This window comes from Paenibacillus sp. FSL H7-0326 (assembly GCF_001955535.1).
GTDB classification, from domain to species: Bacteria; Bacillota; Bacilli; order Paenibacillales; family Paenibacillaceae; genus Paenibacillus; species Paenibacillus shunpengii.
The window spans coordinates 574,881-632,551 of sequence record NZ_MPVN01000002.1; the positions used below are offsets into that span (position 1 = coordinate 574,881).

Here is a 57,671-nt window from a genome sequence, read left to right on the forward strand (position 1 = left end):
TCCACCATCATGTGCTCTACTTTTTCATAATCGGTGCCATTATACTCCAAAAATTTCTCATACACGCTGGTGAAGGTTGATCCAGATGAGGAAGCCAATGACTTTCCTTCTAAGTCCTTCGGTGAGCGAACTGGGTTATCCGGATAGGACAGCAGAATGATGGGTGAGCGAGTCATATAAGATGCAATCATTTTCACTGGCATCCCTTTCTCTATCCCCTGAACGGGCTCTACAGCTGAAGTTACCCCAATTTCTTCTTTATTTTGGGCAATCACCTGCAATACCGACACTGATCCAGATCCCTCCAACACATTCACGTTAAGTCCATACTTTTCAAATATGCCTTTTTCCTTGGCTACAAAAAATGGAGCAAATTCACCTTTAAATTTCCAATTTAGACGTAGTGTGAGTTCACTTTGTTCAGCTGGAGGCAAGTCAGTTCCAAGACCTGTACTTGAGCTGGCGTTCGCAGCTGTACTGGCTGTTTCGCGGACACCTTGATTTTGATTAGCACATCCCAAAGCTGTCAGCATAACCGTTACAAGCATGACGATCCAAATCTTTTTCATTTTTTCCACTCCCTCTCTTTTGTGTCAGGTTTATTGACATTGTTCTTTTACTTGATAAACACATGATAGCGAGATATACGATGCAAGCCTATGTCCTCAGTGCACAAGATCATGACTATGAACTTCAGCAGCACTTACAAAAATGGGGCATATATCTAGATGCACTCTATTTGATAGGGCATAATGGTTAAAAACTCTATTGTTCAGGTCCGTTTTTACCTAGATTGAATTCATGACGTCATAAAATCTTACATTGGAGGAATGAAAATGGCACTTACACTGAAAAAAATTTTAAAGCTGCCGTTCTTCTACGGCGCTTCCGTTGTTGCCGGGGAGAACGGTTTGGATTCAACCATTGAGTCCGTTAATGTCATGGTCAAACTTCCACATCAAGAGTCTGCATCTCCTGACATTGCGACATGGCTGTGTAGAGGGCAGCTTCTATTCACCACAGAACATGTAATTTTAAGCAATCACCGTGTACTTACCGCATTCATTCATCAAATGTCCGAAGCTGGATGTGCAGGTATGATTATTAAAGCCAGTCACCACATCAGCCCTCTTCCAAAAGCGATGCTCTCCGCTTCCTCAACCTTGCGAATGCCAATCGCTGTACTTCCTAATGAAAAGGGTCTCGGGGATATGATGAGTCAAGTCATGAGCATTTTACTGAATGAAAAGCAAGTTGAGCTTGAACGGACTTTTGAGATTCATCGTAAATTTTCCAAACTCTTCCTGAATGGTGCTACCATGTCAGACATCGCCCAGACACTGACAAGCGTAGTTCATCATCCAATTCTGATTACGAACAGCAAGCGGACCATGGTCGGATGGTCGGCTTCTGCTCGCTCCTGGGCAGTATCTGAGGAGTTTCGCGAAGAACTACTTCAATTCATTGTGAATCAGAGCCCTACTGAAAACAGCCTATCGTACTATAAAACAACAAGCGGAGAACGGCTCGGAGTGTATCCCATTCATTCTTCTGGAAATTTAAAGGGCTACATTATTGTCATGCATACGGATGAAACGTTAAAAACATTGCTGATGCCTCTGGAACAAGCTGCTCAGGTCATTGCTCTTGAGAGCGTCAAGCAAGCTGCTCTAATGGAGGGGTCAAACCGGCTTAGAGAAGAATTCTTCAGTGAGTTATTAGATAACGGTTATACATCAGTACAGGAGATTATGAAACGCGGCGAGAAATATGGATTACAATCAAAAGGCACCTATTGGGTCGCTGTTTGCCAAGTTGACTCTTCATTGGACGGACGGATTTCCTTTCCTTTTAATAGCAGGGGTTATGAGTACCTGCAAGAGCAGATTCAGGCCTACCTTGATGCTAAACACATGAATGCCATAACAACCGTCAAAGGAGATCATATTGTCATCATTCTGACTTCTAATGATCTGTCGGTTTCACAGCAAGAGGGACGATTGATTCAATTGCTGCAGAGTGCACTCTCCCATCTTCGAAAAAGCAATGACCATCACCTCTTCTCCATTGGACTCAGCAATCATGCCGATCAGCTTGACCGATTGGCCAGGGCTTATCAGGAAGCTGTCCTGGCATTAAAACATGCAAATGACAGTCATAGCTCCACTTCAGTACATGCTTACCGAGTTCAGCAGGTTCCTGATCTGATTCGGATGCTGCCTTATCATAAATTAAGGGAGTTTTGCGGCAGTATTCTCAAATCGATTGCTTTTCCGAAATCAGATGAAAATATAGAACTATTGCAGACACTCGATGTGTACTTACAGCAAAACTGCAATGTCAAAGAGACGGCAAGGGTGCTCTTCCTGCACCGCAATACCGTCTTCTATCGATTAAATAAATGTGAATCCCTTCTTCAGCTTTCATTTAAAGATCCTGTGGACCTCCTCAAGCTGCAAATGGCCGTCATGATTCATCACATTCTTAAATCTCATGAAATTCAAGCTGAACATACTTTGTCCTGAACAATTTGAGGGAGAGGCACGTGGGATAATAACTCGCGTGCCTCATGTGTTTCAAATACGACGGATACATTAAGCTCATCATAAGAAGAAGCCGATAGCGGATCAGCCGGGCCTCTTCGAATCATATCTAATAGAGCAAGCTGTTCCTCAGGCTCATAAAACCGCTGCACGTAAGCCAGAAGCTGCGCATAGCCGAGCATGTTGCCTCCTCCAAGTGGATTGAATAGATCTCCCATATTGTCACTTCCAAGTCCTACTGGAATTCCTGCTTTCAAGAGCTCTTTCGTTCTTGTAACGGGTCTTGTTGCTATTGCTGTAGGACACACTGTAACATGAAGCTTGGCATTTGCCATAAGCTCTATCGTTTTTGCCGCTTTAAGATCGGGTACAGTCGCCAGAGAATTGCAATGAATGGCATAGATCTTATCTCCACATTCCTGCTCTAAGGCTTGCTCTGCAAGAAAGGGCAGAAGAAAGTCCTCCGGCTTCCCACTCTCATCTGTATGGAATTCTAACCAGGGAACATCAAATTGCTCAGCCATCGCCATCATTTTTCTAATGTGTAATTTACCATCTACATCAACTAGCGTATGTCCTCCAAGCCCCATCCTCCCCATAGTGAGTGCTTCCTGCAGCAGTTTCTCTGTCTCTGGGTAGCGATCAAAGCCTTCCTGATTAAAAGCTGTAATGTCAATAACGATGTGCTTGGCAAATGCTTGTTGCAGCTCAAGCATAGCCTCTATTCCTTTCAAGCCGACAACCGGATCTACATCTACATGTGTTCTTACATAAGTCGTTCCATAACGAATCATCTGAAGAAGCGCCTTCTCAGCGCGGTCATATATATCCATTTTAGTAAACTCAGCTTTTTTCTCCCTCGTCCATCCGCCACGAATGCTCGCGGGAGCATCCACATAGACTACCTCGGGAACGAGCATCCCCTTATCCAGATGTGTATGCGCATTAGCAAATCCTTTACATTTCCAGATCTCACTCATCATTCCTCATCCCCTCTGGCTTCAGCGATAACTGCGATTAGATTAGCTCCACGCGGGCCCTGATGCTCTGAACCGGCTGAGCACAATATGGCTGCATCATTAACAACGCTTGCCACAACCGCATGAGCCACTGATTTGGCAACGACTCCTGCATGCATGCTTAGTGCATCGGTGTGAATGGTGTGACGCTGTCCTCTAATATGAGGCAAAGCATCCGCACCGGCATTTACAAATATTTGCCGAATCCTCCCCTGCTCCTTGGGTGATAGCAAAGGATCAACGGCCATATCCAGAGATGCGAAAACACGATAAAGCCCTCTGAGATCAAATCCGTCCTCCATCATGCCAGATGCGATTACAAGTGAACTGTCTGCCCCGTCTCTGTTACCCATCACAATTACACGAATGGCTGTCTGTTCTCCGCCTGCGGAGACAGAAGTTTTGACTGTATATAAACGATGGTCCCCATTGATCGCTTCATCCGTAATCTTTTCCCGATCGACCTCCCCTAAAGCTACCGCAGAGCCGAGTGCAGAAGAAGCTTTGGATCGAACCCCTCCTTCCCCCCAGGGACACTTGATTTCAACACAGTGCACGTCACCAAGATCTGTGATTCCTGCGTCTCTGATTGCATCACGTACCGCTTCTGCTGCCAGATCCACTTGAACGCAAGTGCCGATTTCTTCCGGAAGAAGCGTTCGACTTGAAGCTACGCCGAATACCCATCGTTTGCTTCCCGCTCTTGAATCAGACAGATGATGATCGTTTCTCAAAAATACGGTATAATGCGGACTCATATAACCGCCAGTCTTACCAATCATCATCATCGGAATTTCTTCAAAAATAGCATCATGGGTTTTGCTTAAATATTTGGACAATAACACTTGGAAAGCAAGTGTACTATATCCTCTTGCATAATTATCTCCTTCTGTTTGAGCTATGATGGCTTTGATATGAGCGGCCTTGATTTGGCCGGACTCAAGTTGTTCCTCTAGTTCACTTACATCTCCTGGGTGCTTCATTGTAAATTTCATTAGTTCATAACTCATTTCTATCTTCCTTCCCTGCAAATTTTTTAAGCATCTGTCCGTTTGATTGTTCTTGAAACGAAATTTACGAGAGGCATAAAACCATCTATTCGACATTCGACATGATCACCCTCACGAATAATACAGGCTCCGGGAGTTCCCGTCATGATGATATCTCCGGGAAGAAGCGTCATGTGCTCGGAATGAAAAGATACTACATGTGCAGGTGTGTACCTCATTAGGCCAGCCTTTTTTCGTGCTTCAACCTGTCCATTTCTTATCGTCGCAATCTGGATCTCCGCAAACGGATCGACCTCATCCGGTGTTAGCAGCTCAGAACCCAGACTGAAGAAAGTATCGAAGCTTTTGGAGCGAGTTAAGAATCGGGGGTTTTTTTGATGTATATCATCTGCACCAATATCAAGCACGGCAACATAGCCTGCAATACAGCCAGCCGCGATCTCTTCGGACACATGACTGCAAGCTTTGCCAATAACGATCGCAAGCTCTGCCTCTGCGATGACTCGCTCAGATTGCTCTGGAAGCCGAATATCGTCCCCGGGACCAATTAAGCTGGTGCTTGGTTTGAAAAATCCTACAGGTTCCTCACGTTCTTTTTGATTCCTGAACGCAGTAAGTTCTTCATAACTGGAGGTATAGTTAAAGCCTATTCCATATATTTTTCCAGGATTACGATACAAGGGAGCAAAGTAAATCTCATCCGGGGAAGCCATTTCGAGACCTGGTAATTCATTAATAAAAGATCTGCTCATGATCCAGCTATTCAGCTCATCAAGCCTTTCTTCTCGCAGCAAGGACATCATATCTGTCGGCCAGTCCGTCTTGTAGATTCGATTCATCATCTCTATTGAAATGACACCTTGCTGAGCTTGAATGCCAGCCTGCTCTATTCCATCCTGAATAAAGCTCACATATTTCATCGAATATGCTCCTTTCGGAGAACCAGCTTCAGCTCAGATTCGATATTAGCGATAAGCCGCAAGAGATCCATATCCCGGCCCGGTCCAGCAATAAATGATAAGCCGAAAGGATATCCCTGAACCTCCATCCATGGAACGTTAACTTGGGGTAACCCGCCTATTCCAGCTACACAGCAGAGCTGCATTGTGCTAATTCTTATCCGTTCTGCTTCCTTGCCCGTGAGTCCAATTTGAGGGGCTATGCTCGGAGTTGTCGGCACAATCAGCACCGTATTCTTTTGCAGCTTCTCATGAAGAAATGCTCGGACTTGCTTGACATCTTCCCGTGCCAACCCGGCATCTTGAGCTTGTATTCCTTCGGCCCATTTAAAACGCTCGCGAACAGCAGCTCCAAATCGTGGGTTTACTTCCTCGATCCAAGGTCCGTGTGTTCTCCATATCTCATATCCCTGTAATGTACGAAAGGCTCGAACCCAATCCATTAGCTCGAATTGCATCCCTTCGGTTATCGCTTCTTCATCACAATTCAGTGCCGAGCGTAGTTGTCCAAATCTCACACCCAATTCTTCTTGTACTTGCTCGTCTACCAGATCCCACATATCCGTTGCCCATACAAACCTAAGCTCGTCTCGATCATTTTCTCGAGCATCACCTTTAAATAACGTCTTTCCCACTTTCAGCATGGTCTCTATTTCGTTTGCCATCCAGCCCGGCGTATCAAAACTAGGGGCTAGAGGGACGACTCCAGTCAATGACAGGCATCCCCATGTAGGCCGAATACCGTATACTCCGCAATAGCTGGAAGGAACTCGGACAGATCCCGCTGTATCTGTTCCTAACGCAAAATGAACCATCTCAGCAGCAACCGACACAGCAGACCCGCTTGACGACCCTCCTGGAATACGGCCTTGTGCCTTAGGATTAACCGGAGTACCCCAATGTTCATTCTCGCCGTTCAGTCCGAACATGAGCTCGTCCGTATGTGTTGCACCTACGAGTTGAGCTCCCTCTTCCAATATTCGTAACAGGATAGGTGCATAATTCTTGGCTGGATGATGTGTACGTTGGAAGTCAGGATTTCCAGCACTGCTCACATGATTTTGAATATCATAGACGTCCTTCACTGCAAATCGAAGACCTTTCAGACTTCCCCCTATTTCATGAACCGAAATGTCTCCCATACTTTTCACGAATGCTCCCCAACGATCCATCCATTTGTACTCCTCTCTCCTTAGATTTACTTTATTTTAGAAGAGCTGCGCTGTATTCACATTGGCACCTGTGACTAAATTTGATATCCGATTTTTAGAAGCAGCGACTATTGTGAAGACAACGCAAAAAAGGACCTGCAAGCATGCAGATCCTTCTTGTTCTTATCATCAATGTTCAACTGTATGATCAATACCAATCATCTTCTATCCTCCGGCAGCACTTGACTGCTTAACTCGGGTGGTGGATACGTGATGCTTGGTATCCTTCGTTCTAATCGGTGAATATGAAACAGACGCAGCTGAAGCTGCAGGCTTCGGTAATGGTAATAGTATAACATCGGTCTTGACCGGCTTCGGCTGTAAGGTCTCCCTCTCATATTCGGGCCGCTGCTTCTTAGCTGCTGCTTGAGTAATCAGAGTTATGAACTTACTTGCAATCCATACCGCAAGCACCGTATACAGCGTTTCTTTGAGCGGCATAAAGAGTAGTGATAATAGAAGTACCATCCCGTCAAAAATAAAGAACACCGATCCGATCTTCATTCGGCTCCACTTGCTGACGAGCACGGCCAGAATGTCATCTCCGCCTGTCGCGCTTCCACTCGCAATAACGATCCCTGCTCCGACTCCGGTTAGAATACCAGATATAAGGGCCGCTGCCAGCAGACTTCCCTGGAGATCAATGACGAGAGGTGAATACCGTTCGCACCATTCATAAAATAAGGAGAAAGATAAAGCTCCCAGCATGGCTTTGAGCATATACTTCCGGCCCATGAAATACCACGCAATCAGAATGACTGGAATATCCAGCAGCAAGCTGGTAAGTGCAGGAGACCAACCGGCCACATAACTGCCAAGCAGGGCTAATCCTACAAATCCGCCTTCCGACAAATGGTTCACATAGTTGATGTGATAAAAAGCAAACGCCATCAGCATCGTCCCAAAAAGCATCATTCCGATACTTTTCAGCTCATTTAAGTTAAAAATCGATCTTACGGCCTCAGTTACTGCCGTCTTTTTTCTGTTTTCGAATGAAACAGGTTGTTCTTGAGTTGTTACAGCCGTCTTATTCCAAAACAGAAGTTTTTGCTTTGTCCTCATACAGATTCCCTCGCATTGTTTGTAGTTTGGTCAGAAACAGACCGAAACTAATGCGTAAGGAAAGCTGAGAGGAGTTCATCCTTCGAATATTCATTTGGCTTACCTCTCCCTACGCATAGTTGGTCATTTAACTAGTGACTTTTACTAATCGCGTAAGGGAAGCTACGTATACGAGGAATCGTTTCGTTTCCAAATTGTCCTTTGGGGCTTCATCCTTCGGGGACTCATGGTATCCAGATCCTTTCTGTTAGTAATCATATATTCGTGCATAGAGTCAGTTCTTTAATATATGATTAAACTCATTATAACATACCAGAAACGGTGCCTGCTTGGTAATTTATACTCACTTTATTACATGCATCATGTCCACTTCATGTAACGGCGAATAGACTATTAATAATCATAGTATCGTCTTTAGTCGCATAACTCTAGTTCTTACGTCTCTTTCTTCAGAATGTGATGCTTTTCGGTTCGTCAAATTCGGGTAAATGGTATAATATAGAAAAAGATCTTAAAAAACCATATCCCGTAAGCGAGGCGGAGCGGACTATGAAGACGATAAAGCCTAGAGCGTTCATCGGATGTTCCCTTGAAGCGAAGCCTATTGCCGCAGCTGTACATGAGAATTTAAGGTATGCTGCTGAAGTCACTCCATGGTATGCCGGCGTATTTAACCCTAGCAGCTATACGATGGAGGATTTGGAGAAGCAGGTTCGAAGCAGTGATTTCGCCATTTTTATTTTTCACCCGGATGACATCACCAGTATTCGAGGAAAAATGTACGCCACGGTACGGGACAATACCCTGTTTGAAATGGGTCTTTTTATGAGCCGATTGGGAAGAGGACGCATATTCTTTATATTACCTGAGCATGTTAACGAGCTGGATAGCAGTAAAGATATCGAAGGCATGCGAATGCCCAGCGATCTTCTTGGTCTAGGTTCCCTGACTTATGAGATTCGTTCAGATAGCAACTGGGCACCCGCTGTATCGGTAGCCTGTCACAAAATTGCAGACATGATGGAAAGATTAGGCCCTTGGTCGGATATGTATTTAACAGAGAAAGTGAATAAAGTAAAGCAGGAGGAAGAGAATAAACGCATTCAGCTGCTGAAGCTGCTTCGTTTCTTTCGTGAACTGCTGCGTTCCCGCAAAATTGATGATCAAATGCTGCATCGTATGAGTGATACACTGCGAACGGCTTTTGTATCTCGGCCTCACTTTCTCGTACGCGGTACCACGGTGCACCGGGTATCTCTATCCGGATATATTGAGCAGGTAGCCGGAAATGTCGGTGAGATCGGGAGGCGTTACCCTATGAATATCAATGATGGCAAAACGCCGGATGATCCCAGTCGAATTCTTGTCGTTGATGCGTACAAGGAGAACAAAATTAAGGTGAATCTGTACGATGATTATCTTGAGAAAGAGTATATGCTGTGCTATCCTGTAGCAAGTGGTTATGTATTTACCGTGCATCTTGTTGGACACCTTGAGGCAGGTGATGATCTATTCCAGCAAATTGACCGCGATAATCGCCAACTATTTAGTGCTATTCACGACCTGTTAGGAGGAGAGTTGGGATGAAACCAATCAGACAGAGGCTCACCAAAAAAAGAGGAGCCCCCAAGGTACGTCTGAGTGCCGCCCGCGAAACAACCGGATCTGTACCGGAAGGTGACAGCGGCAACAGTTTCAAGAAGCCCGAGGTGCCCATTGTCACGCTTGGCCCTTCCTTGAAAGGCAAGGAACGCCCGTACAAGGTCATATTAGAGAAGGACGCACTCTACGATAAACCGCAATATATGGCATAAATCCTATTAATCCAGGCAGCATCGATCATCATTGATCGATGCTGCCTTTCTCTTATCCATTGTGCATTAGCTGCATGTATTCTCCGATGGTGCTGTAAGCTCTACCTTAATTCGGTCAGGATCTTCAAAATATACAGCGTAATGCCTCTCTCCTCCCGCATAAGGGTGAAGATGCTCGTACAAGATCGGGACTCCTCTATCCCTCATCTGACGGGTAAGCGAATCGACCTGCGCTCTTGATTCGGCGTGAAAAGCAAGATGATTAAGCCCCACTCTGCATCTGTGATACGGGACATCAAGAAATCGGTCCTCAGCCTGCACAAATACAAGATAAGCCGCTCCAAATCTCCAGCTTATTCCCTTCTCCCATTTCTGATACTGCTCATATCCCAGCTCCGTTAGAAGCCATCCCCAGAATGCAGTGCTTCTCTCCAAATCAGAGACATAGATCTCTAGATGATGAATCATCGCTTCATCAAACCCCTCTCCTCATCCGTATGTATGCAATTTCCACTTGTCAGACCGCATAAACAGATCTTATATTGAATATAATAATACAGGAACGTATGTTCTGTAAATATAATTCAAAGCATAGTATGAAACGGATTCAACTACATATCAGTAAGGAAGTGAACGGGATGTCTACATCATCCACCGCCCCGGTCCCCAGTGAAGCAGATCATTTGCTGGTCAAAAAATATATGATGCACATTCTCATGCTGGATGTGCTTGAACAGGACATTCATACCATACAGCATGTTTTTTTGCATATGCCTCAGCTGTATGTCCATCATTTAACCCGCATCCAGATGGATGTAACCCGAAATTTGACGGATATCCGGATACAGATGCGTAGAGGCGGGATCCGCATTTACGAGGAGAACAAGCTGAGGGAAGGATTTGAAATGCGCTACCTGTGCCGGGGATATCACCGGCGCCTATATTTACTGTGGACCTTCTGCAAGACCGAAGTCATGAAGGAAATGAGCGAACGGCTGGGCATTGACCTGACGGAGCTGTCTTGACGGAGCAGTCTTTCTGTTCGTATGATATTAGAAGATATATATTCCTACTGAAATAATAGGATATTAACTAAAGGGGACTTTCACATGCATGATCAAAATCATTCTGCCGTGCCGAAATCAGGCAATCGCCTCGTTGTAAACAATGTAACCGAATTGATCGGGAACACTCCGGTCGTCAGGCTGAATCGTCTACCGAAAGCCGGTCATGCTGATGTATACGTCAAGCTCGAATACTTCAATCCCAGCGGCAGTGTGAAGGATCGTGCCGCAGCCAATCTGATCAGACAGGCGGAACTTCGCGGCCTTCTTCAGCCTGGCGCAACCATTATAGAGCCTACCAGCGGAAACACAGGCATCGGTCTGGCTATGAACGCCGCAGCCAAAGGGTACAAAGCAATTCTAGTCATGCCTGATAACATGAGCAAAGAACGAATTAACATACTCAAGGCGTACGGCGCAGAGGTTGTACTTACTCCTGCTGCCGAGCGTATGCCTGGAGCGATTCTAAAAGCGCTGGAGCTTAAAGAAGCCCTACCGGGGAGCTTCATCCCGCAGCAATTTGAGAATCAAGCCAATCCGGATGCTCACCGAACGACAACAGCACTCGAAATCATGACCCACATGGACGGGAAATTAGATGCTTTTGTAGCGACTTCGGGAACCGGCGGAACCATTACAGGAACCGGCGAAGTGCTCCGCCGTCAGATTCCAGACATTCGGATCTATGCAGTTGAACCTGCAGGATCCCCCGTATTGTCCGGCGGTGAGCCCGGCCCCCATAAACTGGTCGGGACAAGTCCCGGGTTCATACCTTCCATCGTCAACACTGATGTGTGGGATGAGATTATTCAAGTAACGGACGAGGATGCTCTAGATACCATGCGGCAGCTGGCCGCGAAGGAAGGACTTCTGCTTGGTCCCTCTTCCGGTGCATCGGTATGGGCCGGATTGCAGATCGCCAAGCAGCTGGGAGCTGATCACAAAGTGCTCTGTATCGCACCGGATACAGGCGAACGCTACCTCAGCACAGGTTTTTTTGATAAGTAGGAAGCCTATACATCCTGTACAAAAAAGGTCAGTAAACTGCCCCTTCGTGAAGTCTGCAAGAGACTTACAAGGATCAGATCACTGACCTTTATTTATTTCAGTATCGATTCCATATTGAACTCATCATGGTTTGTAGTTCAACAGCTATATCTTCTCCACCCTGAGTACTGCTCCTTGAGGAAGCACAGCCTCCACCCGTTCTCTGACCTTCGAATCGGCGACAAGCTCAGGATCAAGCACAGCGGCAATTCCCTGATCCGACGACGAACGAATCAATCGCCCGAGCCCCTGCCGCAGTCTAAGAAGCATATAAGGCATGTCCACTTCCTCATAGCTGGACTCTGCTGCCTCCCGCTTGGCCATAAATACCGGATCTTCCGGGGGATACGGAAGTGACCAGATCATGACGTTGGATAAGGAGGGTCCCGGTACGTCCAGTCCTTCCCACAAGCTCGTTGCACAGAGTACCGTTTCCTCATTGTTCTGGAAGTCTGCAATCAGGCTGCTGATCTCTCTGTCCCCTTCGAACAGCATCTTATAGGAAGCGAAATAAGGGTGCTGGGCTGCAGCCTGCTTGAATCTGCGCAGCTCTTCCATTGTAGTGAACAGAAGAAGGGCTCGTCCTTCGGAGTGTGCGAGCAGCTTGGCGGCACTCGCCAGCTTTTTGGCAAAGAGAACCTCACTTCGAAGCTCTCCCGCCTCGCAGAGCTCTTCAGGTACAATCAGTCTCATCTGATCGGCATAATTATATGGTGAATTCACGGAGAACGATAAATAATCGGTAATACCAAGACTATCAGCGACATAATCAAAAGACTGTCCTACGGATAGTGTTGCAGAGGAGAATACGATCGGCATATTCAGCCCGAATACTCGCTGCTCCAGCACTTCTTTGACCTTTTGCGGCATAACAGCCAGCGTGACGTCGCCGTCCTCGCTCTCTTCCGCCCAGCAAATATAACTGCCAGGCTGTCTGAACAGCTGGAGAGCCGTTTGAATCATCTCGAGGTGCTCCTCCACAATTCGAAGCTTATATTCATTGAGTGTGTGCAGGCCGCTTTCGAACACCAGCTCCTCGTCAATCGCCTCAAGCGTATCATTCCAGCGATTTAACTGTATGAGCAAAGCCTCATTAACGCCCACTCTTTTCCGATCTGATCCCGGAATGGTAGTACTGAGCTTTTGAACCAAGCTGAATACCACTTTACTTTGGTCAATGGCATCCTCTACCCGCTCAGCGAGCGTTTCACGTATTTCTCCATCCAGAAGCCTTGTAATCATCTCTTCAAAAGCGGTGTGCTTCAGCTTATAGCTGAGCGCATGCTGTGCAGCAGATTCCAGCAGATGGCCTTCGTCAAACACGACAGAGCTGTGCTCGGGAAGCAGTGGAAGCTGACCTTCCCTCTTTCTCCCTTCATATGTCCAAACATGCTCCATATAATAATCGTGAGAACAAATGATGAGATCGGTCGACTTACGGTAATGATCTCTCGAGAGGGTCATCCCGCAGCGATGCCTTTTGTCGCACACAAAACAATCCTGGAAAGAATCCCAGCTGATCTTGTCCCACTGCTCGTCGTTTAGATGGGGATATTCCTTCCTGTCCCCGTAAGGGGAGAAGGTCTGCAGCGTTCCAGGCGAATGGACGAAGTCCGGCAGACTGTCATATACCTCTTCAATTACACCGGCATCCTCATCCTTAAGGCGGGCGCCGTCCATCTTTTTAAGACAAATATATTGATCCGGGGATTTCCCCAGTCTTGCGTCAATGTTCAATCCCAAGTAGCGTGCAAGCTTGGCAATATCGCCTTCCGGCTTGACGAGCTGCTCAATTAACGATTCGTCCGCACAAGCAATTACAGCTGGTTTACGGGTATAACGGGCATAGTTCACCGCATACAGCAAATACACGAGCGTCTTCCCCGTACCGACACCTGCTTCTGCAAATATCGTCTTCTTGTCGGCATAGGCTCTTTCCAGCTGATACGCCATATAAATCTGTTCATCCCGCACTTCAAAACCATGCTCGGGCAACATATCATAAAATACATCCGCCACCCAATCGCCCACTTGCTTCACGAAAGGCTCGGTCGGATTATAGGAGAAAGGATATCGCTCCACGGTTACTCCCCCACATTTACATTTTTCTTATAAGGTAAATCCACGCCATGATATCTAAATACCAATTCAGGCAAACATCAATTATCTCATAAATCCAAGATGATAGCAATTTTTTTATTGTTGATTCGATGCATTAAAATGAAGCAGCTTGCTTAAGCTATGCTCAAAAAGTAACCAGGTACGCATAGTATATAGAAATGGGGCGCTATGAACGAATGAATTGGAACATCCGCCAAGAGTATCCATCCGACTATTATGCCATTACAGAACTGCATGCTCTCACCTTCTCTTACAGCTACGGAATGGGTGAGGCCGTTCTTGTCAATATACTGCGAGCACGGAGCACTTTTGATCCGGAGCTGTCTCTCGTTTGCGAGCTGGATGGGCAGATTATCGGCCACATTTTATTCACTCCCCAGCCTATACGTATCCAGGGCAGCACCTACCAAGGTCTAATTCTGTCTCCACTAGCAGTTCATCCTAATTATCAAAAACAAGGTATCGGATCTGCATTAATCGAAGCGGGCCATCATCGTGCCTTACATAAAGACTTTGCCTTATCCGTTGTACTGGGTCATCCCCATTACTACGTTCGCTTCGGATATCAAGGAAAGGCATGGATGGACGAACAGGTCCACATTCCTTTGGAGAGCATCTATACCGATCATATTGCCGTAGTAAGGGAACGCCGTATTGAGCTGGGAGATATTCCGTCTTTCTCACTGATGTGGGAGCATCTGCATGCCTCCTCTCCGCTGGCACTTATTCCAGGTTCATCTATTCAGGATTGGATCAGCCCCGGTGCAGGTACGATCAGCACTGCCTTATTAATTGATGAGAAACTTCGCGGATATATTAGATACTCCAGCACAGACCCGGAAAAAATCAGCTTCATTATGGCACAGGACAGTCATTCCCTGCTCCTCATTGCAAATTACTTCAAACAAAAGTTAAACCCGCTTACGGCTTCTCACTTATCTTTGCCGTTACCAGCAACCTCCTATTTACTCGAAAGGTTTGCTACAACCTTTGATGTTAACATCAGCACTTACGCCGAATATATGGTCAAAATATTAGAAGACCCCCTTCACTCCAAGCTGCATCATCATTTCACTGCCTTTGAGGAGGGTACCGTCCCGCGCGGCTCCATTATCTGGCCTGTTGAGTTTGACGTGTGTTAGCAGCACAAGACATAACATCTGATGCAATGATTATGATGATGTGAGCTCTGTAACGACGGAGACGCTCGTCTCCGATATAACCTCCATTCCTCATGAGCAGTGAAGATGATTATTCCTGTACCCCTCTATATCACGTATGATTCAGATTGCAACCGTTACCAAACCACGGGTGCCAATCTAAATCAAATTATAGGAGGAATCGTAGTGACGAAATTGAATCTGCTTGACTACAAAACAAAACGGAAGTCTGTCGCCTTCCGAACGCTTGTATCCGGAATCAGCCTGTCTCTTGCCCTTCCCTTACTTCCCCTAACGAGTTTATCTGCTGAGAGTACTTCTGCTGTAATGATTGCTGAGGCTGGACCTCAAAATACACAGGCTCTCACAGCTGCCGGGAATTTATACGTAGCTCCTAACGGTTCTGCAAGCAATCCCGGGACACTCCAAAGTCCGACAACCCTTGAACATGCACTCACGCAAATTGAAGCAGGCTACACAATTTATATGCGCGGCGGTACTTACAGCTATCCCTCTACCATTACAATTGATCGAAATAACAGCGGCAATTCTGCCACGGCAAGAAAAACACTGGCTGCCTACGGAAATGAGAAGCCTGTCCTTGATTTTTCTGCCCAATCCTTTGCCTCGACCAATCGCGGTTTGCAGCTGTTTGGCAGTTACTGGCTTGTGAAAGGTTTGGAAATTAAAGGCGCGGGAGATAACGGACTGTATATAGCCGGTAACTATAACCGTATTGAAAATATAGAATCGCATCATAACCGGGATACTGGAATTCAGCTTGGCCGCTATGCGTCCACTGCCGGATACAGCGAATGGCCCGCTTATAATGAAGTTATTAATTCCTATTCACATGACAATTACGACCCTGATAATGGCGAAGATGCAGACGGTTTTGCTGCTAAACTTACGGTCGGCCCCGGCAACGTATTTGATGGATGTATAGCGGCATATAATGTCGATGATGGCTGGGATCTCTATACGAAGGACGATACAGGCCCGATTGGACCGGTAACGATCCGCAACAGCATTGCCTACAAGAACGGTCAAACCTCGGACGGAACGTCTACTACGAGCAGTGACGGCAACGGATTTAAGCTGGGTGGAGAGGATATCGCGGTGAATCATACGGTGGTTAACAGCATTGCTTTCCAAAACAAGAAGCACGGCTTTACTTTTAACAGCAATCCCGGCTCCATTAACTTCAAGAACAATACATCCTGGAGCAACGGACAGAGTAATTTTGCATTTGATGAGGGTACGCATATCTTCACAAACAATTTATCCTTTGCCGGAGGAGCAAGCGATAAGACGAGCGGAACAGACGTAGCATCCAGCAACGTGTGGTGGAAAAACAAAAAAAGCGTCAATGCGAAGGGGCTGCTCGCCAGCAGTGAAGATTTTCAGTCTCTTGTTCCCGCAGTTGCTCGTGACGCAAACGGAAATCCGGTATTGGGCAATTTCTTGAAACTGGCTTCAGGCAGTGATTTGATCGGAGCCGGGACACCAAGCGGTACAAATATTGGAGCACGTTAATTGTTACTACAAATATGTAAGAAGGAGCCGACAAGCGTTCGGCTCCTTCTTACATATATTCACTGATTTCAAGCCTCAAACAGCACTTCCCCTGTCCGGGATAGATCATATCCCGATATTGAACCCAGCTCCCGGATAAAGGACTCGGAACGCAATATATCCAGAACAGTTCGAATAAGCACTTCATTCTCGGGCTTATTTATTAGCACAAGGTCATATCTCTCTACCGTCAGCGGAATGAATTCCACCCCTTGCACAATCGTTGCCGCTTTCTCGATGCCTACTCCGACATCTGCCTGTTTGGAAGCGACCCTTCCGGCCACAGCCAAATGATTGGATTCCTCGTCATAATAGCCCATTAGCTCTCGGGCAGCGATCCCATGCATACGAAGCTGTTCCTCAAGCAGCACCCGTGCTCCTGCACCCCGCTCCCGGTTCACCATACGAATTCCCGGCTTGGCCAGATCCTTCCACTCATGCAGTTCATGAGGATTGCCAGGCTGAACGTATAGTCCTGCTCGTCTGCTCATCAAATTCACAACTTTATAAGAGCAGCCGATCAGCAATTTGCGAATATAAGGAATGTTGTATTCTCCGGTATCTCCATCCAGTAGATGGGTGCTGACAATATCGGAATGTCCCTGATACATGGAAATTAAGCTGTCCAGGCTGCCTACGTAGGATCTAAGCGGCCTGATGCCAGGCGAGCGCTTCTCTATATGCCGCACCAAAATATCGAGGCTCATATCTTGTCCTGTAATCACCACTTGCCTTACTCCCTGAGTCGTCACCTGAACAGCTGGTGGATTCGCAGGAGCATCGATCACCGGAGTTAAAGATCTTGTCTCCTCACTAGAATATTGACCAACCCCTTTGGAGCGCTGCTTGTACGCCTCAAGATCAGAGTGGTCGACCCGCATCTGCTTACCTACACGATAGGCTGTAAGCTGCCCCTTCTTAATCAGATCGTACACCGTTAATTTTGATATTTTTAGTAGCTGGGCGATTTCCTCGGTTGTATAGGAAATATCAGTCACATCTGCCACCCCTCTTGTCAGGTATGCAATAACAAATGATTAATGCTATTGATTGTACCATACTCTTTTCTTACCCTCGTATTGTAATTGTTCAAAGAACCAATATAATATATTTAATTATATCTAATTATAATCAAATATATCGATTGGATGGAGATTATGTTAAAACAAACGAAGCTTAGTATGATTTCTTTCTTCCTTCTAGCTCTGGTATTCATATCTGCCTGTGCATCACCCAATGCTTCTTCACCATACCCTTCAGCAGACCATAACAATTCGGACAGCAGCGCATCCTCGACTCCTTCATCTGAACGCACAGAGCTGACGATCTCAGCGGCTGCAAGCTTAACTGATGTACTGGAGGAACTACAGCCCCGCTTTGAGACAGCTCATCCTGGTATAAAGCTCAGCTTCAACTTTGGCGGCTCCGGCTCTCTTCAGCAGCAGATTGAGCAAGGGGCACCGGCTGATCTGTTTCTGTCAGCAGCTGAGAAAAATATGCAGACCCTTATAGATAAGGGGCTCATGGATACAGAAAATACGACTACGCTGTTAACCAACGAGCTCGTACTGATTACTTCCAGCAGCAACGAGCTGCCTATATCCTCTGAGCAGGATCTCACTGCTAAAGATATCAAGATTGTTGCCCTTGGCATACCTGAAAGTGTACCTGCAGGAAGCTATGCACAAGAGGCGCTTACTTCGCTTGGCTTATATGAACAACTCCAACCCAAAATAGTTCAGGCCAAGGATGTGCGGCAAGTATTACAGTATGTCGAAACCGGGAATGCCGATGCCGGTTTTGTATACAAAACAGATGCACTTACTTCCAGCAAAGTGAAGATCGTGCACACTGTCGATCCCTCAAGCTACACAGCAATTACATACCCTGTAGGTGTGGTATTGGACAGTGCGCATCCCGAAGCGGCAAAAGCGGTTTATGACTTTTTACAGTCTTCCGAAGCCCAAGCTGTATTTACTAAATACGGGTTCTCGGTGCCTGAATGATGTCAGCTTCATTTGACTGGCATGACTTCTGGGCTCCTGTGCGCTTATCCTTACTGGTTGCCCTATTGTCCAGTGTTATCACGATTGTGATGGGCGGGCTTACTGCAAGATGGATGTCCAAGAGCAAGTTCAAAGGAAAGCTGCTGCTAGAAACAGCGTTTATGCTGCCAATGGTCCTTCCACCCACGGTTGTAGGCTTTCTGCTGCTCGTCCTGCTGGGGAGAAATAGCTGGATCGGAGCATGGATTGAGGCCATCTTTGCCGCACCTGTCGTATTCTCGTGGACAGCCTGTGTCATCGCCGCTGTTGTCGTCTCGTTTCCACTGGTGTATCAGACGATGAAGGTCGGATTTACGTCCATTGATTCCGAGCTTGAAGCTTCCGGACGCTCGATCGGTGCGAATGAATGGCAGGTATTCCGGTATATTACACTTCCACTCATCTGGCCTTCTGTTATTTCTGCTTATATTCTCGGATTTGCACGAGCGCTTGGTGAGTTCGGCGCAACGCTGATGCTTGCAGGCAATATTCCAGGAAAAACTCAAACCGTCCCTACGGCCATATACATTGCTGTGGACAGCGGGAATACGGTCATGGCCTGGGCCTGGACGATTGCGATCGTACTTATGTCGTTCCTGCTGCTGCTTCTGACAGGACGCAGAAAAAAGGATTAGCAATGTTTATATATATAAACAGAACCACTCCAATGCAGCGGCAGGAAATCAGTGAAATCAGTGTATGCAGCATAAATAATAGTTCAAACCAAACCCTTATGTGATTTTAACGAAGGGTTTTTGGGTGCTCAATTTATTAATATATTTTTGTTTTTGGAATTATTACAATATATGGATATAAAATGGGTCCCGAAAACAATTTATTTAGTTACAATATTGTTACTTTAATGGATATCTGTTTCAAATCAATGACAATTTATTGCCCGACTTAGCGGAAATTATTCGAAAAAATCCGGTTCTTTCTATGTTTTATTCCAGTAATTGGTGTACAAAAAGTAAAACAAAGGTAACATTTTTGATACTTTTTAACCTTAATTTATTATATATTAATTACAGTTAATTCATATTAAAAAAGTGTGCCGAATCTATCAGAATAGTACGGGGGACGATTTACAACATTTGGGGTGAATGCAGCAGTTAAGAAATGCTAGAGTACCTTCTACTCGAACCCGACAACTAACCTCGGAGGCAATTGGAGGAAATTTTCAGAATGAAGAAGTTTGGTAAATATATGTTGTTCTCATCCCTGCTCGCAGCTGGGTTAATCATGGGTAATGGACAAGCAGATGCATCCTCATCCAGTACCAATACGGTAAATATTCAAGTGAACAGTAATCTGATCGATTTCCCAGATGCGGAGCCATTCCTGGATCAGAATTACAGTACACAAGTGCCGGTCCGCATGCTTGCTGACGAAATGAACTATACGATTAAAGTATTTAAGAGCGGAAAAGAAACAGTGGTCAAGCTGTCCAAGGGCGGTACAACCATTCGTATTCAAACCAACCAGACGACTGCGATGGTCAATAGCAGCAAAGTAAGTCTTGGCACGCAAGTGTTCATCCGAAATGACCGTACATATGTACCCATTCGTTTTGTATCAGAAGCCATGGGCTATGACGTAACTTGGAAAAAGGATCTTATGCTGGCCATGATCAGCACAACCGGTAAAACATACAGCCCTGCACTTGTTCCAAACGACCATGTCAAAGGCACCAGCATTGTAAATGAAGCGATGAATCACATCGGCGTTCCTTATGTTTACGGCGGTTCGACCACAAGCGGGTTCGACTGCTCTGGTCTGGTTAAATATGTATTCGATAAATACGGAGTATCCCTGCCGCGTACAGCAGCTACCCAATATAACCAAGGCTCATCTGTATCCAAAGGAAACCTGCAGCAAGGCGATCTGGTCTTCTTCAAGACAACAGGAAGCTCGATCTCTCATGTCGGTATCTATGTAGGAAACAATAATTTTATTTCAGCTACCAGTTCCTCCGGCGTAAAAATCGACAGCCTGGACAATACCTATTGGGGTCCTAAATACATCGGTGCAAAAAGAGTTCTATAAAATGAAATGTATATAATTAAAACCCCTTTGCTGCTTGCCTGCAAAGGGGTTCATTATGTATGCTCTGTATTGATACCTATAGCAAAGAAGCTGCCACAGTAATTTTGTGGCAGCTTCTTTTTATATATGATATTGGATTAGTTCGTAAACAGATGATTACCGATCTGCTTGATCGCTGGACGTTCCTTGCTCCATTCGGAGGTTGCGATCTCAGGGTTATAGTAGTACAGAGCTCCACCTGACGGATCCCAGCCATTGAGCGCACTCTTTGCCGCCTTGATCGCAGTCTCATCAGGAGCCAAATTGTATTGGCCGTCATCTACGGCGGTAAACTGTCTTGGCTGCAGAATGACCTCTGTGATGGAGTCCGGGAATGCATCCGATTGAACCCGGTTTAAGATCACTGCTCCGACCGCTACTTGACCTTCAAAGGATTCTCCCCGGGCCTCGCCATGGATGGCCTTGGCTAGTTGATTCAGTGAGGTTTGGTTAATCGGTGCTTTTTTCTTAAGCACGCTGATCGTCTCTGGCCCTGCGATTCCGTCAATCTTGAGTCCAAATTGCTTTTGGAAGGAGCGAACGGCCTGCTCCGTTGCCTTACCGTAATATCCTGTTGACCCTGCATTCATAAATCCGATACTGCTTAGTCTTTCCTGCAAGTCCAGCACATCAGCACTCTGAATTCCCTGCTGCATTACCGCAGCACTTGCACCTGCCGGTGCAGCAACCGTTCCATACGCTCCCAGAAGCGCAGCACAGATCATTAGACGTTTTGTCAGTTTTCTCATTGATGTCATTCCTCCAGTTGTGTTTGAATGTGTCGCCGAAGCAACACCTGTCATAGTTCTGCATTCAATTGAATGTATCTATAAATATAGATAAGTGTATATTTAGATATATTTGGATACAAATCGCCTCATATAGCGATGATGTCACTGCCTATATGTCAGTGCAGATATATTATGATTAATCCGCTGAAAGCTACCAAAATCGAGTACTAATGATATCCTTCAGCGGATCATTCTTTTTCCAATTACAGTACAATCTCCATCTTTACAGTAAACTGTTGCATTTTATACAGAAGCGAATTGGATCCATCCGCTATTTCGTAAATACATGATTCCCAAGTGTTTGCGTCACAGGCCGGGATTTAATCCACGACGAGGATGCTGTCTTAGGGTTATAGAAATACAGAGCACCCTTGGAGGGATCATAGCCCGTCAGCGCCCTGCGGGCAGCCTCATAGGATGCAGCCGTTGGACTGCTGAGCTTACCGTCCATTGCCGGCGTAAATTGATTCTTCTGGAATATGACGTTGGTTATGGAGTCCGGAAAAGCATTGCTCTGTACCCGGTTCAGAATAACGGCACCTACCGCAATCTTACCTGTCAAGGATTCACCGCCAGCCTCATCCTGTATAATTCCTGCCAAATGCCGAAGCACCTTGTTATTGATTGGAGCAACAGCCTCAAGCTTGGACTTCGTATTAGGACCGACAACACCATCCACACTTAATCCGTAAGCTCGCTGGAATGACTTGACGGCAGCTTTCGTATGGTTACCATAGTAACCGCTGATTCCAGCCGTAAAATAATTTTTGCTATGCAGTCTTTCTTGTACTTCCACGACCTCTGCACTTTGACTGCCAAGGCGCAGTGTCGCCGCATCTGCTGATGCCGCTGAACCCAGCACGGAAAGTGCACAGGCACATGTTATTAATAGAGTTGTTATTTTCTTCTTCATTAAGATCAGATATCCTCCAGTTTCATTCATGTTAGTCTGTATCATCAAGGACGACTGACTTCATTACTTGAAAAGGCGGAACACAAACGTTCACCTACGAACTACACTATATCACAGGTTACAAATTTGTCATATCTGACAATGGTCCTAATCTTCGAGCTCAAGCCCTTTAGTCTCTCGGCCAAGGATAAGAACCGCCGCTGCTCCTATTAGCACGGTAACGAAAAACAATACGAAGATGGATTCCACAGCGACCCCTTTTTGCACCAATAGTCCTACGAGCAGCGGTGCAAGGATCCCCCCGACCCGACCGATTGAGGCTGAAAGACCGACACCTGTAGAACGCGCCTTAAGGGGATACAGCTCCGGTGTATAGGCGTACATTCCTCCCCAGGCTCCAAGGTTAAAGAATGATAATGACATCCCTGCCAGAATCAGGCTGACTTCTGTTTCCGCATTACCGAACCACAGCGCACTTATCGCAGTCATTACCAAATATACAACGAGAACAAACTTGCGGCCGAACCTCTCGATGAAGTACGCTGCTGTGAAATATCCCGGAAGCTGGGCCAATGTCATAATCAGCACATACTGAAAGCTCTTGACCAGCTCAAAGCCCTTGATCTGCATAATGCTTGGCAGCCACAGGAACATCCCATAGTAAGAGAACACCACTGTAAACCATAGAATCCATAGCATCAGCGTCGTCTTGCGATGCTCAGTGGACCACACCGATGCAAATTTCTCGCGAAACGGAACTTTACGCAGCTCCTGCTTGTTCTCAAGCCGAGGTGAATCCTCGATGGCTCTTCGCAAGTAGAGTGCATATAGGGCAGGCAGCGCCCCGATCAGAAAAGCCACTTGCCATCCGTATTCGGGAATAACGAAAAAGGAGATCAGCGCAGATAGAATCCATCCCGCTGCCCAGAAGCTCTCCAGCAGCACAACGGCTCGTCCCCGCTCTTTGGCCGGTACAGACTCCGATACGAGCGTAGAGGCTACAGGAAGCTCTCCACCAAGTCCGACCCCGGCAATGAACCGGATAATGCATAGAAACACGTAACCTGTAGCCAGTGCCGAAATTCCGCTTGCTACAGAGAAAATAAGCAGTGTCCACATGAGGACCGCCTTACGTCCATACTTATCTGCCATCGTTCCTGCCAGCAATGCACCTACCGCCATGCCGATGGAGGTGGAGCTCGATACGAGTCCAACTTCACCCGGCGTAAGCAGCCATTCTTTGGCCAGTGCCGCAACGATAAAGGACATCATGCCGACTTCCATTGCATCGAACATCCAGCTGAGCCCTGCGCTGAACAGCAGCTTGCGCTGCTTCGGATTACGCAATACTTCTAAATTACTCATTGTAAGGTTCTGCTCCCTATCTATGTATTTGAATGAATCAACATCCACTTGAACTAAAGATCTTGCTTCGCCGGTCTTAGGATAGATTCTTCCCATCCTTCTCCAGTTTATATCTTCAGTTCATGCTAAATAACCCATCAAACTATTTATAATGGATTCTGCCAAACTGTCAACCTTTATTTAATATAAAAAGGAGAACAGTCAGCCTCATAGCTACTGTTCTCCTTGACTACTCGTTTTTTTGTGCAAAGGTTAAATCCCCTGTTACCTTTTGGTACCATGCCTCATAATGATGGATCGCAAGTCCTGCGAAGGAACGATGGGTCGTGCCCAGCTTGCCTGCAATTTCAATCTCCGATTCCATGTTCGTTACCGGCTTACGGAAAAAGGTTAAATGCTCGCCTTCGTCGGTATGGCCGAGCTCTGCGCCAATCCACACCTTCTTATCTAGATCATCCGCCTCCGCAAGCTCCTCCTTGGACAGCTCATACATCTGCTCTCCGCTGTCCCTGTAAGCCATAATGGCGATGGCATCGAACCGGTCAATCACCCAGCGGCTGAACGTGCCGCTGCCATCAGGAGCTTCCCTGGAGTCAAGCCAGAACGGTACAGCAGCACTCATGTATAACCCGGCTTCTGCACCTTCCCGGCTCCATTCCTCCATGTTCTCGCTCCATTCGGCAATGACGGCTGCTTCCTCCCGTTCCCATCTTCTCAGCTGGTAGGGCTCAACATCGAATTGAACACCGTCGAACTTCTCTTCAGGGGCTGCATTCCCATTGTAGGTCTTCACCCATTCAATCCATGCCGTTCCTTCACTTCGCTTCTCCGCATAAGCCCAGTCTGCATGTCCGTTCAGCGCATGAACCGTAATATCAGCAGCATGCGCTGAACGGTTGAATGACCGATAAGCCTCATCACTTACTTCTTGCTGCGTCTGGAGGAAGACCGTGTCCACCTCCTGTTCTTTCAGGAATTGCACGATCTCCTCCGTATGCTGCTCAATAAGTGAGGCATCCCAGAGCCAGGTTGCTTTTTTCTCATCCATGACCGGTGACTTCAGCATGAAATACAGAATGAGTAAAACTACAACGATGACAATCATGAGGCTCCATTTTACCCATGCAGGATATGCATTCCATGCTTTTCCTCCTCTAATCATGGATGGTTTTATGCGAGTACCGCTTCTTCCTGCTGTGTCACCGGATGTTGTACGGAATGGCCAATTTTATAAATGTGAGGCAGCGGATAATCCTTGAACGCATTACGAGTATCCAGTACCGGCACGCCAAGGGATGCAATAACGTCATATTCCAGATTCTTATGGTTCGTAATCAGCACGATGCAGTCGTATGATTTGAACTTCTCTGGATCGTATTTCACGCTGTATACGGTAGAACCATGCTTGTCACGGAATGTGTCTGCATACGGATCGTAGTACTCAACATTCGCTCCTGCTTCCTTGAACAGCTCGTACACTTCAAGTCCAGGTGATTCGCGTAGATCGGCAATATTCGGCTTATAAGCCATACCGAGCAGCAAGATATTTGATTTGCGGACCGACTTGGCATACTCGTTCAAGATCGTCGCTGTCTTGTTCGTTACATAGTAAGGCATATTATCATTTGTATTTTGAGCAAGCTCAATGAATTGACTATAGAATCGGAAGCCCTTCGCTTTCCAGGACAGGTACATCGGATCAAGCGGAATGCAGTGGCCACCGATTCCAGGACCCGGGTAGAATGGCATAAACCCAAACGGCTTCGTTGCAGCCGCATCAATGACTTCCCAAATGTCGATGCCCATGCGGTCACACATCATCGCCATCTCGTTTACAAAAGCAATGTTTACACTGCGGAATGTATTTTCCAGCAGCTTGGACATTTCAGCTACCTTCGGATTGGAGACAGGAACTACGGTCTGTACATATTTGCTGTACAAGGCAACACCCAGCTTCAGACATTCCTCCGTTGTGCCGCCGATCACCTTAGGTGTGTTGAATGTCGTAAACCTTCCGTTGGACGGGTCGACGCGTTCCGGCGAGAAGCACAGGAAGTAGTCCTCACCTACTTTATGACCAATTGCCTCAAGCTCCTGCTCAATCAGCTCTTCGGTTGTACCTGGATAAGTTGTGCTCTCTAGTGTAATCAGCATGCCCTTCTTCATATGCTGCTTAATATTATCTACAACAGTCTCGATATAAGATGTATCCGGATCCTGATTCTCGCTAAGCGGCGTTGGGACACAAATGCTCAGTGCATCGATAACGCGAAGCATGCTGTAGTCTGTTGTTGGTTGAAAGCGTCCGCTTTGCATTACGGTCTTCAGATCCTCGGAAGTAATGTCATGGATGTAGGAATCCCCTTGATAAATTCGTTCCACTTTGGATGGGTCCAAATCAATACCGATAACGGTAAAACCCTGTTTTACCATTTCTACGGCCAGCGGCAGCCCAACATAACCTAATCCTACTACACCAAGCACCGCTTTCTTGTTCTCAATCGCATTCATTAAAGTATGGAATTGCTCTGTCACAGTACTTCACCCTCCAGATGGAATTTATAATCTATATGTTGAATCTGAGTTGCCTAATTAAGAAACTGCATTACTTTGGAAGCAGCGGCGAATGCGCGCATCCAGCTCAACCGGAGAGTACGGCTTGGTAACATAGTCGTCTACTCCTTTTTCGAAGCACTTGCTGATCGTGTCTTCAACCCGCTGATCTGTCAGCACGATGACCTTAGGCTGTATCTGCAGCTCGAGGCTCTGAATCTGATGGATAAACGACAGTCCGCTTACGCCGTACAAATTAAGCTCGGTCAAGATCAAATCCGGGTTAATCTTCTTAGCTAGTTCTATAGCAGAGAGACCGTCGACCGCTTCAAAGGTTTCATAGCCTTGCATAGACAGTCGTATTCTCAAAAACTCGCGTGTCGTCTCGTCATAATCAACGATCAGAATTTTCCCCGGTGCTGTCATCGTCTCATTCTTGGTATACAGCTGAATGTCAGTGCTTTGACTAAGCTTCGCTGACTCTGCCATATTTTTGAGCATATGCCTGCTTGGGCTGCCCATCTCAGGGAAGCCGGCAATCGTCAGTCGCGGATCCGCCTCACCGAGACGCTCCAAGAGCTCCTGCTTGATGAGCAGTGCCTGGTAATGCGTAGCGTTCAGTGTCAAGCCAGGAAGAAACACAGCGATTGTGCTCGTCTTGCTGTCCTTCCATAGCTGAAATTCTGTTTCGCAAGTACGCTCTAGAGCTTCATTCACTTCAGCCTCCGGCTGCTGCTCCATATTCTTGCAATGTACAAACACGACACCACTGGGCCTGCTCCCCATTCCTTTTAGCTGCTCCTCTAGAATGTCGTACACATTCACCGTCATTTGACGCTCAAGCGTGACCGTATTTGCCAAAGTTATTCCTCCCTTTCATCTGTTAATACTGAGATATTCACGCGGCCTCTTCCACTTTCGGCTCTTCCCAGCTCTGTCTTGTCATCGCGCCCCAGGAGTTGTTGTTCTGCATATATTGGATATGCCCTTGTACTCTCCACAGCACGCCAAGCTGGTGATATCCTACGAATTTCAAGGCCGAGAAGGTTAACATTTTTACAAGATCAGCTGGCTTCGGATAACGGCGGAAAGCAATCTCCTCTAGGATCAGCGCAGCTACACTGAGAAGATATCCGCTAAGGAAGTTCAGCAGCCCGAAGATAACAAGTACAGGCCAAGCTGTCATATCCAAGGCTACATAACCCGCTAGAGCAAGCAGCCCTGTAATACGGAAATAAGGATTCAACGCTTCAAAAAATATGTTATATGGCATCGTCAGCAGACCCATGGTCTTATACTTTGGTCTAAACATCATATTGCCGTTCTCGATCATATTTTTTAAATTACCGCGGCCCCAGCGCTTGCGCTGGTTGGAAATGATCTTGTACGTGTCAGGTGCTTGAGTCCAGCATACCGCTTCAGGGCAAAAAGCAACCCGATATTTAATCTTGTTCTCCAGCATATAGCGATGAAGCTTGATAATAATGTTCATGTCTTCCCCAGGATAACCCCCGCGGTACCCGCCGACAGCGATAACCGCCTCTTTGCTGAATAAACCGAAGGCTCCCGATACGATAATGAGTCCGTTTAACTGACTCCAGCCAATCCGTCCTCCAAGAAAAGCTTTTAAATACTCAATCGATTGAAACATCGGCCACATCTTCCTAGGCAGTGACACTTCCTTGACTGCACCGTTCTCGATCTTGCAGCCGTTTGCGATTCTTACATCACCGCCAATGGCCACAGTTTCTTCGGGATTCTCCAGGTACATGCGAGCCATACGAATCAGTGCATCCTTCTCCAGCAGGGAGTCTGCATCAATGGAAGAGATCAGCGGATAATGCGAGAAGTTAATACCGGCATTAAGCGAATCCGCTTTGCCTCCGTTCTCTTTATCAATCAGATACAGGAACGGATATTCCGGATTGTGATATACCCCGCGGACAGGCTCGACATTAATGGTGCCGCGGAAGCTTGGATTTTTAATTTCTGTAAGACCAAATTCTTTGACAAGCACCTGAACGGTTCTGTCGCTCGATCCATCGTTGATGACGATAACTTCATAAGTCGGATAATTTAAGGTCATCAAGCATTTTACATTCTCGATAATGGTCAGCTCTTCATTGTAAGCCGGCACCAGCAGCGATACCGGAGGCACCACGTCTGATCCTGCAAGGCTCTTAAAGCTTGAAAACTCGGACCTGCGCCGGATAGACCATATATCCTTGTATGAGAAACAAAGAATACCAAAATACAAGACAGTAACAAACACGACGTAATATATAATGATTGTGCCGTAACCCAGCAAAATATCTCTAAGCAGTGAAATCTCCTCCAATCACGCCGGACATCCGGTTTGCATTTGCTTGCGGCGCGGTGCCGAAGTAACGATTGTAGATCAGCCTTTTCTTGTTGAAGGTCATCATCTTCTCGATCTCTTCATGCTCATTCGCCGCTTCTATGGCACGTTCTGCATATTCCAGTGCCGTCTCCTTGGCGACTCCAGTTCCCTTCAAGGCTGTCTCACACAGCGCCTCGAAGCCTTCCTCACCAAGCTGCATCAGGCTGTTTGCACTGTTATGTCTAACGAGCCAGTCCTCATCTCCAAGTGCATTTTTGAGGAGAGGAATGCTGCCGGCTTGATGGCCTGCCCCTAACGTCTTGGCCATTTCGGCTCTTACTTCTGCCACAGGATCTCCCATCCACTCTACGATATTCCGTTCCTTAAGCACGGGATTCGTACTGAGGTACAGCTTAACCGCTTCAGAACGGATATGCAGATCCTTGGAGCCAAACAGCTGTGTTACTGCCGGCATCACTTCCGGAATGGCATGTCCAGACATTGCGACAATACCAACTTTGACGAAATCCGAATCGTCAGATTCCAGTAATTCATATAACAGCTTGCTTGATTCAAGACTTGTCTCCATCAGAATATCTGCGGCCATGCGATGTACAGGCTTGCCTTTACTGAGCAGAGAACCCAGCATTTCCTTCAGCTGCGCCGGACGCTCTGCACATCTTGCTGCCGCCCGGGCGTAGATAATAGCGTAGTTGACTTTCTTCTCTTCTTTTAACAGCTCTAGAATCGGCTCTGCCGCTTCGGTGCTTCGCATACCGCCCAGCCGGTAAGCAGCCTGTATAGCCGTACCTGTCCAAGAGCTGTTCAGCAGCTTCAATTGCTCATCTACGAAGCCGGTCTCCCGCGTAAGATCACGCAGCTTGTCTGCATGCTCTCCCTTCAGCTGGTCGATCCATGCAATACACTTGTCCATAATGACTTCCCTCTCAAGCTTGGTAAGCTTGCCAATCGGAAGCCGGATGGGTTCGCTGCCTGTCAGATTAGCTTGAACGTATACGAAGTAATCCTGATGCTTCTTTGCGTACAGTTCTTTTTTTCTAAGCTTTGAATTGTGTGAATTTTTTAACGCGAATAAAATGATGATACCTGCCACGATCAGTCCTGCGCACAGGTACAAGAACGCGTACGCTAGGGCTATGTTTGAAAACATGAGTATGTGTCCTCCTTTATCGTTCCTGCTCCGTAATATCCATGAATGCCTTCTGCATCGAGTAGTAGCTCTCTTTGAGGCGCTCACTGTACTGGACAGCTTCCCACGAATTCCATGTGTATGGAGTCATCGTCGTCAGATCAAGACTCTCCTCTGAGCCTCCCGGCCAGGATACTGCCCCTGTCTCTCTCTCTGTAAGCCAAGGGATAAATCTTATTCCTTCTGTAGTAACGGTCTTGAAGGCGCGCTCCTCGCCTACCGGACTGTAATCAATCACCTGATGCGAGCTCGGATCACCAAACCCAAGCAGCATCCACGGAATGCGCAGTTCAATTTCTCGGCCTTCATACTGCCACAATGTAAGTGAATCAAAGTCCTCGGACGCAGGGTCCGAGCTTCCTCTATTCAGTTTACCTATCACTTCATCCATGTAAGGATGAGCAAATTTGGTATCCGGCGGTGACATCATCAGACTGATGGCTAGTTTCCATGGTACAAAGGAAGGCGTGTCCGCCGGCTGTTCCTCAAGCATCCAATATCCTTCAGGCCCGTACATCCGCTGATTGAAATCATAGCTTTTCGCGATGTTAACCGCTGATTCCTCATCCTTGCCAACAGTAATGACCGTTTCTAGATCTCCGCCTTCCATCTTTTTGCCAGGCAGCTCCTCAGCAGGCTGATTACCTCCTGCTAATGTGTCTGTTCCAATGCTGAGCTTTGTCTTATCCGGATCAAAAGCCTCATCCAGCGTAATTCCGATATATACGTAAGCTTCATCATGAGTCATCTTCATGCTTTCGATGCCCTCAACCTTTCCCTGCCACTGCTTGACCTCTCCTTCGGCAAGTGAGCTCCAATCGTCGAGGCTTCCATCCATAATCAGCTGATTCTGCTTCCCGGCTTCCATTGCGAGTACGCCAAACATCTTCTCGTTTGTCAGCACGTTCAGCCAGAACGATCTTCGATCTGCAGGAATTTCAAGCGGCATCGTATTCCACGTTTTCTTAAACCATTCATCCTGCCACATGAAGAGGATCGCTCCTGCATATCCTTCGTCATATATGTCCTTGGTAAGGGATACATTGATCTCGCCCTGCTCCTGCTCATTGTGTCCTCCCTGATCCTTTCCGCCTAATCCATAGTGGGATATCCCCAAGGAAGCCGGAACACCGTATTCTGTAATCATTACAGGCATATCGGTATACTCGGATTTAAGCTTTTGCAAGTAGGCTTTGTAGGTGTTGTACTCCCCATTGTCATCCTTAATGGTCTGAAGTGTTTCATCGGTACGGAAGAAATCAGGGTAGTACGGATACACATGGTATGCTGCAAAATATCCACCCTGCCAATCCAGCGGCTCAATGTGTCTGGCATCCACACTAACCAGATCCTCTTCGAACAGCGGCTCACCTGGATGAGAAAGCACGTCGGTTGTCACCCAGTTCGTAAAGGTCATCGGATGCTCCCAGCCATATTGCTGCTCTTCGCTCGCTACATGATCAAGCAGCTCCGCAAGCCAGTTCTCAAACGGCGTTGCATCCTCTGTACCGGCAAAATAATTCCCGACATAACGAGGATGATCCTTATACTGCTTATTGGTGTTATCCACCATATGCGGGTCCCACTCGGTGCCTAAATGCCATGCCATCAAATATTGTCCGGCATTGGCCGTATACTTTCCGCTCGACTCTCCTTGTACTGGAGGGATATCCGCATCACCGTATACTGCTGCAACGGCCTTCTCAATCTCTGACTTGAACTTCTCCTGAATGCCTTCCGCAAATGCATCCTGCTGCTCGATAAGCTGTTCCTCAGGTGACCAAATGCCTTGGATGAAATATAGCGGATGCTCTTTCCCCCTGTTGTATTCAACAAGTGCGGAATAAAATACAGGCTGATGAACGGTATACACACGAATGACGTTTGCACCCATTTCCTCAATCTGTTCGAACCACTTTAAGTAGTCCTCTTTGTCCAGCGGAAATTCCCCCGGATAGTACCCCGGCTTGGTAGAGCCCAAATTAACTCCCTTGACGAACATCTCCTCCCATACGCCCTCTTGGGTGTACTGCAGGAAACGATCGCCCTCCGTCCGGAATTTCATTCTCGTCCCATCTTCAGCAGCATAGGTGAGCTGAGCTGGTTTAAGCAGAAAATAGCCAAGCCCTCCTCCCCCGCCGATTAGCAGGACGCCTGCCAAAATCCATAGGGCAAGACGTTTTCTTTTTCGTTTGCTCATGGCTTTTGTTTCGCTCCATCTCTCTAAAATGTTGATTTCTCCGTATCAAAACATGAATCTCATGCTGATCGTTCAACTGCCTTAAAATTTTTTGCTTACTTTTTAAGATAAGCGCTCGAATGCGTTTCTCTTAAATCCAGCCCGTGACACCTGCACGGTTCATAAATAACTATATCGTCATGGTTTCACTTTTGTAACTAGGCTAATGGAAGGAAAGATGGAGATGGATACTATTGCCCATTTTGCTTGCTGTCTGTCTAAGACCTTGCCTTTTCCTCCTTGTACTTCCCTCTCTACCTGCACCCCAGCCTATGTCCCAGCCTATTTATGAGCCCTGCCCCTTTACTGTCCCCAGTGAAGAATCCTCTGAACGCCTGTGGTTATTACGCCGATCGGCTCCATCTCACTACTGCAAAAGAGTAATTTCAGGAATCGATTTGCGCTGTCCTCCTATAGTTTAACGCATATCCCTACCCAAAGTTACTTATGTTTTTACATTTTTACCCATAGTTATTACAAAATTGATACAATAGTCCGATAAAAAAATAGCGAAAAAGCTTGATATAACAGCATTTTCGATTTTTTTCGTTTTTAGCAAAAAAGGACGTGAGTCCTGTATAGGCCTGAGTCGCATTTAATATTAATTTACATTCCCATTTTTGTATGCCTTTTCATAACTCAAAGGTCTCAAACAACTGACATGATATGTAAAAATCCAAGTCTATTTTCCTAATTCGCTGTTCTTTTTGACAAACTTTTGAACTTTCATACCTTTTCAAAAAAATTCCGGTTGCTGTATGTATATTTCTCCGTTATCCTAATAAAATAAGAACATGTGTTCCGTTTAATCTCAACTCTGCAATAACCGTGACGTTCCTTAATTCAATTTAATCCAAAATGGAGGGGAGGCGTGGCGTTATGGAACGAATGAAACGCGTTATTATGCTGGCAGACTGCCAATCCTTTTATGCAAGCGTGGAGAAATCGGCCCATCCTGAGTATGCAAACCGGCCGCTTGTCGTAGCAGGTGACCCTGCCCGGCGCTCCGGCATTATACTGGCTGCCTGCCCTATTGCAAAGACCTATGGAATTACAACGGCAGAACGCCTGTCCGATGCGCTTGCGAAATGTCCGGATGTTGTGGTGGTTCGGCCCCGGATGTCAGAATATATTCGTGTCTCTCTCCATATTACGGATATTCTCCAGTCCTATACCGATCTCGTTGAGCCCTATAGTATTGATGAGCAGTTCCTTGATGTTACCGGCAGCCTCGGCTTGTTCGGCAGTCCTGAGGACATTGCTCTCCGTATTCAGCAGCAGGTCAGGCAGGAAACCGGCGTATATGTAAGACTAGGCATCAGCGATACTAAGGTTGTGAGCAAGATGGCCTGTGATCTTTTTGCCAAAAAAAACAAAAACGGCATCTATGTTCTTCCCAAAGAACAAATTGCAGATACGCTGTGGCCGATGCCCATTCGGGACATGTTTATGGTCGGCTCTCGGATGTCGCGCCATTTTTACAAGATGGGGATTCATACGATCGGCGATTTAGCCCGCACCCCGCTGCCGAGACTCCGTGACCGCTGGGGAGTTAACGGAGAGGTGCTGTGGCGCATTGCAAACGGCGTGGATCAATCGCCCGTCATGCCCAGCACCTTCCACCAGCAGCAAAAGGGGATCGGACATCAAATGACGCTGCCGAGGGACTATACGACCTGGTCGGAAATTCAGGTTGTGCTGCTCGAGCTATGTGAGCTTGTAGCCAGACGTTCCCGGGAGAAAAGTCTTATGGGAAGTGTTGTATCTGTAGGCTGCCGGGGCATCGACTTTGATAAACCGACCGGCTTCTCCCGCCAGATGAAGATTGAAGAGCCTACTCACATTACCGATGAGGTCTATGAAGCAGCCAAAACGCTCTTCCTGCGTCACTGGGATGGTGAGCCTGTACGGCGGATCGGCGTATCACTAACCGACCTAGTACCTGATACAGAATATCAGCTGACATGGTTTGATGAGCGTGAACAGAAGCGGGAGCTGGAGAAGGCAACTGACGAGATTAAACGAAGATTTGGAGACACCGCTATTATGCGTGCTTCCTCTCTGCAAAAGGCCGGGCAGGCACATGATCGTTCTCGTAAAATTGGAGGTCATTACCGATGAGTAAAAAGTTAGAACGCAATGGATTGTTTGAATCCTCACGTATGATGCTTCCTGAGCACCGGGAGGCCTATGTTACGCATCAGCAAAGACTCGCACCCAAGGCTCGCCCTCAGCTGGATTCTCAAGCAGCTGAAGAAATGTCGCGTTTGCTTGCTGAATCTCTTATGCTGTATACAGAGATAACCCTTGTCCTGTTTGACGAGTGGGAAGATATACTGATGAGCGGCATCGTCGTCAAATTCGATCAGGCTTCACGCTCAATCCGCCTTCAGGATGAAGAAGGTACGCTTCATGACATTCGAATGCGGCATATTATCGAAGTTCGCTCTGGCCGTTAAATGCGTTATACTTTATTCGTAATCCCTTAGTCAGGATGCCTGGTCAGTGGATACCTAAGACCCGTTGACCAGGAGATAGGGACGATGGATAGACAGCGCTGGCTGCTTGATAATAGAGGAGGGCTTCATGAATGTGCGGACGATTTACGCTTGGAATATCACTTGAAGAATTGATGCTCCGCTATATGCTGGAGGAGATTCCGGATTATATTGATTACAGGCCTCATTATAATATTGCGCCGACACAGCAAATTATGGCTGTCATTCATGATGGATCACAGCGACGTGCCGGAACGCTGAGATGGGGACTCGTTCCTCATTGGGCGAAGGACCTCAGCATAGGGAGCCGAATGATTAATGCGCGCAGCGAAACCGTGCTGGATAAGCCTGCATTTCGGGAATCGTTTCTTCGCAAGCGATGCCTTATTCCCGCCGATGGCTTTTACGAGTGGCTGAAAGAGGAGGATGGAACCAAAACTCCTTATCGCATCATCCCCCGGACGGGCTTGTTCAGCTTTGCCGGGCTGTATGATACATGGATGGATCCTGAAGGGCAGCGTGTCAGCACCTGTACGATTCTGACCACAAGCCCAAATACGCTGATGAGCCGTATACATGATCGGATGCCGGTCATTCTCTCTCCTGGCAAGGAACAGCTGTGGCTGGATCGCACCGTGCAGCAGCCAGAAGAACTCCTTCCGCTTCTACGTCCTTATCCGGAGGAAGAGATGGAGGCTTATCCCGTATCACGTGCCGTGAATCGGGTCGCGAATGACAGTGTTGAATTAACACATCCTTTGGCATAGGACCAGCACTATAGAACCAGGTAATTCATAATAAAACATCGTTCGTTTCGTTATATTCTCAATAAGCAAGGGACCTCGCAGACATCGCGAGGTCCCTTGCTTTTAACGAAACATTCCCCACAGCTTGATGAGATGCAGGGTATTATTCGGATCAATTTTTTGATCAATTACGAATTTAACGAGCTTATCTTCATCTGCGGAAGTAAATTTTTCATTCAGAATGGCTGCAGATGATTTGACCAACCGTCTGACTTTCGCACTATTCTGCAAATCGGCCTTGGTCACGCCGTCAATCAGCACTTTAACTTTTTCCTTCATCACCGGGTTCTTCATTTTGGTCTTCACCCGTTCCACCAGCTGTGGACTAATCCCATATTTTTGATAGCTCAACAGAACATCGCACCTCCCCGCCTATATCGTAGTCCTCCACTACTATATGCCGAGGGAGCTCGTCCTCTTGACCTTATTTTTTATGCTAATCCATTACTTCTCCCTGGAAGATCTGCTCCCGCTGTAAATAATCGCGCAGCGGTGCATAGGCTGGCGAAGTCCAGAACGCCTCATTACCAACAAGCGAGGTTGCATCATCTCTGGCCATTTCAAGCACTTCAAAATCACTGACCATATCTGCCAGCTTGAAATCGGGCAGCCCGCTTTGCTTCGTACCGAAAAAGTCACCCGGACCACGAAGATCCAGGTCACGTCTGGACACTTCAAAACCGTCCTCCGTCTCGGTCATGACCTTCATTCGTTCTTGGCCCACCTCCGATTTCGGATCGGCAATCAGAATACAATAGGAGGCATGGGCGCCCCGACCGACCCGCCCACGAAGCTGGTGCAGCTGGGATAAGCCGAAGCGCTCTGCATCCATAATGATCATCAATGTGGCATTCGGAACATCGACGCCAACTTCCACAACCGTCGTGGATACCAGCAGCTGAGTTTCATTTTCATAAAACAGCTTCATCGCTTCGTCTTTCTCGGATGGAGTCATCCGGCCGTGCAGGAGACCAACCCTATATTGAGGAAGCGCCTGCTGCATAGCCACATGCAAATCTATGGCATTCTGAACATCCAGCTTGTCCGATTCCTCAATAAGCGGGCAGATCAGATATGCCTGGCGTCCCAGATCCAGCTCCCGGGTAATAAAGCCGATGACCCGATCCATCATGTCATGCTTGACCCAATACGTCGAGATCGGAATCCGGCCCTTCGGCCGCTCTGAAATGGTAGAGACATCAATATCCCCAAACGCCGTAATAGCCAGCGTTCGCGGAATCGGGGTTGCCGTCATGGTCAGCACATCGGGGTTATAGCCTTTACGTCTGAGAACACTTCGCTGATTGACACCAAACCGGTGCTGCTCATCTGTAACGACAAGTCCGATATTTCTGAAGTACACATCCTCCTGAATCAAGGCATGGGTGCCGACGACAACATCAATCATTCCCATTTGCAGTCCAGACAGAATTTCTTTTCGCTTCTTCCCTGGTGTACTACCTGTCAGCAGAGCAACCTCGATCCCAAATGGAGTGAACAGCTTCTCCAGGGAGCGCATATGCTGCTCAGCCAAAATTTCAGTCGGCACCATCAAGGCGCCCTGGAATCCGGAACGGACAGCGGCATACAGTGCAATAGCAGCAATGACAGTTTTGCCTGAACCCACATCCCCTTGAAGCAGCCGGTTCATACAGTGAGGGGAGCGCATATCCTGCAAAATTTCAAGCTCTACCCTCTTCTGGGCATCTGTCAGCTCAAAAGGCAGGCTGCGCACAAACTCGCGGATCGTTGCATTGGAAGCGGTATGTACGACTCCGTCCGTTTTCCCACGATTGATGGCCCGAAAAGCCTGCATCTTTAACTGAAACAAAAAAAGCTCCTCAAACACCATACGGCGACGAGCTTCTTGTCCCAGCTGAGGATCACCTGGCTGATGAATCAGGGCAATCGCCTTTTTCCGGGGCATCAGCTTGTACTTCCTCAGCAGCTCCTCCGGAAGCAGTTCAGGCACGATCTCTCCATACTGAAGCAGCGCCTGGTTAATCGTCTTGCGCATCCAGTTCTGCGTAATCTTTCCCCCCACAGAATAGACAGGCTGAACGGAGCCCGAGCGCACGGCCCCCTTATCAGGGAATTCTGACTCCGATACCGTCATTTGCATCCGCTTTTGATCCCATTTGCCGGTAAGCGTAATCTCCCGGTTCGGCGTCAGCTGGTCCTTCAAGAAATGCCGGTTAAACCAAGTCGCCGTAAACATAAAATCCTCTGCCATCATTCTGCAGGTCAATCTTGATTTCTTACCATATCGTTGAAGTACAGGCACACCCATAATTTTGGCCTGAACCGTCACCCGGTCCCCGTCCTTCACCTCAGTCAGTGATTTGAGACGATAATCCTCATAACGAAAAGGAAAATATTCAAGCAAATCCTTGATCGTATAAATGCCAAAGGCGTGAAGCTCTCCTTCCTTAAGAGCACTCACGCCGCTGACCTGCTTCACCGATGTTTCTTCTAACAACATAAAGCATCCCTCATATCTTAAGCCGGCCACACAAAGATCGCGATAGTCCCGAAACCGACATGACTTCCAATGACCGCGCCGATGTTCGGATACACCACCTCGTTCAGCTCAAACCGTGTCTTCATCAGCTCCACGAAGGTTTCTGCCGATGACGGATTGGCGGTATGACCGACAGCTATATTGATTCGTTTCCCGGCAAAATCACTCTCCAACATTTGGACGATGCGTTCCATTGCCTTCTTCTGCCCTCTTACCTTCTCAACGGCATAAATCACGCCTTCTTCATCAATAGAGAGGACAGGCTTAATGTTCAGCAGTGTACCAAGAATCGCAGAGGCTTTGCCAATACGTCCGCCTTTTTGCAAATATTCCAGTGTATCGACTAGAAAATAGAGCTTGCGTTCCTTATGAAGCGTAAGGACCGCTTCCGTTATCTCCGCCGCGTTCTTCCCTTCAGAGGCAAGCCGGGCAGCATGCACCACAAGCAGTCCGTATCCATAGCTGGCCGACTTCGAGTCAATGACGGTAATATCCGCTTCACTCTCGTCTTCAAGCATGGATTTGCCAAGCACAGCGGACTGGTACGTACCGCTCATTCCTGAAGATAAATGTATAGAAACGATCTGACAGCCCGGATGGGCCTCATTCAGTTCCTTGTAAACATTCATAAATTCGATCGGAGATGGCTGAGAGGTCGTTGGCAGAGCTTTAACTTCCCCAAGCTTCTCATAGAACTTGGATGCACTCAGCTCAATTCCGTCGAGATAGGACTCCTGTTCACTAAACACGACACGCAGGGGTACGATCTTAATTCCGTACTGATCCACCACCTGATCTGGAATATCAGCAGTACTATCCGTCACAATAAATACTTTGCTCATGAAGCGCTGGCCTCCTTATCTAATTTCAGGCTTCTACAGCGAACAGATAAGAGTAGACAGGCTGTCCTCCCTGATGCACTTCCACTTCCGCATTAGGATATTCAGCAGCAAGCCATGATGCGAGGCGTTCCGTTTCCGTCTCTTTCGCTTCTTCACCTGCAAGGATTGTGATAACTTCATCACCGCTTACAATCATCTTACGAAGCAGTTGCTCGCATGTATCCAGAAGTCCTTCTTCGGTAGCCACAATCTTGGAGTCATGAATCCCGATGAAATGGCCAGCTGTAATCTCAAGATCATCAAATGTAGTATCTCTCACTGCATAAGTCACTTGTCCCGAACGGACATGTGCAATGGCTTCAAGCATATTCGCCTCGTTTACTTCTGCACTTTCATCCTCCTGGAACGCGAATGCAGCTGAAATCCCTTGCGGAATGGTCTTGCTCGGAACAACCGTTATCTCACGCTCGCCTTCCAGCAGATCTCGGGCCTGCTTGGCCGCCAGCACAATGTTCGAGTTGTTGGGAAGAATAAAGATGTGCTTCGCATCAATGGAATGAATCGCCTTGACGAAATCCTCTGTACTCGGATTCATCGTTTGTCCACCGGACAATACAATATCTATCCCGAGACTCTTGAACACTTCAGATATTCCCTCACCGGATGCAACCGAGATAAAACCAAATGGGGCAAGCTCATCCGCTGGAGGAATCGACGGCTCAGGTGCTGCCTCTTGTTCAGGCGGAATATCTGCAAACAATTCAGGTGCTGGCGCGATATCCATTCCGGCAGTCAGCAGATCACGATGCTGCTCACGCATGTTCAGAATATGGATCTGGGTAATCTCGCCATAGCGGAGTGCCAGATTCAGCACGTCCCCAGGCGCTTTGGAATGGACATGAACCTTAATCACTTCATCATCAGAAATAATAATGATCGAGTCTCCATTTACTGACAGCGCTTTCCTAAAATCTTCCTCATCAAAATTTGTTCCGCCTGCATCTCCAAGCTGCCGATTGATAAAAAATTCCATATCATACAAGAATTCAATATCCTCTGTCTCAAGTCTTGCTTGTGCCGAAATCGGCATTTCAGGGGAAATCCGAGTCTTCGGTGCAGCAGGCGGCATGACAGGCGCTGGAGCCGCTTCCTTCACTGGTGTAGTAACGGTTTTCCCCTCTGTGTTCAGCAGGTACTCCATAAAACCTTCATAAATATATACAAGACCTTTACCACCTGAATCGACAACGCCAACCTGCTTCAGCACAGGCAGCATCTCAGGGGTCAAGGCAAGAGTTTCGTTTGCTTTCTTGAGCACTTCGCTCATGAGTTCCGTAATGTCATTGGTCCGTCTCGCATAATAACCGGCATGCTTCGCAGCTTCCTTTGCTACAGTAAGAATCGTGCCTTCTACGGGTTTAACTACTGCCTTGTAAGCTGTATCCACACCGCTTTGCAGAGCAGCAGCAAACTGAAGAGTATTCAGCTCCTCATATGGGGCAGCGTAACGGCTAAAGCCCCGGAACAACTGCGATAGAATAACGCCGGAGTTTCCGCGTGCGCCCATAAGCAGGCCTTTCGATAAAATACCTGCACAGCTGCCAATGGAGCTTGCGCTGTTTCTTTTTAATTCGGCCACACCGGCACTCATCGTCAAATTCATATTCGTTCCTGTATCACCGTCTGGGACAGGAAATACATTAAGGGAATTGACGTGTTCAGCATGCTTCTGCAATTGATCCGCTCCGGCCAACACCATTGCGTTAAAATCTGTTCCATTTAAAGAACGTTTACTCAAGTGAGAATTCCCCTTCCTAGCATGATGATAAGTACACTACCAGTACTAAAAACTAAGCATGCACTTAACATCCGTTGTTCCCGTCATCAGACGGGCAGCGGCTTTCTTCCGCAGTATTATGGACTATACATCATTGTACTATAATCAAGTATAGAAATAAATAAAGTTTTTGTTTTTATTGACTAAGCTTTTTCCTATATGATATTATATTTGAGTATTGTTTTATGCAGGTATATTGGATTGATTACAACCATTGACCTTGCGGATAACGGTTACTTTCAGAATAGGAGGTGTAATCTATGTCTCGCAAATGTTATGTGACAGGTAAGAAACCTGGTAGCGGTAACCACGTGTCTCACGCTAACAACCGTAACCGCCGTTCCTGGGGCGTAAACGTTCAAAAAGTCCGCATTCTGGTGGACGGTAAACCAAAACGCGTTTATGTTAGCACTCGTGCTCTGAAAGCCGGTAAAGTTACTCGCGTATAGTTGATTTTGAATACAAAGCAAAAAGCACCTTGCCATTATATGACATAGGTGCTTTTTTCATACCCGTATGTTCGCCTGCGATCCTTCAACTGCAGCCTTTTTTACGTTACTAGACGCTATGGAAACCCCTTTTTGAACCTGTTAGCTTTTCTGGAACGTGTTAAGGATCGCTTTTACAAAACCCCCCAAAAACTTTGGAAGCTTAAATGTGTAAAATTTCATAGTTCACCCTCCCATCATCCTCATGCGCTCCACCTTTTATCGTGCCAGAAGCCTTTCCTTCTACTCCGCTTATCCCTAACTGCAACGATGCAAACGAAAAAAAGGCTACATGAGAATCGCGCTCATGTAACCATGTTTATGCAGCATGTGTTCAGCCTATACCACTGAGACTAACTTAATCCTTCTGGAGGATTGGTCATAAAAATATAAGCAGATAAAATGAAGATAAAAAGGATGAAATAAAGCACAGTGAATATGATAAATGATATTCTCACTGACTTTTTATCAAACTTTTTAAAGAACCATATAACAAGGATAATACCGAGTAAGGATACTACTGCATTAATTGGAGAGGGCAGCAGTGTGAATGAGCCCAGCAGTATTCCTGTAACCATACTGGCAAGCGAAGTCCATAGCGCTTCTTTAAGTGTCATTGGTTCGTTATCCCCCAATACTATGCCGGATTTCTCTAATGGCCTCTGCACGGTCTGTACGGCCAAATACCGCGCTGCCCGCAACGAGGACGTCAGCACCTGCATCCACGACTAAAGGCGCTGTCTCCTTCGTAATGCCTCCATCTACTTCAATATGAACGTTTGAACGGCCCAATTCGTTAAGCTCATTCCGGATTTGTCTGATCTTCTGGATCGTTCTCGGAATGAAGGCTTGTCCCCCAAAGCCGGGATTGACTGTCATCACAAGAACCATATCGACATCTCCGAGCACTTCGCTGATCGCGCTGGCAGGAGTTCCTGGATTAATAGCTACCCCAGCCAGGATGCCGTGCTCTTTGATCAAATGAATGACTCTGTGCAGATGGACACAAGCCTCGGCATGAACTGTAATCATTCCTGCGCCTGCCTTTACGAAGTCGGCTATGTAGTTCTCAGGATTCTCAATCATCAAGTGGACATCCAGCAGCAAGCTGGTATGCGGCTTGAGGGACTGTACGATGGGTGCTCCCAGCGTAATGTTCGGAACGAAATGCCCATCCATGACATCAACATGGATCCAATCTGCGCCGGAAGCCTCTGCTTCGGCTACTTCTGCGCCCAGACGGGCGAAATCTGAGGACAGGATAGATGGTGCGATTAATACTGACATGTTTAGTACCTCCGTTTCTTATCTTTCATTTCCTCCAAGAACTGCACATAGTGTGTGTATCTGCTCTCGGCAATGTCGCCTTCTTCCTTGGCTCTGATCACTTGACAGCCTGGCTCATGCGTATGGGTACAGCCGCGAAATTTGCAGCCGCCGGCATATTCACGAAATTCTCTGAAGCAATCGCTCAGCTCCTCTACGCCAATCTCCAGAAAATCCAGTTGACTGAAGCCTGGTGTATCTGAAACAAACCCGCCATTATCCAGTGGAATGAGCTCTACGTGCCGGGTTGTATGCTTACCTCTGCCCAGCTTCATGCTTATAATACCTGTTTCAAGCTCCAGCCCTGGAAGCAGTGCATTCAGAAGCGAGGACTTGCCCACACCTGATTGACCTGAGAAGACGCTGATCTCTCCAGCCAGCCGCTGCTTCAAGCGATCCATTCCTGTGCCTTGACGAGAGCTGGTAATGATGACTTCATACCCTATAGACTCGTACAGACGGACAAGCTGCGCATAACGATCATCAGACTCGTCAGCAAGGTCCATTTTTGTAAGGCAGATCACTGCTTGAAGACCCGCCTGTTCAATATGAACCAGGAACTTGTCCAGCAGCTGAACATTCATATCCGGTTCCTTGAGCGAGAATACCAATACGGCGAGATGCGCATTGGCCACAGGAGGGCGGATCAGCTCGGTATCTCTCGGCAGAATTTCTTCAACCGTTCCTTCCCCGTTTTCGGTAAGCGTATATTTTACATAGTCACCTACAAGAGGAGTAATCCCTCTTTTCTTGAAAACACCTCTAGCTCTGCATTGAACAGCAGATACATCCTTATCCGGTGTTCCGCGATCTGGAGCAGGCTTAACGTAATAATATCCGCTTAGCGCTTTGATAATAACTCCCTCCAGCATAATTCACCGCCCTTTTAGGTTTGAAAAAAATTGAATTCTGATTCTTAATGAAGAACAGGCGCCCCTAAGGCGCCTAGAATGAGGAATGCAGCTGAATTTCAGTAGCCAGATCACTCTTCACCGTCTTCATCTTCATTCTGATTGTCTCCACGGCCATTGCCGTTATTGCCGTTGTTATCGTTGTTTCCATTGCCTTCTTCATTACCATTACCATTATTGCCATTATTACCTTCATTGCTCTCGTTACCCGGATCCTCTGGGTTCGGCTCTTCATCCGGACCCGCCCCTTCTTCACCATCTCCCGAATGGTTGTCAGGAGTAACAGCTGGTCCAATCTCCGGTGTGGTAACCGTTCCGTTCTTCGCATCAAAATATCTCACTTCAAATGTATCCATCAGCTGTCCATCACGATAAACGGATACGACTCCATCCTTGTTCGGAGCCAGAACGAGCGGTACGGTCAGCGTTTCTGTCTTCTTGATCGTCTCCGTACCATGCTCTTGGTTCTCTCCTCTGGCATCGGTGAAGGTGATACGGATCTTGCTGTTCTTGCCTTCTTCATGAGGAGCTACCGAAATATGATAATTGTACTCGATCGTCTCTGGTGAATACCCCGTGCTTACAAAGATCGTAATTTCTTCACCCGGAACAACTGCAGCCCCAGCATCATAAGGCCATTGCTGGGTAACCCTGCCTTTCTCCACTTCAAAGCTTGGCTCTTCTTTAACCGGTGCAACAGTCAGTTTATTCTTTCGAATCAACTCTTCTGCCTCTGCGCGAGTTTTATTGATCAGATCAGGCATTTCGACCATTTCCTGGCCTTTACTTACCCTCAGGGTGATGGTATCTACCTCCGGGTCAAAAGGCTGGCCTTCGGTAACCGATTGTCCAATCACTTCATTAACGGACTCTTCACTGAATTCCTCCGTTTTCTTGATTCGATCTTCACTCATGCCAAGTGCCAGCAATTCCTGAACTGCATCTTCATAATTTCGACCTGTAAGCCCCGGCATGGTTTCCTTCGGCTTCTCCACACTTACAGTAAGGTCAATTAGCGAACCTTTCTTCACGACAGCTCCTTCAGGCCTGCTCTGCTCGTAGACAATTCCCGGATCGACACCTTCTTTATATTCCTGGAGAACCTGATTAACCTCTATCCCTTGCTGAGCAAGCAAGGCTCTGGCTTCTTCCTCGGTCTTATCAATAACGCTCGGCACGGTTACTTCAGGCACAACAAGCGCACTCTCGACATACCAGACAACACCGGCTAGTGCAATCAGGATGAACAGTGTCAACGAGACCCAAAACGCTGCCCGCTTCTTGGATTTTTTCTTCTTGGATTTACCGTCTGTTACTGCTTCGTCTGGAGCCATTTCAGGTGCATCCGTATAGGATGGCCCGCGTGATTCCGGCTTGATCGCAGGAATGATACGGGTCTGATCTGTATCGAACTCATCATCGAATACAAGCTTCTCCTCATTCAGGCGATCCGGCAGCAAACAGGTCTCCAGATCGGTCAACATTTCCAGCGCTGACTGATAACGCTCATTCGGATTTTTACGCATTGATTTAAGAATAATATTCTCAACACTCTGTGGAATCAGCGGATTAACCGCACTCGGCTCCTCGAATTCCTCCTGCAGATGCTTCAGCGCTACACTGATCGGGCTCTCTCCAAGAAACGGAAGCTGTCCGGTCAGCATTTGATAGATAACAATACCAAGTGAGTACAAGTCGGATTTCTCACCTGTTACAACCCCCTTGGCGTGCTCGGGAGAAAAATAATGCACTGAGCCGACGACTGAGCCGGTCTGCGTAATCGTCGTCGAGGTCACGGCACGAGCGATTCCGAAATCTGTAACTTTGACCCTTCCATTTTTGCCTATCAGAATATTATGCGGCTTGATATCGCGGTGAATAATTTGATTATGATGGGCATGATCCAGTGCATCCGCAATCTGTGCAGCAATTCTGACAGCTTCATCGACTTGAAGCGGTGCACGTTCTTTTATAATTTCATTCAGATTCTGACCTTCGATATACTCCATCACGATGTAATGGATGTCTTCTTCCTGACCTACATCATAGATACTAACTACATTCGGATGAGACAAGGATGCAGCCGATTGGGCTTCTCGTCTAAACCGACGAATAAACTCGTCATCATGAACGAATTGCTGACGAAGCACCTTGATAGCAACATTACGTCCGAGCAAAATATCGTGCGCTTTGTATACCAGGGCCATTCCGCCTCCGCCGACGCGCTCAATCACTTCATAACGTCCGCTCAGCTGATGTCCGATCATGATTCAACCCCCTCTTCAACAACACTTAAAGGGCCCGCTGGCATTTCAAATAAAGCAACCGTAATATTATCGTCCCCTCCGGCCAGGAGTGCGAGCTGCAGCAGCCTGTCTGCCCGTTCAGACAAAGGCAGATCCGATTGCCCGATCACGGTTGCCATCTGCACACTGCTGACCAGGTTGCTTAAGCCATCACTGCAGAGCATAATTACATCCCCGGCTTCCAGAATGACAGGGTACAGATCCACAGACACATCCTCATCCGTTCCAAGCGCTCGGGTAACGACATTTTTGAGCGGATGTACATGCGTCTCTTCTTCACTGATCTGACCATTCTTGTACAGCTCATTAACTAATGTATGATCATCTGTCAATTGAACGACCTTATCGCCTGTTATCTTGTAAGCACGGCTGTCGCCAATATGGCCAATAATGCCGGAAGCATTACTCATAAGGAGCGCAACGACGGTTGTCCCCATGTTGTGCAGCTTCTCATCCCCAGCCGCTGTACGATAGATGACTTCATTCGCGTGCAGAATGGCATCGCTCAGCGCAGCACTCAGCGATGCCTCTGACAAACCGGGCTCAAGCACCGAGAGGTCATCGGATACCGTTTCTACAGCCAGTCTGCTTGCTGTATCCCCGGCAAGATGTCCGCCCATACCGTCTGCGACAATACCTAATATATATCCCTGATCCAGATGCCTTATCCAGGCGGAATCTTCATTTACCGAACGAACTCGTCCTACGTGACTCACATGCACTGTATTCATCACAGTCATATCCTCACCTCAAGCTTCCTTGTGCTTCTCCATATGCTTCGCACGCAGCTGACCACAAGCGGCTGCGATATCATGACCCTGCTCTCTGCGGATTGTTACATTAACTCCATGATCAGCGAGGATACGCTGGAACTGGAATATATCCTTGCGAGCTGTTCTGATATATTTACGCTCCGGCACATAGTTTACCGGGATCAGATTGACATGGCACAGCATGTCCTTCAGAACACCCGCAAGCTCTTCGGCATGCTCCGGCTGATCGTTAACGCCGCCGATCAAGGCATATTCGAAGGTAATGCGTCGTCCTGTTTTGCCTTGGTAATAGCGAAGGGACTCCATTACATCATCAAATGGGAACCGGCGGTTAACAGGCATCAGCTTCGAACGCAGCTTATCATTCGGTGCATGGATGGAGATAGCCAGGTTAATCTGGGTGTCCTCATCAGCAAATTTATAAATATTTGGAACAATACCGCTTGTCGACACTGTGATATGACGCTGACCAATATTCAGACCTTTCTCGTGAATCATCGTTCTAAGAAACTTCATCGTCTCATCGTAGTTCTCAAATGGCTCACCCGTACCCATAATGACGATACTGCTCACACGTTCATTGCGTTCATCCAGTATTTGCTGGGAGCGCACGACTTGAGCAATAATCTCACCAGCAGTCAGGTTCCGCTTCAAACCGCCCAGTGTAGAGGCGCAAAAAGTACAGCCGACTCTGCAGCCGACCTGTGTCGTCACACATACACTGTTGCCATAGTTATGCTTCATAATGACCGTCTCAATTGCGTGGTCATCATGCAGTCCGAACAGAAACTTTACTGTGCCGTCCTTGGACTCAAACTTCGTAATTTCCGAAAGCGTCACGAATTGAAACTGATCATCTAGCTTCTCGCGTAAAGCTTTCGAGAGATTTGTCATTTCTGAAAAATCATTCACTCTCTTTACATAAACCCAATCGTAGATTTGAGCAGCACGAAACTTCGGCTCCCCATTCTCGACTGCCCACTGCTCTAACTCTTCGAGCGTGTAATCATATATAAAAGGCTTTGTCATTTCATTCACACCTGTTCTTTCCAATTGATCTATAGACATATTATTTCTCATTCTACCCATTTTAGCACATAATTCAGTATTCATCTATGCAGGTCTTTATGCCGGCAACTGCAAAAAGCCGCCAATACCTGACGGTGACTGGCGGCAGTCTTGTTATTGATCCACTTTTTTACGATGTTTCTACCCTTGTCAATCTTGCAATATAGAATCCGTCGCTATGAAACTGGTGAGGCAAAATTTGAATTCCGTACTCATCCAATATGGCAGAGTGCCGCAGCTCTTCTCTCAGCGACAGATGACCTGCAGGGGCAAATTGATCGTTCTCCTTCAAGAATCGTTCCACGACACCGCCATTCTCAGCATGCTCTGTCGTACAAGTACTGTACACAAGCGTGCCTCCAGGCTTCAACAGCTTGGATACACGGCTTAGCAGCTCATATTGCAGCGCACTGATGGCTTCAACATCCTCTGGGGATTTGGTCCACCTAAGGTCCGGCTTTCTGCGAATAACCCCAAATCCAGAGCAAGGTGCATCGAGCAATATGCGGTCAAACGAAGCTTCCTTGTAGTTGGAAGCCAGATCAAGCGCATCATGGCATACGGTCTCAATACAGGCGAGCCCCAGCCTTTCCGCTTGTCTATGAATAAGCTCTACTTTGTGAGGATGAATGTCATTAGCAATAATACGGCCTTGATCCTCCATCTTCTCACCCATATGCGAGGTCTTGCCTCCGGGTGCAGCACAGCAGTCCAGGACGGTCATGCCTGGCTTCGGGTCCACCGCTCCGGCCACAAGCATGGAGCTCTCATCCTGTACAGAGAGCATCCCTTCCTTGTACCAGTCGGTAAGAGCCATATTCCCCCCGCTCTTGACGATAATCCCATCATCACTGAGAAGAGAAGGCTCCACAACAAGTCCTTCCTCCTGCATCTCTTGAATTAGCTTAATTCTCGAGATCATGGTCGTATTCACCCGAACACTGACCGGAGGTGCCTCGTTATTGGCGATACACATCGCTTCAGCTTCCTGCTCTCCATATTGTGAGATCCAGCGCTGAACGAGCCACTCTGGATGGGAGTGCATCAGTGCGATGCGTTCTGCGGCAGGAAGGCTGTCTGGAATTGTCAGCTTGTCCCTGTTTCTCAGAATATTGCGCAGCACACCGTTCACCATTCCGGAAATACCCTGATGGCCTTTGCGCTTGGCGATATTTACCGCTTCACTTACCGCCGCATGATCCGGCACGCGGTCCAAATATAGAATTTGATACAGACTCAGCCGAAGCAGACTGCGAACCCAGGGCTGAAGCTTGGCAAGTCCTTTGGCTACATAGGATTCAAGATAGTAATCCAATGTCTTTTGACGGGCAATGGTGCCATATACCAGCTCCGTGGCTAGTCCCGTATCAGCAGGGGTGAGATTGGCCTGTTTCAACACTTGATTCAGAAGCAGATTGCTGTAGGCTCCTTCCTGTTCAACCGCAGCCAAGACTTGAAGCGCCGCTTCTCTGCTGGATACCTTGCGCTTACTAGAAGCTGCAGACTTAGCACCGCTCTTCTCTCTACCCTTATTGGATGTATTGCCAAGACGCGGATTATTGTTGTCTCCTGACTTCACTTCAGCACCGTCCCTGCTGTGAGCGATCCGCCGCGGGCAAAATCACCGGCAGCCATCGCCTTCTTACCGGCAGGCTGCACCTCTGACAGCCACAGAGAGCCGTCGCCTGTCTTCACTTCAATGCCAAGCTTGGACATCCCAAGCACCGTTCCGGGCTCTGCATTCTTGCTGGCATTTGATGCTTGAAGGTAAGGCTCTGGTAGCTTGGAAGGATTGATAGTACCCCAGACTTTGAATACCTGCTCGTCCCATAATGTAAATCCTCCAGAGTATGGAGTAAGCCCCCGTACCTGGTCATAAATTTGACGTGATTGACGAGACCAGTCGATCTTCTCATCCTCTCGGGATAGGTTCTTCGCATAAGTTGCCTCATCCTCCTTCTGAGGAGTGGCCTGCACTTTTCCCTTAGTCAGATTGGGCATCTCGCGTATCAGCAGCTCTGCTCCAGCAAGGCTGAGCTTCTCAAACATCGTACCTGAAGTATCCTCATCCTCAATTGCGACCTCTACCCTAGAGATCATATCACCGGTATCTAGACCTTCAGCCATGTACATCAGCGTTACTCCCGTAACCTTCTCACCATTCATGATCGAACGCTGGATCGGTGCACCTCCCCGATATTTCGGCAGTAACGATCCATGCACGTTAACACATCCGTACTGAGGCATATCGAGCACGGATTTCGGCAAGATTTGTCCAAAGGCCGCAGTAACAATGAGATCCGGCTTCCATTTGGCAAGCTCTGCTACAGATTCTTCATTACGAAGCCTTGCCGGCTGAAACACGGGAATACCGTGCTTCAGCGCAGCTTCTTTGACCGGAGGCGGTGTCAGAACCTTTTTTCGTCCTTGAGGTTTATCCGGCTGAGTCACTACAAGGCTGATGCTGTATCCTTCCTCAAGCAGTCTCTCAAGTGAAGGCACAGCAAAGGCCGGTGTTCCCATAAAAACGATGTTCATTTCCATACCTCCTTATTTACCGCGGTTCGGTTCAGCTCCGATTTCATACACTTTTTCTGCGAGATCTGTAAACAAAACACCATTGAGATGATCGATCTCATGCTGGAACGCTCTCGCGAACAAACCACTGCCCGTAACCGTAAATTCTTTGCCATCGCGGTCAAGACCCTTTACTGTTACCGTTTCAGCTCTGCGGACATCTCCGTTGTAGCCTGGAATGCTCAGACAGCCCTCCGGTCCAAATTGCTCTCCTTCCGAGCTTACAATCTCAGGGTTGATCATTTTGATCAAACCGTGATCATCGCCAACATCGACTACGATAAGCCGCTTCAAGATGCCGACCTGCGGTGCAGCAAGACCTACACCATCCGCATCATACATTGTCTCCGCCATATCATCGAGCAGTTTTTGAACATTAGGTGTAATCTTCGTTACTTCCTTGGCTACCTTGTGCAATACCTCATCCGGCTCTTTTACAATCAATCGAATTGACATGCTGCTAAACACCTTCCTATGAACGTAATCATTTCAGGATTGAATCATCCTGCGTCATGTTAAATTATATGGTTTAAAATCCCGATCCTGAACTACATCAGCATCTGTGGATCGACATCAAGGCTTATAAGCAAATCCTTACCCTGAAAATCCTGTTCCATCTTCCTCGCCATATTTTTGACAAGGCCGATGGCATCAATTTCCCCACGCCATTTTATCATACATTGAAACCTGTATCTATTTTTTAATCGCGGCATGGGCGAGGCAACCGGACCCAGCACATCAAATGCATCAGAACTGAACCGATCCAGACTGCCGAGCAGCCCCATCTTCTGCGCCTGCTCCTTGAGAAGTCTCGTGTAATTCTCCGCTGCCCTTACAAGAACAGGAAGCTGCTCATGAGAGAACGTCACCAGGATCAGCCGGCAGTACGGCGGATACTGCAGAGCGCGCCTGTGACCCAGTTCATCCTTGATAAATGAGAGATAATCATGGCTTCCTGCATGCACTATGGAATAATGATCCGGTGTATAGGACTGTACGAACACCTCTCCTGGCAGCTGATGACGGCCCGCACGGCCTGCAACCTGAGTCAGCAGCTGAAATGTTTTCTCAGCCGCTCTAAAATCAGGCAGATTCAGCGCTGAATCTGCGGTGATCACACCCACCAGCGTCACATCCGGAAAATCAAGGCCTTTGGCCACCATCTGTGTTCCAAGCAATATATCTGCCTTCTTCTCGCGAAAAGCTTTGAGCAGCTTCTCGTGGGACCCTTTTTCAGTCGTGGTGTCCACATCCATCCGAATGACCCGCACGCCAGGAAACAGCTTCGCCAGCTCTTCCTCTACGCGCTGAGTCCCCGTGCCAAAATATCGGATATGCTCGCTGCCGCAATCCGGACAAATCTGGGGAGCCGTTTCCGCATAACCGCAGTAGTGACATCTCAAATTGTTGCTTCGCTGGTGATACGTAAGAGAAATATCGCACTCTGGACAGCTTGCCACATAGCCGCAGCTGCGGCACATCACAAAGGTTGAGTAACCCCGGCGGTTCAAGAGAAGCACCGTCTGCTCTCCGCGTTCAATCCGCTCGGCAATTCCTTGGTGCAGAGCTCTGCTGAACATCGACCGATTCCCGTCTTTCAGCTCCTCCCTCATGTCAATGATCCGTACCTTCGGAAGCTCATTGCCCAATGCACGATAGTTCATCTCCATGAGAACCGGAGCAAATTCATCACTAGCTTGTGACCTGGCAGCATAGTAGCTCTCAAGCGATGGCGTGGCCGAGCCTAAAATAACGGCTGCTCCATGCTGTTTGGAGCGTTCCACCGCTACATCTCTTGCATGATATTTCGGCGTCTCCTCCTGCTTATAGGAGGTCTCATGCTCTTCATCAATGATGATCAGTCCCAGCTGATCGAACGGAGCAAACACAGCAGATCGGGCACCGATCGCCACCTTGACCTTACCCTCACGGATTTTGCGCCATTCATCATATCGCTCTCCGCCCGATAACCTGCTGTGCATGACGGCAACCTGGTCACCAAAACGCCCCTTGAATCTTTCAACCATCTGCGGTGTAAGTGAAATCTCTGGAACGAGCACAATCGCCTGACGATTCTGCTTAATGCAGCGCTGAATCGCTTGCAGATATACTTCCGTCTTGCCGCTGCCTGTTACACCATGCAGCAGAAATACACCTTGCTCACGTTCATCTAACTGTCTTGCAATCCGATCATAGACGGCCTGCTGTTCCAATGTGAGCGGAAGCGGCTCGGTTGGCTTGAAATCACGTCCACGGTATGGATCGCGGAACACTTCCACTTCAGAGATCGAGATTAAGCCCTTGTCTTCAAGCCCTTTCACTGTGGCGGCAGATACTTGAAGTGCAGACAGCACGTCTTTAAGCGGCATGGGAAGAAGCTCCTTCGCTTCGAGCAAAAAAGACAAGACCTCTTTCTGCCGTTTCCCTTTAGCCGGGAAGTCAGCAAGCGCGTCCTCAGCCTCTTGCTCACTTACAGCAAGATAGACCGCCTTCAGCATCTTCTTCTGCAGCTTGTCCTTGATCATCTGTTCCTCATGCAGAATGCCGCTGCGAATTAAACGCTTGATTTCCTTAGAATGATCCGGATACCGATCACTTAGATGATCAAGTGTCACTTGTTCCTTGCTCCGTACATATCGGATGATTACATCCTGGATGGACACATTCTCCGGTGAATCCGGCATAGCAAATAATACAGGGCCGTCGCTCGAAGCCTGAGATTCTTGCACGGTCTGCTCCTCTAATGATTCAAACCCTTCCGAAACAGAAATATAACGCTTGGATTTACCCTTCAGCGCAGTCGGAATCATGACCTGTAAGGCCATAATCGCACTGCAGGCGTAATGCCGGCTCATCCATCTTCCAAGCTCCACCAGATCTGGCGACAGCGGTGGAACCAGGTCCAAGAGTTCGGCAATTGGCTTCAGCTTAAAATCTGTGTTTACTGCCTCTTCCAGCCCGACGACAAAGCCCTGAACCGTTCGATGTCCAAAAGGCACCCCGACACGACTTCCTATCTCTACCCAGCCCTTAAGCGATTCCGGAATCAAGTAATCAAAAGTGCGGTCCACGTCTTTGGCAGGCACGTCTACTATCACTTTTGCTATATTCACAAGCTCACTTCCTCCCATCCATTCGGGAGGCTGCAATCAGCAGTACTTGCCGTGCTACTTCTTCTTTGGCCGTCACAGGTATTTCCTTGACCAAGCCCTGCTTGTCAAAAATCTTAACTGCATTCGTATCTGTCCCGAATCCAACACCCTCTTGAGTGACATCATTAGCCACGATCAGATCCGCATTTTTACGTTCGAGCTTAGATGCTGCATGCAGCTCCAGGTCATTCGTTTCCGCCGCAAACCCGATTAAGAATTGATGTGTTTTGGCTTTTCCCAGTGCTTCGAGAATATCAACCGTCTTGACGAGCTCCAGCGTGAGCGTCTCGCCGCTCTTCTTAATCTTCTGCTTCGCGGCCTCCATCGGACGATAGTCAGCAACCGCAGCTGCCTTAACAACGATATCGCTCTGTTCCCAACGCTCAAATACTGCCTGATGCATATCATCTGCAGACTGAACTGGAACGACAGTTATTCCTTCTGGGTACTTGACCTGCATATTAGCTGCAATTAACGTGACCTCTGCGCCCATGTCCTTAGCTGTTTTGGCAAAAGCAACTCCCATCTTACCCGAGGAATCATTGGTAATGTATCTTACCGGGTCAATTCGCTCAATGGTACCGCCTGCAGTAACTACCATTTTTTTGCCTAAGAGGGGCTTGCCTGCTTCTTCCTCACCAAAAAAACGCTCGATGACATCCACAATGGTCTCAGGCTCCTCGAGCCGTCCTTTTCCGACATACCCACAGGCAAGCTGTCCTACCCCCGGCTCGATAAAATGCACACCACGTGAATATAACGTATTCATGTTATGGATCACGGCAGGATGCTCATACATGTGTACATTCATGGCAGGCGCGACCATTACCGGCGCTGTCGTTGCCAGCAATGTCGTTGTCAGCATATCATCTGCAAGTCCATGAGCCATCTTGGCAATCACATTCGCGGTTGCGGGTGCAACAAGGACCAGATCTGCTGTATCCGCTAGGTTTATATGTGAGACAACGGATGCATCACGTTCATCAAAGGTATCTGTATATACCGGATTTCGTGATAATGACTGTAGGGTCAGCTCTGTAATGAACTCCTTGGCGGATGCCGTCATGATGACGTGTACCTCTGCTCCCTTCTGGACGAGCTTACTAGTCAGCGCAGCGGCCTTATAAGCTGCAATCCCTCCTGAAACACCGAGCACAATTTTTTTACCGTTCAGCATATGCGCTCCCCCTGTTCTGATTAAGATTTGGGACTCGAATTACGCGTCTAAAGAAAAAAATAACAACCTTGCGGTTGTCACTTTTATCATAGCTGTACCTTATTCGTATTTCGCGTATAGGTTATGACTGGCTGTCTTGTTGTTCTGCTTCGTCTTCGTCATGACCTTTCTCCACACGTACAAAATCACCATAGATCTCTTCAAGTGCAATACCGACTTGCTTATGGGATTTCGGATTTCTGAGTTCGGATTTCTCACCTTCACGCAGCTGTCTGGCGCGTCTTGAAGCTGCAACCACCAGAGAGTATTTACTGTCTACCTTGTTCATCATTTCATCAATAGATGGATATAGCATGGAGCACTCCTCATTTCGATTTACTATTTATTTTACAATGTTCGGCGATGATGATCGATTCTATTCGTTTGCAGGCCAAATCAATTTCATCGTTGACAACGGCATAATCATATTGCTGCAGCAAACTGATCTCCTGCTCGGCTACAGACATGCGGTGATCAATGGTCGCTTGATTCTCGGTGCCTCTGCCTTGAATTCGATCCTTCAATTCATCAAGAGACGGAGGCAGCAGAAATACGAAAATTCCTTCCGGGAACTTCTCTTTGACTTTGAGAGCTCCTTGGACTTCAATCTCCAAAATGATATCTTTGCCGGAATTAAGAGTCTCCTCTACGAAATCACGCGGGGTTCCATAATAGTTACCTACATACTCCGCATGCTCCAGAAGCTGATCCTTCTCAATCATATCAAGAAACTGCTCTCGACTCTTGAAAAAGTAATTGACTCCGTTCTCTTCACCAAGCCTTGGCTGACGAGTTGTCGCTGACACTGAATAGATGAGTTCAGGAACTCGTTTTCTTAGAGCAGTGCACACGGTTCCTTTTCCTACACCGGACGGTCCTGATAATACAATTAGTAATCCCTTAGACATATTACACTCCATTTTATTCGTCGTTGTCATCGTCTTTAGAAGATAAACGATGGGCAACCGTCTCCGGCTGCACTGCAGACAGGATCACATGATCACTGTCTGTAATTATTACCGCACGAGTTCTGCGTCCATATGTAGCGTCAATCAACATGTGACGATCCCGTGCTTCCTGTATAATTCTTTTGATTGGGGCGGATTCAGGACTAACAATAGAAATGATGCGATTCGCCGAAACTATATTGCCGAATCCTATATTTATGAGTTTAATTGCCATATTCAGGTTCGTCCCCCTATTACTGGTGTAATCTTTGCAAAACTGAATCAATTTCATAAATCATTAAAAAAGCAGCTAAAGGTATTATGAAATTGCTTCAACTTAGTGTTCATTGCCTATTCTAAATTCGCAGCTTGTTCTCTGATCTTCTCCAGCTCGGCCTTCATCTCGAATACAAGATTAACCAGCCCCAGGTGGTGAGCTTTAGTGCCGATGGTGTTGACTTCACGATTCATCTCCTGGATCAAGAAATCAAGCTTGCGCCCTATAGGCTCACGCACGGTGAGCAGCTCTTCGCACTGAGCCATATGACTAGAGAGACGAGTCAGTTCCTCATCTATGTTGGATCGGTCGGCAAAAATCGCGATCTCCATACCAAATCTATGTTCATCGAATGGTGCATCAGAAATTTCGGTTAATCGCTGTCTCAGCTTGCTTCGGTACTCCGTCACTACAGCTGGCGCTAACTGAACCATCGCTGCATGATGAGCCTGCAGACTCAATATTCGCGACTTCAAATCAGCGGCAAGATGACTTCCTTCACGAGAGCGCATATCAAGCAGCTCATCAAGTGCAAGCGCTAGTCCTTCCTGCAGCGCAGTCTCCCAGTTCTCGTCCTCAAAGACTGTAAGATTGCTCATCTCCTCAGAACTCACTAACACACCAGGCAGCTGCAGCATCTCTGAAATGGTCAGGTTCCCCTTCATCCCGAAGCTGGACTCAAGCTCCCTTGAAGCCTCAAGATAGGAAGCAGCCATCTGCTTGTTCAGCACAGTACCTCTGCTGCTGTCATCCAATTCTCTCGTAATGAAAACATCAATTCTGCCTCGTGCAAGTTTACGCTGTACCATTCTGCGAAGCCCGTCTTCGAAACGACTCCATTCCCTTGGCATCCTAAAGACAACTTCACAGTATCTATGGTTGACAGATTTGACTTCAAGTTGTACCTTATACCCGCCATAGCTGAGCAAATATTGACCGTATCCGGTCATACTGAATGACATCGGCATCACATCCATTATACTATTGTATCGGATAATACAGGCTTAAACAAGTACGATAATCATGGGGGATTTGCCATTAATTCATACCATTATTGCCTAATTCAGGGCTTCCTATTAGAATCTGCATACATTATTTATTTGCACTTCAGGCACCGGCTTCCTAGTAACGACCCATAAAAACTTAAACAGGAGAGCTGCTTATGAAAACAGAACTGAACCTTATTGTTCGTCCCACCGAGATTGATGTTAACGGCCACGTAAATAATGCGAAATATCTAGAATATCTGGAATGGGCACGAGATGAATGGTATGAAGCGGGAGGGCTGTCATACAAAACACTACTTGAGCTTGGCTGTCAGACGGTCACCGTTAATATCAATATCAACTATCGCAAGGAATGCTATCAGGGCCAGCTTCTTACGGTCACAACAGAACAGGACAGTGCCCGGAATTCAAGTTATGTGCTTAGGCAAATGATATTAAATGAAGCCCAGGAGATCTGCGCAGACGCGCTCATTACAAGCGTGACCATCGACCCTTCCACTCGAAAAAGCAGACCGATACCGGAACAGCTCCGGAACCTTTTCTCATGATCAATCAATTGCTTAAACTTAACCATCATATGATAGAGCAACCGCACAAAAGTCCGTACCTGCAGTATTCAGCACAGCAGGCACGGACTTTTTTCCGATTTCATTCGTGATACTCTATTTAGCCGGATTCTAGGTCTTAATTACACGGCCTGATTTCTCCCACACATAGTGAGTCAGCTCTTCACTCATTCCATAGAACATGAACGGAGTCATTATATAGATTCCATTAAAATGCTCCATCGCTACGTCCAGCAGCTCCTTCGCTATTGCCGTACCTACCTTGCGGCCCTCTTCGCCTTCGAGCCCCGCCATTCTTTCTCTGACTGCGTCCGATAATTGAATACCTGGCACCTCATTGTGCAAATATTCTGCATTTCGACCACTTGCGAGCGGCATAATTCCTACAAATATCGGAATATCCAAATGGCTCGTTGCTTCCTTGAG

The 57,671-nt window shown here is 47.3% G+C and carries 54 protein-coding genes and 1 riboswitch (2 of these 55 cut by a window edge); of the genes, 15 read left to right on the forward strand and 39 right to left on the reverse strand.

The genetic code is table 11. The features are described 5' to 3' along the window. A protein-coding gene (locus BK126_RS13580; RefSeq protein WP_076313131.1) for an ABC transporter substrate-binding protein crosses the window boundary here: on the reverse strand, window positions 1-569 show its 5' portion. The gene continues 514 nt to the left of window position 1, outside the view; 569 of the gene's 1,083 nt are visible here — the first part of the coding sequence; the start codon lies at window positions 567-569; its stop codon lies off the left edge, out of view. Window positions 570-836: 267 nt separating this feature from the next. Here BK126_RS13580 and BK126_RS13585 point away from each other — a divergent pair, with 267 nt between their 5' ends. Next, window positions 837-2,525 carry a PucR family transcriptional regulator gene (locus BK126_RS13585; protein ID WP_076313132.1) on the forward strand — a complete coding sequence of 563 codons (1,689 nt, stop codon included), beginning with the start codon at window positions 837-839 and terminating at the stop codon, window positions 2,523-2,525. Here BK126_RS13585 and BK126_RS13590 read toward each other — a convergent pair. The 5 genes from BK126_RS13590 to BK126_RS13610 all read right to left on the reverse strand — a co-directional run bounded on the left by BK126_RS13590 (window position 2,501) and on the right by BK126_RS13610 (window position 7,804). Next, window positions 2,501-3,526, reverse strand: coding sequence for an amidohydrolase family protein (locus tag BK126_RS13590; protein ID WP_256702834.1), 1,026 nt, complete (start codon window positions 3,524-3,526; stop codon window positions 2,501-2,503). The two genes, BK126_RS13585 and BK126_RS13590, sit on opposite strands and share 25 nt — an antisense overlap. Next, window positions 3,523-4,572, reverse strand: a complete 1,050-nt coding sequence (locus tag BK126_RS13595) for a ring-opening amidohydrolase (protein WP_076313134.1) — start codon at window positions 4,570-4,572, stop codon at window positions 3,523-3,525. The genes BK126_RS13590 and BK126_RS13595 overlap by 4 nt, the downstream gene beginning before the upstream one ends. 26 nt (window positions 4,573-4,598) lie before the next feature. After that, entirely contained in the window at window positions 4,599-5,492 is an 894-nt protein-coding gene (locus BK126_RS13600; RefSeq protein WP_076313135.1) for a fumarylacetoacetate hydrolase family protein, read from the reverse strand. Next, window positions 5,489-6,703 (reverse strand): amidase, encoded by a 1,215-nt coding sequence (locus BK126_RS13605; protein ID WP_076313136.1) that lies wholly within the window; start codon window positions 6,701-6,703, stop codon window positions 5,489-5,491. The genes BK126_RS13600 and BK126_RS13605 overlap by 4 nt, the downstream gene beginning before the upstream one ends. A gap of 204 nt (window positions 6,704-6,907) precedes the next feature. Further along, complete coding sequence (locus tag BK126_RS13610; protein WP_076313137.1) at window positions 6,908-7,804, reverse strand: YitT family protein; 897 nt, start codon at window positions 7,802-7,804, stop codon at window positions 6,908-6,910. 549 nt (window positions 7,805-8,353) lie between these two features. Between BK126_RS13610 and BK126_RS13615 the strand changes: the two genes are divergently transcribed. Continuing rightward, complete coding sequence (locus BK126_RS13615; protein WP_047910986.1) at window positions 8,354-9,391, forward strand: nucleotide-binding protein; 1,038 nt, start codon at window positions 8,354-8,356, stop codon at window positions 9,389-9,391. Further along, a complete protein-coding gene (locus tag BK126_RS13620) occupies window positions 9,388-9,618 on the forward strand; it encodes a hypothetical protein (RefSeq protein ID WP_047910985.1) in 231 nt (76 codons plus the stop codon). The genes BK126_RS13615 and BK126_RS13620 overlap by 4 nt, the downstream gene beginning before the upstream one ends. A gap of 66 nt (window positions 9,619-9,684) precedes the next feature. On the opposite strand, the gene BK126_RS13625 is transcribed toward BK126_RS13620, so the two are convergent. Continuing rightward, window positions 9,685-10,086, reverse strand: a complete 402-nt coding sequence (locus BK126_RS13625) for a VOC family protein (protein WP_076313138.1) — start codon at window positions 10,084-10,086, stop codon at window positions 9,685-9,687. Between the two features lie 170 nt (window positions 10,087-10,256). Between BK126_RS13625 and BK126_RS13630 the strand changes: the two genes are divergently transcribed. Together BK126_RS13630 and cysK are read left to right on the forward strand one after the other, a co-directional pair. After that, window positions 10,257-10,643: a YhjD family protein gene (locus tag BK126_RS13630; RefSeq protein WP_083655882.1), complete on the forward strand. Its 387-nt coding sequence runs from the start codon at window positions 10,257-10,259 to the stop codon at window positions 10,641-10,643. A gap of 84 nt (window positions 10,644-10,727) precedes the next feature. Then, window positions 10,728-11,690 carry a cysteine synthase A gene (cysK, locus tag BK126_RS13635; RefSeq protein WP_076313140.1) on the forward strand — a complete coding sequence of 321 codons (963 nt, stop codon included), beginning with the start codon at window positions 10,728-10,730 and terminating at the stop codon, window positions 11,688-11,690. A gap of 144 nt (window positions 11,691-11,834) precedes the next feature. On the opposite strand, the gene BK126_RS13640 is transcribed toward cysK, so the two are convergent. Beyond that, a complete protein-coding gene (locus tag BK126_RS13640; RefSeq protein WP_076313141.1) occupies window positions 11,835-13,811 on the reverse strand; it encodes an ATP-dependent DNA helicase in 1,977 nt (658 codons plus the stop codon). Between the two features lie 215 nt (window positions 13,812-14,026). Here BK126_RS13640 and BK126_RS13645 point away from each other — a divergent pair, with 215 nt between their 5' ends. Both BK126_RS13645 and BK126_RS13650 read left to right on the forward strand, forming a co-directional pair. Next, window positions 14,027-14,992: a GNAT family N-acetyltransferase gene (locus BK126_RS13645; protein ID WP_076313142.1), complete on the forward strand. Its 966-nt coding sequence runs from the start codon at window positions 14,027-14,029 to the stop codon at window positions 14,990-14,992. Between the two features lie 345 nt (window positions 14,993-15,337). Continuing rightward, the gene (locus tag BK126_RS13650; RefSeq protein ID WP_076313530.1) at window positions 15,338-16,546 is read left to right on the forward strand and encodes a right-handed parallel beta-helix repeat-containing protein; all 1,209 of its coding nucleotides are present in this window, start codon (window positions 15,338-15,340) and stop codon (window positions 16,544-16,546) included. Window positions 16,547-16,614: 68 nt separating this feature from the next. Here the strand turns inward: BK126_RS13650 and BK126_RS13655 are convergent, their stop codons facing one another. After that, window positions 16,615-17,592 carry a substrate-binding domain-containing protein gene (locus BK126_RS13655; RefSeq protein WP_083655885.1) on the reverse strand — a complete coding sequence of 326 codons (978 nt, stop codon included), beginning with the start codon at window positions 17,590-17,592 and terminating at the stop codon, window positions 16,615-16,617. A gap of 150 nt (window positions 17,593-17,742) precedes the next feature. On the opposite strand from BK126_RS13655, the gene modA reads away from it, so the two are divergent. From modA to BK126_RS29635, 3 genes are all read left to right on the forward strand, one after another. Continuing rightward, complete coding sequence (gene modA / locus BK126_RS13660; RefSeq protein WP_076313144.1) at window positions 17,743-18,591, forward strand: molybdate ABC transporter substrate-binding protein; 849 nt, start codon at window positions 17,743-17,745, stop codon at window positions 18,589-18,591. After that, the gene (gene modB / locus BK126_RS13665; protein ID WP_076313145.1) at window positions 18,588-19,265 is read left to right on the forward strand and encodes a molybdate ABC transporter permease subunit; all 678 of its coding nucleotides are present in this window, start codon (window positions 18,588-18,590) and stop codon (window positions 19,263-19,265) included. The genes modA and modB overlap by 4 nt, the downstream gene beginning before the upstream one ends. A gap of 407 nt (window positions 19,266-19,672) precedes the next feature. Then, a riboswitch (cyclic di-AMP (ydaO/yuaA leader) is annotated at window positions 19,673-19,811 on the forward strand. A 4-nt stretch (window positions 19,812-19,815) separates the two neighbouring features. After that, complete coding sequence (locus BK126_RS29635; RefSeq protein WP_083655886.1) at window positions 19,816-20,676, forward strand: C40 family peptidase; 861 nt, start codon at window positions 19,816-19,818, stop codon at window positions 20,674-20,676. 137 nt (window positions 20,677-20,813) lie between these two features. On the opposite strand, the gene BK126_RS13675 is transcribed toward BK126_RS29635, so the two are convergent. The 9 genes from BK126_RS13675 to BK126_RS13715 form a co-directional block, all read right to left on the reverse strand. Then, window positions 20,814-21,464 carry a cell wall hydrolase gene (locus BK126_RS13675; RefSeq protein ID WP_047910978.1) on the reverse strand — a complete coding sequence of 217 codons (651 nt, stop codon included), beginning with the start codon at window positions 21,462-21,464 and terminating at the stop codon, window positions 20,814-20,816. 313 nt (window positions 21,465-21,777) lie between these two features. Further along, the gene (locus BK126_RS13680; protein ID WP_047910977.1) at window positions 21,778-22,419 is read right to left on the reverse strand and encodes a cell wall hydrolase; all 642 of its coding nucleotides are present in this window, start codon (window positions 22,417-22,419) and stop codon (window positions 21,778-21,780) included. Window positions 22,420-22,566: 147 nt separating this feature from the next. Further along, the gene (locus tag BK126_RS13685; RefSeq protein WP_047911234.1) at window positions 22,567-23,784 is read right to left on the reverse strand and encodes an MFS transporter; all 1,218 of its coding nucleotides are present in this window, start codon (window positions 23,782-23,784) and stop codon (window positions 22,567-22,569) included. A gap of 229 nt (window positions 23,785-24,013) precedes the next feature. Continuing rightward, the gene (locus BK126_RS13690; RefSeq protein WP_076313146.1) at window positions 24,014-24,946 is read right to left on the reverse strand and encodes a hypothetical protein; all 933 of its coding nucleotides are present in this window, start codon (window positions 24,944-24,946) and stop codon (window positions 24,014-24,016) included. Window positions 24,947-24,954: 8 nt separating this feature from the next. Then, window positions 24,955-26,319: a nucleotide sugar dehydrogenase gene (locus BK126_RS13695; protein WP_047910975.1), complete on the reverse strand. Its 1,365-nt coding sequence runs from the start codon at window positions 26,317-26,319 to the stop codon at window positions 24,955-24,957. A 57-nt stretch (window positions 26,320-26,376) separates the two neighbouring features. Continuing rightward, on the reverse strand, window positions 26,377-27,198 hold the full coding sequence (locus tag BK126_RS13700; RefSeq protein WP_047910974.1) for a response regulator: 822 nt from the start codon (window positions 27,196-27,198) through the stop codon (window positions 26,377-26,379). Window positions 27,199-27,235: 37 nt separating this feature from the next. After that, window positions 27,236-28,621: a glycosyltransferase family 2 protein gene (locus BK126_RS13705; protein WP_076313532.1), complete on the reverse strand. Its 1,386-nt coding sequence runs from the start codon at window positions 28,619-28,621 to the stop codon at window positions 27,236-27,238. A gap of 31 nt (window positions 28,622-28,652) precedes the next feature. Next, the gene (locus BK126_RS13710) at window positions 28,653-29,849 is read right to left on the reverse strand and encodes a HEAT repeat domain-containing protein (protein ID WP_076313147.1); all 1,197 of its coding nucleotides are present in this window, start codon (window positions 29,847-29,849) and stop codon (window positions 28,653-28,655) included. 16 nt (window positions 29,850-29,865) lie between these two features. Continuing rightward, entirely contained in the window at window positions 29,866-32,088 is a 2,223-nt protein-coding gene (locus tag BK126_RS13715) for a hypothetical protein (protein WP_076313148.1), read from the reverse strand. Between the two features lie 918 nt (window positions 32,089-33,006). On the opposite strand from BK126_RS13715, the gene BK126_RS13720 reads away from it, so the two are divergent. From BK126_RS13720 to BK126_RS13730, 3 genes are all read left to right on the forward strand, one after another. Continuing rightward, a complete protein-coding gene (locus BK126_RS13720) occupies window positions 33,007-34,248 on the forward strand; it encodes a DNA polymerase IV (RefSeq protein WP_143757723.1) in 1,242 nt (413 codons plus the stop codon). Next, complete coding sequence (locus tag BK126_RS13725; RefSeq protein ID WP_047910971.1) at window positions 34,245-34,586, forward strand: YolD-like family protein; 342 nt, start codon at window positions 34,245-34,247, stop codon at window positions 34,584-34,586. Before BK126_RS13720 ends, BK126_RS13725 begins: the two co-directional genes overlap by 4 nt. Before the next feature lie 131 nt (window positions 34,587-34,717). Beyond that, window positions 34,718-35,392 (forward strand): SOS response-associated peptidase, encoded by a 675-nt coding sequence (locus BK126_RS13730; protein ID WP_047910970.1) that lies wholly within the window; start codon window positions 34,718-34,720, stop codon window positions 35,390-35,392. Between the two features lie 102 nt (window positions 35,393-35,494). Here the strand turns inward: BK126_RS13730 and BK126_RS13735 are convergent, their stop codons facing one another. From BK126_RS13735 to BK126_RS13750, 4 genes are all read right to left on the reverse strand, one after another. Continuing rightward, window positions 35,495-35,782 (reverse strand): stage VI sporulation protein F, encoded by a 288-nt coding sequence (locus BK126_RS13735; RefSeq protein ID WP_047910969.1) that lies wholly within the window; start codon window positions 35,780-35,782, stop codon window positions 35,495-35,497. An 85-nt stretch (window positions 35,783-35,867) separates the two neighbouring features. Next, window positions 35,868-37,913: an ATP-dependent DNA helicase RecG gene (gene recG / locus BK126_RS13740; RefSeq protein WP_047910968.1), complete on the reverse strand. Its 2,046-nt coding sequence runs from the start codon at window positions 37,911-37,913 to the stop codon at window positions 35,868-35,870. A 17-nt stretch (window positions 37,914-37,930) separates the two neighbouring features. Then, complete coding sequence (locus BK126_RS13745) at window positions 37,931-38,794, reverse strand: DegV family protein (RefSeq protein WP_076313149.1); 864 nt, start codon at window positions 38,792-38,794, stop codon at window positions 37,931-37,933. A gap of 25 nt (window positions 38,795-38,819) precedes the next feature. Continuing rightward, the gene (locus BK126_RS13750; protein ID WP_076313150.1) at window positions 38,820-40,592 is read right to left on the reverse strand and encodes a DAK2 domain-containing protein; all 1,773 of its coding nucleotides are present in this window, start codon (window positions 40,590-40,592) and stop codon (window positions 38,820-38,822) included. Window positions 40,593-40,891: 299 nt separating this feature from the next. Between BK126_RS13750 and rpmB the strand changes: the two genes are divergently transcribed. Next, on the forward strand, window positions 40,892-41,080 hold the full coding sequence (rpmB, locus tag BK126_RS13755; RefSeq protein ID WP_047910965.1) for a 50S ribosomal protein L28: 189 nt from the start codon (window positions 40,892-40,894) through the stop codon (window positions 41,078-41,080). A 141-nt stretch (window positions 41,081-41,221) separates the two neighbouring features. Here rpmB and spoVM read toward each other — a convergent pair whose 3' ends face one another. The 16 genes from spoVM to BK126_RS13835 all read right to left on the reverse strand — a co-directional run bounded on the left by spoVM (window position 41,222) and on the right by BK126_RS13835 (window position 56,634). Beyond that, window positions 41,222-41,302, reverse strand: a complete 81-nt coding sequence (gene spoVM / locus BK126_RS13760; protein ID WP_006675261.1) for a stage V sporulation protein SpoVM — start codon at window positions 41,300-41,302, stop codon at window positions 41,222-41,224. A 170-nt stretch (window positions 41,303-41,472) separates the two neighbouring features. Further along, complete coding sequence (locus tag BK126_RS13765) at window positions 41,473-41,736, reverse strand: hypothetical protein (protein WP_047910964.1); 264 nt, start codon at window positions 41,734-41,736, stop codon at window positions 41,473-41,475. A gap of 7 nt (window positions 41,737-41,743) precedes the next feature. Then, window positions 41,744-42,406, reverse strand: coding sequence for a ribulose-phosphate 3-epimerase (gene rpe, locus BK126_RS13770; RefSeq protein WP_047910963.1), 663 nt, complete (start codon window positions 42,404-42,406; stop codon window positions 41,744-41,746). A gap of 2 nt (window positions 42,407-42,408) precedes the next feature. After that, window positions 42,409-43,317, reverse strand: a complete 909-nt coding sequence (rsgA, locus tag BK126_RS13775) for a ribosome small subunit-dependent GTPase A (protein WP_076313151.1) — start codon at window positions 43,315-43,317, stop codon at window positions 42,409-42,411. Window positions 43,318-43,427: 110 nt separating this feature from the next. After that, window positions 43,428-45,623 (reverse strand): Stk1 family PASTA domain-containing Ser/Thr kinase, encoded by a 2,196-nt coding sequence (gene pknB, locus BK126_RS13780; RefSeq protein ID WP_076313152.1) that lies wholly within the window; start codon window positions 45,621-45,623, stop codon window positions 43,428-43,430. Continuing rightward, window positions 45,620-46,396 carry a Stp1/IreP family PP2C-type Ser/Thr phosphatase gene (locus BK126_RS13785; protein WP_047911231.1) on the reverse strand — a complete coding sequence of 259 codons (777 nt, stop codon included), beginning with the start codon at window positions 46,394-46,396 and terminating at the stop codon, window positions 45,620-45,622. The genes pknB and BK126_RS13785 overlap by 4 nt, the downstream gene beginning before the upstream one ends. Before the next feature lie 15 nt (window positions 46,397-46,411). Next, window positions 46,412-47,464: a dual-specificity RNA methyltransferase RlmN gene (gene rlmN / locus BK126_RS13790; RefSeq protein ID WP_047911230.1), complete on the reverse strand. Its 1,053-nt coding sequence runs from the start codon at window positions 47,462-47,464 to the stop codon at window positions 46,412-46,414. A 169-nt stretch (window positions 47,465-47,633) separates the two neighbouring features. Beyond that, on the reverse strand, window positions 47,634-49,082 hold the full coding sequence (rsmB, locus tag BK126_RS13795; protein WP_076313153.1) for a 16S rRNA (cytosine(967)-C(5))-methyltransferase RsmB: 1,449 nt from the start codon (window positions 49,080-49,082) through the stop codon (window positions 47,634-47,636). Continuing rightward, on the reverse strand, window positions 49,079-50,041 hold the full coding sequence (gene fmt / locus BK126_RS13800) for a methionyl-tRNA formyltransferase (protein WP_076313154.1): 963 nt from the start codon (window positions 50,039-50,041) through the stop codon (window positions 49,079-49,081). The genes rsmB and fmt overlap by 4 nt, the downstream gene beginning before the upstream one ends. Before the next feature lie 12 nt (window positions 50,042-50,053). Next, window positions 50,054-50,536, reverse strand: coding sequence for a peptide deformylase (gene def, locus BK126_RS13805; RefSeq protein ID WP_047910959.1), 483 nt, complete (start codon window positions 50,534-50,536; stop codon window positions 50,054-50,056). A gap of 92 nt (window positions 50,537-50,628) precedes the next feature. After that, window positions 50,629-53,193 (reverse strand): primosomal protein N', encoded by a 2,565-nt coding sequence (priA, locus tag BK126_RS13810; protein ID WP_076313155.1) that lies wholly within the window; start codon window positions 53,191-53,193, stop codon window positions 50,629-50,631. A 4-nt stretch (window positions 53,194-53,197) separates the two neighbouring features. Next, on the reverse strand, window positions 53,198-54,409 hold the full coding sequence (gene coaBC / locus BK126_RS13815) for a bifunctional phosphopantothenoylcysteine decarboxylase/phosphopantothenate--cysteine ligase CoaBC (protein WP_076313156.1): 1,212 nt from the start codon (window positions 54,407-54,409) through the stop codon (window positions 53,198-53,200). 121 nt (window positions 54,410-54,530) lie between these two features. Beyond that, window positions 54,531-54,764, reverse strand: a complete 234-nt coding sequence (rpoZ, locus tag BK126_RS13820) for a DNA-directed RNA polymerase subunit omega (RefSeq protein WP_076313157.1) — start codon at window positions 54,762-54,764, stop codon at window positions 54,531-54,533. A 10-nt stretch (window positions 54,765-54,774) separates the two neighbouring features. Further along, the gene (gene gmk, locus BK126_RS13825) at window positions 54,775-55,356 is read right to left on the reverse strand and encodes a guanylate kinase (protein ID WP_047910955.1); all 582 of its coding nucleotides are present in this window, start codon (window positions 55,354-55,356) and stop codon (window positions 54,775-54,777) included. A gap of 13 nt (window positions 55,357-55,369) precedes the next feature. Continuing rightward, complete coding sequence (remA, locus tag BK126_RS13830; RefSeq protein WP_006209218.1) at window positions 55,370-55,630, reverse strand: extracellular matrix/biofilm regulator RemA; 261 nt, start codon at window positions 55,628-55,630, stop codon at window positions 55,370-55,372. 116 nt (window positions 55,631-55,746) lie between these two features. Beyond that, window positions 55,747-56,634, reverse strand: coding sequence for a YicC/YloC family endoribonuclease (locus BK126_RS13835; RefSeq protein WP_076313158.1), 888 nt, complete (start codon window positions 56,632-56,634; stop codon window positions 55,747-55,749). 200 nt (window positions 56,635-56,834) lie between these two features. On the opposite strand from BK126_RS13835, the gene BK126_RS13840 reads away from it, so the two are divergent. Beyond that, entirely contained in the window at window positions 56,835-57,227 is a 393-nt protein-coding gene (locus BK126_RS13840) for an acyl-CoA thioesterase (RefSeq protein WP_076313159.1), read from the forward strand. Between the two features lie 129 nt (window positions 57,228-57,356). Here BK126_RS13840 and BK126_RS13845 read toward each other — a convergent pair whose 3' ends face one another. After that, a protein-coding gene (locus BK126_RS13845) for a bifunctional homocysteine S-methyltransferase/methylenetetrahydrofolate reductase (protein ID WP_076313160.1) crosses the window boundary here: on the reverse strand, window positions 57,357-57,671 show its end. The gene runs 1,551 nt beyond the window's last position; 315 of the gene's 1,866 nt are visible here — the last part of the coding sequence; its start codon lies off the right edge, out of view; its stop codon occupies window positions 57,357-57,359.

Coding starts and splice junctions, on each gene's coding strand:
- rsgA (WP_076313151.1), bottom strand. CDS start 43,317: ATGCTGGAGGGAGTTATTATCAAAGCGCTAAGCGGATATTATTACGTT.
- BK126_RS13680 (WP_047910977.1), bottom strand. CDS start 22,419: ATGAAGAAGAAAATAACAACTCTATTAATAACATGTGCCTGTGCACTT.
- BK126_RS13710 (WP_076313147.1), bottom strand. CDS start 29,849: ATGTTTTCAAACATAGCCCTAGCGTACGCGTTCTTGTACCTGTGCGCA.
- BK126_RS13605 (WP_076313136.1), bottom strand. CDS start 6,703: ATGGATCGTTGGGGAGCATTCGTGAAAAGTATGGGAGACATTTCGGTT.
- recG (WP_047910968.1), bottom strand. CDS start 37,913: ATGTTGTTAGAAGAAACATCGGTGAAGCAGGTCAGCGGCGTGAGTGCT.
- def (WP_047910959.1), bottom strand. CDS start 50,536: ATGTCAATTCGATTGATTGTAAAAGAGCCGGATGAGGTATTGCACAAG.
- BK126_RS13595 (WP_076313134.1), bottom strand. CDS start 4,572: ATGAGTTATGAACTAATGAAATTTACAATGAAGCACCCAGGAGATGTA.
- BK126_RS13625 (WP_076313138.1), bottom strand. CDS start 10,086: ATGATTCATCATCTAGAGATCTATGTCTCTGATTTGGAGAGAAGCACT.
- BK126_RS13765 (WP_047910964.1), bottom strand. CDS start 41,736: ATGACACTTAAAGAAGCGCTATGGACTTCGCTTGCCAGTATGGTTACA.
- BK126_RS13715 (WP_076313148.1), bottom strand. CDS start 32,088: ATGAGCAAACGAAAAAGAAAACGTCTTGCCCTATGGATTTTGGCAGGC.
- coaBC (WP_076313156.1), bottom strand. CDS start 54,409: ATGCTGAACGGTAAAAAAATTGTGCTCGGTGTTTCAGGAGGGATTGCA.
- fmt (WP_076313154.1), bottom strand. CDS start 50,041: ATGAACATCGTTTTTATGGGAACACCGGCCTTTGCTGTGCCTTCACTT.
- BK126_RS13645 (WP_076313142.1), top strand. CDS start 14,027: ATGAATTGGAACATCCGCCAAGAGTATCCATCCGACTATTATGCCATT.
- BK126_RS13600 (WP_076313135.1), bottom strand. CDS start 5,492: ATGAAATATGTGAGCTTTATTCAGGATGGAATAGAGCAGGCTGGCATT.
- cysK (WP_076313140.1), top strand. CDS start 10,728: ATGCATGATCAAAATCATTCTGCCGTGCCGAAATCAGGCAATCGCCTC.
- rpe (WP_047910963.1), bottom strand. CDS start 42,406: ATGTCAGTATTAATCGCACCATCTATCCTGTCCTCAGATTTCGCCCGT.
- BK126_RS13720 (WP_143757723.1), top strand. CDS start 33,007: ATGGAACGAATGAAACGCGTTATTATGCTGGCAGACTGCCAATCCTTT.
- gmk (WP_047910955.1), bottom strand. CDS start 55,356: ATGTCTAAGGGATTACTAATTGTATTATCAGGACCGTCCGGTGTAGGA.
- modA (WP_076313144.1), top strand. CDS start 17,743: ATGTTAAAACAAACGAAGCTTAGTATGATTTCTTTCTTCCTTCTAGCT.
- BK126_RS13745 (WP_076313149.1), bottom strand. CDS start 38,794: ATGAGCAAAGTATTTATTGTGACGGATAGTACTGCTGATATTCCAGAT.
- BK126_RS13685 (WP_047911234.1), bottom strand. CDS start 23,784: ATGAGTAATTTAGAAGTATTGCGTAATCCGAAGCAGCGCAAGCTGCTG.
- rlmN (WP_047911230.1), bottom strand. CDS start 47,464: ATGACAAAGCCTTTTATATATGATTACACGCTCGAAGAGTTAGAGCAG.
- BK126_RS13725 (WP_047910971.1), top strand. CDS start 34,245: ATGAGTAAAAAGTTAGAACGCAATGGATTGTTTGAATCCTCACGTATG.
- BK126_RS13610 (WP_076313137.1), bottom strand. CDS start 7,804: ATGAGGACAAAGCAAAAACTTCTGTTTTGGAATAAGACGGCTGTAACA.
- BK126_RS13630 (WP_083655882.1), top strand. CDS start 10,257: ATGTCTACATCATCCACCGCCCCGGTCCCCAGTGAAGCAGATCATTTG.
- BK126_RS13620 (WP_047910985.1), top strand. CDS start 9,388: ATGAAACCAATCAGACAGAGGCTCACCAAAAAAAGAGGAGCCCCCAAG.
- BK126_RS13675 (WP_047910978.1), bottom strand. CDS start 21,464: ATGAGAAAACTGACAAAACGTCTAATGATCTGTGCTGCGCTTCTGGGA.
- BK126_RS13650 (WP_076313530.1), top strand. CDS start 15,338: ATGATTGCTGAGGCTGGACCTCAAAATACACAGGCTCTCACAGCTGCC.
- BK126_RS13585 (WP_076313132.1), top strand. CDS start 837: ATGGCACTTACACTGAAAAAAATTTTAAAGCTGCCGTTCTTCTACGGC.
- BK126_RS13840 (WP_076313159.1), top strand. CDS start 56,835: ATGAAAACAGAACTGAACCTTATTGTTCGTCCCACCGAGATTGATGTT.
- BK126_RS13690 (WP_076313146.1), bottom strand. CDS start 24,946: ATGATTAGAGGAGGAAAAGCATGGAATGCATATCCTGCATGGGTAAAA.
- remA (WP_006209218.1), bottom strand. CDS start 55,630: ATGGCAATTAAACTCATAAATATAGGATTCGGCAATATAGTTTCGGCG.
- modB (WP_076313145.1), top strand. CDS start 18,588: ATGATGTCAGCTTCATTTGACTGGCATGACTTCTGGGCTCCTGTGCGC.
- BK126_RS29635 (WP_083655886.1), top strand. CDS start 19,816: ATGAAGAAGTTTGGTAAATATATGTTGTTCTCATCCCTGCTCGCAGCT.
- BK126_RS13615 (WP_047910986.1), top strand. CDS start 8,354: ATGAAGACGATAAAGCCTAGAGCGTTCATCGGATGTTCCCTTGAAGCG.
- rpmB (WP_047910965.1), top strand. CDS start 40,892: ATGTCTCGCAAATGTTATGTGACAGGTAAGAAACCTGGTAGCGGTAAC.
- BK126_RS13730 (WP_047910970.1), top strand. CDS start 34,718: ATGTGCGGACGATTTACGCTTGGAATATCACTTGAAGAATTGATGCTC.
- pknB (WP_076313152.1), bottom strand. CDS start 45,623: ATGATCGGACATCAGCTGAGCGGACGTTATGAAGTGATTGAGCGCGTC.
- rpoZ (WP_076313157.1), bottom strand. CDS start 54,764: ATGCTATATCCATCTATTGATGAAATGATGAACAAGGTAGACAGTAAA.
- BK126_RS13835 (WP_076313158.1), bottom strand. CDS start 56,634: ATGTCATTCAGTATGACCGGATACGGTCAATATTTGCTCAGCTATGGC.
- BK126_RS13590 (WP_256702834.1), bottom strand. CDS start 3,526: ATGATGAGTGAGATCTGGAAATGTAAAGGATTTGCTAATGCGCATACA.
- spoVM (WP_006675261.1), bottom strand. CDS start 41,302: ATGAAATTTTACACATTTAAGCTTCCAAAGTTTTTGGGGGGTTTTGTA.